General features: G+C 32.3%; 58 protein-coding genes and 1 pseudogene (1 of these 59 running past the window's edge). 17 read left to right on the top strand and 42 right to left on the bottom strand.

Annotated features, from left to right (window positions below; genetic code table 11):
* The 4 genes from E2558_RS00295 to E2558_RS00280 all read right to left on the bottom strand — a co-directional run.
* On the bottom strand, positions 1 to 798 hold the 5' portion of the coding sequence (locus E2558_RS00295) for a YitT family protein (RefSeq protein WP_126565015.1). It extends 36 nt beyond the left edge of the window; the window shows 798 of its 834 coding nt (coding positions 1–798); it begins with the start codon at positions 796 to 798; its stop codon lies beyond the left edge, outside the window.
* 546 nt (positions 799 to 1,344) lie between these two features.
* Positions 1,345 to 2,574 carry a NupC/NupG family nucleoside CNT transporter gene (locus tag E2558_RS00290; RefSeq protein ID WP_126565014.1) on the bottom strand — a complete coding sequence of 410 codons (1,230 nt, stop codon included), beginning with the start codon at positions 2,572 to 2,574 and terminating at the stop codon, positions 1,345 to 1,347.
* A gap of 267 nt (positions 2,575 to 2,841) precedes the next feature.
* Positions 2,842 to 5,013 carry a bifunctional glycosyltransferase/CDP-glycerol:glycerophosphate glycerophosphotransferase gene (locus tag E2558_RS00285; RefSeq protein WP_126565013.1) on the bottom strand — a complete coding sequence of 724 codons (2,172 nt, stop codon included), beginning with the start codon at positions 5,011 to 5,013 and terminating at the stop codon, positions 2,842 to 2,844.
* Between the two features lie 328 nt (positions 5,014 to 5,341).
* Positions 5,342 to 7,069 (bottom strand): ABC transporter ATP-binding protein, encoded by a 1,728-nt coding sequence (locus tag E2558_RS00280; RefSeq protein WP_126565012.1) that lies wholly within the window; start codon positions 7,067 to 7,069, stop codon positions 5,342 to 5,344.
* Positions 7,070 to 7,226: 157 nt separating this feature from the next.
* Here E2558_RS00280 and pbp4 point away from each other — a divergent pair, with 157 nt between their 5' ends.
* Positions 7,227 to 8,513, top strand: a complete 1,287-nt coding sequence (gene pbp4, locus E2558_RS00275; RefSeq protein WP_126565011.1) for a penicillin-binding protein PBP4 — start codon at positions 7,227 to 7,229, stop codon at positions 8,511 to 8,513.
* A gap of 72 nt (positions 8,514 to 8,585) precedes the next feature.
* On the opposite strand, the gene tagD is transcribed toward pbp4, so the two are convergent.
* The 4 genes from tagD to E2558_RS00255 form a co-directional block, all read right to left on the bottom strand.
* Positions 8,586 to 8,984, bottom strand: coding sequence for a glycerol-3-phosphate cytidylyltransferase (gene tagD, locus E2558_RS00270; protein ID WP_126565010.1), 399 nt, complete (start codon positions 8,982 to 8,984; stop codon positions 8,586 to 8,588).
* Positions 8,985 to 9,123: 139 nt separating this feature from the next.
* Complete coding sequence (locus E2558_RS00265; protein ID WP_126565009.1) at positions 9,124 to 10,188, bottom strand: glycosyltransferase family 2 protein; 1,065 nt, start codon at positions 10,186 to 10,188, stop codon at positions 9,124 to 9,126.
* On the bottom strand, positions 10,185 to 11,273 hold the full coding sequence (gene tarB / locus E2558_RS00260) for a teichoic acid glycerol-phosphate primase TarB (protein WP_126565008.1): 1,089 nt from the start codon (positions 11,271 to 11,273) through the stop codon (positions 10,185 to 10,187). Before tarB ends, E2558_RS00265 begins: the two co-directional genes overlap by 4 nt.
* A 98-nt stretch (positions 11,274 to 11,371) precedes the next feature.
* Positions 11,372 to 12,184 carry an ABC transporter permease gene (locus E2558_RS00255; protein ID WP_126565417.1) on the bottom strand — a complete coding sequence of 271 codons (813 nt, stop codon included), beginning with the start codon at positions 12,182 to 12,184 and terminating at the stop codon, positions 11,372 to 11,374.
* A gap of 330 nt (positions 12,185 to 12,514) precedes the next feature.
* Between E2558_RS00255 and tagH the strand changes: the two genes are divergently transcribed.
* From tagH to E2558_RS00240, 3 genes are all read left to right on the top strand, one after another.
* A complete protein-coding gene (tagH, locus tag E2558_RS00250) occupies positions 12,515 to 13,309 on the top strand; it encodes a teichoic acids export ABC transporter ATP-binding subunit TagH (RefSeq protein ID WP_126565007.1) in 795 nt (264 codons plus the stop codon).
* Between the two features lie 124 nt (positions 13,310 to 13,433).
* Entirely contained in the window at positions 13,434 to 13,796 is a 363-nt protein-coding gene (locus tag E2558_RS00245; RefSeq protein ID WP_126565006.1) for a Na-translocating system protein MpsC family protein, read from the top strand.
* Positions 13,797 to 14,052: 256 nt separating this feature from the next.
* Positions 14,053 to 15,078 carry an NAD-dependent formate dehydrogenase gene (locus tag E2558_RS00240; RefSeq protein WP_126565005.1) on the top strand — a complete coding sequence of 342 codons (1,026 nt, stop codon included), beginning with the start codon at positions 14,053 to 14,055 and terminating at the stop codon, positions 15,076 to 15,078.
* A gap of 447 nt (positions 15,079 to 15,525) precedes the next feature.
* Here E2558_RS00240 and tarA read toward each other — a convergent pair whose 3' ends face one another.
* On the bottom strand, positions 15,526 to 16,287 hold the full coding sequence (tarA, locus tag E2558_RS00235) for an N-acetylglucosaminyldiphosphoundecaprenol N-acetyl-beta-D-mannosaminyltransferase TarA (protein WP_126565004.1): 762 nt from the start codon (positions 16,285 to 16,287) through the stop codon (positions 15,526 to 15,528).
* A 274-nt stretch (positions 16,288 to 16,561) separates the two neighbouring features.
* On the opposite strand from tarA, the gene E2558_RS00230 reads away from it, so the two are divergent.
* Complete coding sequence (locus tag E2558_RS00230; RefSeq protein ID WP_126565003.1) at positions 16,562 to 17,305, top strand: M50 family metallopeptidase; 744 nt, start codon at positions 16,562 to 16,564, stop codon at positions 17,303 to 17,305.
* A gap of 97 nt (positions 17,306 to 17,402) precedes the next feature.
* On the opposite strand, the gene E2558_RS00225 is transcribed toward E2558_RS00230, so the two are convergent.
* The 10 genes from E2558_RS00225 to E2558_RS00180 form a co-directional block, all read right to left on the bottom strand.
* Entirely contained in the window at positions 17,403 to 18,050 is a 648-nt protein-coding gene (locus tag E2558_RS00225) for a metal-dependent transcriptional regulator (protein WP_126565002.1), read from the bottom strand.
* A gap of 187 nt (positions 18,051 to 18,237) precedes the next feature.
* Positions 18,238 to 20,280: a cation:proton antiporter gene (locus E2558_RS00220; protein ID WP_126565001.1), complete on the bottom strand. Its 2,043-nt coding sequence runs from the start codon at positions 20,278 to 20,280 to the stop codon at positions 18,238 to 18,240.
* Positions 20,281 to 20,610: 330 nt separating this feature from the next.
* Complete coding sequence (locus E2558_RS00215; protein ID WP_126565000.1) at positions 20,611 to 21,144, bottom strand: Na+/H+ antiporter subunit G; 534 nt, start codon at positions 21,142 to 21,144, stop codon at positions 20,611 to 20,613.
* Complete coding sequence (gene mnhF2, locus E2558_RS00210; protein WP_103299089.1) at positions 21,119 to 21,421, bottom strand: Na+/H+ antiporter Mnh2 subunit F; 303 nt, start codon at positions 21,419 to 21,421, stop codon at positions 21,119 to 21,121. The genes E2558_RS00215 and mnhF2 overlap by 26 nt, the downstream gene beginning before the upstream one ends.
* Positions 21,418 to 21,900, bottom strand: a complete 483-nt coding sequence (gene mnhE2, locus E2558_RS00205) for a Na+/H+ antiporter Mnh2 subunit E (RefSeq protein ID WP_126564999.1) — start codon at positions 21,898 to 21,900, stop codon at positions 21,418 to 21,420. The genes mnhF2 and mnhE2 overlap by 4 nt, the downstream gene beginning before the upstream one ends.
* Positions 21,897 to 23,396 carry a Na+/H+ antiporter Mnh2 subunit D gene (mnhD2, locus tag E2558_RS00200; protein WP_126564998.1) on the bottom strand — a complete coding sequence of 500 codons (1,500 nt, stop codon included), beginning with the start codon at positions 23,394 to 23,396 and terminating at the stop codon, positions 21,897 to 21,899. The genes mnhE2 and mnhD2 overlap by 4 nt, the downstream gene beginning before the upstream one ends.
* Entirely contained in the window at positions 23,386 to 23,736 is a 351-nt protein-coding gene (mnhC2, locus tag E2558_RS00195; protein ID WP_126564997.1) for a Na+/H+ antiporter Mnh2 subunit C, read from the bottom strand. Before mnhC2 ends, mnhD2 begins: the two co-directional genes overlap by 11 nt.
* Positions 23,733 to 24,158, bottom strand: a complete 426-nt coding sequence (mnhB2, locus tag E2558_RS00190) for a Na+/H+ antiporter Mnh2 subunit B (RefSeq protein WP_126564996.1) — start codon at positions 24,156 to 24,158, stop codon at positions 23,733 to 23,735. The genes mnhC2 and mnhB2 overlap by 4 nt, the downstream gene beginning before the upstream one ends.
* Positions 24,145 to 26,547: a DUF4040 family protein gene (locus E2558_RS00185; protein ID WP_126564995.1), complete on the bottom strand. Its 2,403-nt coding sequence runs from the start codon at positions 26,545 to 26,547 to the stop codon at positions 24,145 to 24,147. The genes mnhB2 and E2558_RS00185 overlap by 14 nt, the downstream gene beginning before the upstream one ends.
* Positions 26,548 to 26,571: 24 nt before the next feature.
* Positions 26,572 to 27,129 (bottom strand): tyrosine-type recombinase/integrase, encoded by a 558-nt coding sequence (locus tag E2558_RS00180; RefSeq protein WP_126564994.1) that lies wholly within the window; start codon positions 27,127 to 27,129, stop codon positions 26,572 to 26,574.
* A 146-nt stretch (positions 27,130 to 27,275) separates the two neighbouring features.
* Here E2558_RS00180 and sroA point away from each other — a divergent pair, with 146 nt between their 5' ends.
* The 5 genes from sroA (at position 27,276) to sarA (ending at position 30,689) form a co-directional block, all read left to right on the top strand.
* Entirely contained in the window at positions 27,276 to 27,482 is a 207-nt protein-coding gene (sroA, locus tag E2558_RS00175; protein ID WP_126564993.1) for a sigS mRNA-stabilizing protein SroA, read from the top strand.
* A gap of 67 nt (positions 27,483 to 27,549) precedes the next feature.
* The gene (locus E2558_RS00170) at positions 27,550 to 27,774 is read left to right on the top strand and encodes a DUF2922 domain-containing protein (protein ID WP_126564992.1); all 225 of its coding nucleotides are present in this window, start codon (positions 27,550 to 27,552) and stop codon (positions 27,772 to 27,774) included.
* A 204-nt stretch (positions 27,775 to 27,978) separates the two neighbouring features.
* Positions 27,979 to 28,905 carry a DMT family transporter gene (locus tag E2558_RS00165; RefSeq protein ID WP_126564991.1) on the top strand — a complete coding sequence of 309 codons (927 nt, stop codon included), beginning with the start codon at positions 27,979 to 27,981 and terminating at the stop codon, positions 28,903 to 28,905.
* A gap of 116 nt (positions 28,906 to 29,021) precedes the next feature.
* Positions 29,022 to 29,993: an efflux RND transporter periplasmic adaptor subunit gene (locus E2558_RS00160; RefSeq protein ID WP_242490298.1), complete on the top strand. Its 972-nt coding sequence runs from the start codon at positions 29,022 to 29,024 to the stop codon at positions 29,991 to 29,993.
* Positions 29,994 to 30,314: 321 nt separating this feature from the next.
* Positions 30,315 to 30,689, top strand: a complete 375-nt coding sequence (gene sarA / locus E2558_RS00155) for a global transcriptional regulator SarA (RefSeq protein ID WP_103297334.1) — start codon at positions 30,315 to 30,317, stop codon at positions 30,687 to 30,689.
* Between the two features lie 155 nt (positions 30,690 to 30,844).
* On the opposite strand, the gene E2558_RS00150 is transcribed toward sarA, so the two are convergent.
* The 15 genes and pseudogenes from E2558_RS00150 to adhP all read right to left on the bottom strand — a co-directional run bounded on the left by E2558_RS00150 (position 30,845) and on the right by adhP (position 44,832).
* Complete coding sequence (locus E2558_RS00150) at positions 30,845 to 31,654, bottom strand: alpha/beta fold hydrolase (RefSeq protein WP_126564989.1); 810 nt, start codon at positions 31,652 to 31,654, stop codon at positions 30,845 to 30,847.
* Between the two features lie 161 nt (positions 31,655 to 31,815).
* Complete coding sequence (locus tag E2558_RS00145) at positions 31,816 to 32,532, bottom strand: hypothetical protein (RefSeq protein ID WP_126564988.1); 717 nt, start codon at positions 32,530 to 32,532, stop codon at positions 31,816 to 31,818.
* Between the two features lie 300 nt (positions 32,533 to 32,832).
* Positions 32,833 to 33,339 carry an SA0570 family protein gene (locus tag E2558_RS00140; protein ID WP_126564987.1) on the bottom strand — a complete coding sequence of 169 codons (507 nt, stop codon included), beginning with the start codon at positions 33,337 to 33,339 and terminating at the stop codon, positions 32,833 to 32,835.
* Positions 33,340 to 33,493: 154 nt separating this feature from the next.
* A complete protein-coding gene (locus tag E2558_RS00135; RefSeq protein WP_126564986.1) occupies positions 33,494 to 34,288 on the bottom strand; it encodes an alpha/beta fold hydrolase in 795 nt (264 codons plus the stop codon).
* Position 34,289: 1 nt separating this feature from the next.
* Complete coding sequence (locus E2558_RS00130) at positions 34,290 to 34,994, bottom strand: HAD family hydrolase (protein WP_126564985.1); 705 nt, start codon at positions 34,992 to 34,994, stop codon at positions 34,290 to 34,292.
* A 54-nt stretch (positions 34,995 to 35,048) separates the two neighbouring features.
* The gene (locus E2558_RS00125) at positions 35,049 to 36,005 is read right to left on the bottom strand and encodes a FecCD family ABC transporter permease (protein WP_126564984.1); all 957 of its coding nucleotides are present in this window, start codon (positions 36,003 to 36,005) and stop codon (positions 35,049 to 35,051) included.
* A 114-nt stretch (positions 36,006 to 36,119) separates the two neighbouring features.
* Positions 36,120 to 37,054, bottom strand: a pseudogene (locus tag E2558_RS00120) (ABC transporter substrate-binding protein).
* A 200-nt stretch (positions 37,055 to 37,254) separates the two neighbouring features.
* Complete coding sequence (locus E2558_RS00115; protein ID WP_126564982.1) at positions 37,255 to 37,749, bottom strand: DUF805 domain-containing protein; 495 nt, start codon at positions 37,747 to 37,749, stop codon at positions 37,255 to 37,257.
* Positions 37,750 to 37,818: 69 nt separating this feature from the next.
* Complete coding sequence (locus E2558_RS00110; protein WP_126564981.1) at positions 37,819 to 38,583, bottom strand: MerR family transcriptional regulator; 765 nt, start codon at positions 38,581 to 38,583, stop codon at positions 37,819 to 37,821.
* 90 nt (positions 38,584 to 38,673) lie between these two features.
* Positions 38,674 to 39,315: an endonuclease III domain-containing protein gene (locus tag E2558_RS00105; protein ID WP_126564980.1), complete on the bottom strand. Its 642-nt coding sequence runs from the start codon at positions 39,313 to 39,315 to the stop codon at positions 38,674 to 38,676.
* Between the two features lie 97 nt (positions 39,316 to 39,412).
* Positions 39,413 to 41,074 (bottom strand): arginine--tRNA ligase, encoded by a 1,662-nt coding sequence (gene argS, locus E2558_RS00100; protein ID WP_126564979.1) that lies wholly within the window; start codon positions 41,072 to 41,074, stop codon positions 39,413 to 39,415.
* The gene (locus E2558_RS00095) at positions 41,074 to 41,487 is read right to left on the bottom strand and encodes a YwiB family protein (protein WP_168210205.1); all 414 of its coding nucleotides are present in this window, start codon (positions 41,485 to 41,487) and stop codon (positions 41,074 to 41,076) included. Before E2558_RS00095 ends, argS begins: the two co-directional genes overlap by 1 nt.
* Positions 41,488 to 41,859: 372 nt before the next feature.
* Positions 41,860 to 43,017, bottom strand: a complete 1,158-nt coding sequence (locus E2558_RS00090; protein WP_168210204.1) for an alpha/beta hydrolase — start codon at positions 43,015 to 43,017, stop codon at positions 41,860 to 41,862.
* A 70-nt stretch (positions 43,018 to 43,087) separates the two neighbouring features.
* A complete protein-coding gene (locus tag E2558_RS00085; protein ID WP_126564976.1) occupies positions 43,088 to 43,609 on the bottom strand; it encodes a VOC family protein in 522 nt (173 codons plus the stop codon).
* 212 nt (positions 43,610 to 43,821) lie between these two features.
* Positions 43,822 to 44,832 (bottom strand): alcohol dehydrogenase AdhP, encoded by a 1,011-nt coding sequence (gene adhP, locus E2558_RS00080; RefSeq protein ID WP_126564975.1) that lies wholly within the window; start codon positions 44,830 to 44,832, stop codon positions 43,822 to 43,824.
* A 303-nt stretch (positions 44,833 to 45,135) separates the two neighbouring features.
* On the opposite strand from adhP, the gene larA reads away from it, so the two are divergent.
* From larA to larC, 4 genes are read left to right on the top strand one after another with little or no spacing between them, the layout of a single operon-like run.
* Entirely contained in the window at positions 45,136 to 46,398 is a 1,263-nt protein-coding gene (gene larA / locus E2558_RS00075) for a nickel-dependent lactate racemase (protein WP_126564974.1), read from the top strand.
* An 18-nt stretch (positions 46,399 to 46,416) separates the two neighbouring features.
* On the top strand, positions 46,417 to 47,244 hold the full coding sequence (gene larE / locus E2558_RS00070) for an ATP-dependent sacrificial sulfur transferase LarE (RefSeq protein WP_168210203.1): 828 nt from the start codon (positions 46,417 to 46,419) through the stop codon (positions 47,242 to 47,244).
* Positions 47,245 to 47,256: 12 nt separating this feature from the next.
* A complete protein-coding gene (gene larB / locus E2558_RS00065) occupies positions 47,257 to 48,015 on the top strand; it encodes a nickel pincer cofactor biosynthesis protein LarB (RefSeq protein ID WP_126564973.1) in 759 nt (252 codons plus the stop codon).
* A 15-nt stretch (positions 48,016 to 48,030) separates the two neighbouring features.
* Positions 48,031 to 49,224 (top strand): nickel pincer cofactor biosynthesis protein LarC, encoded by a 1,194-nt coding sequence (gene larC, locus E2558_RS00060; RefSeq protein WP_126564972.1) that lies wholly within the window; start codon positions 48,031 to 48,033, stop codon positions 49,222 to 49,224.
* A gap of 92 nt (positions 49,225 to 49,316) precedes the next feature.
* Here larC and E2558_RS00055 read toward each other — a convergent pair whose 3' ends face one another.
* From E2558_RS00055 to E2558_RS00035, 5 genes are all read right to left on the bottom strand, one after another.
* Complete coding sequence (locus tag E2558_RS00055) at positions 49,317 to 49,823, bottom strand: YwhD family protein (RefSeq protein WP_126564971.1); 507 nt, start codon at positions 49,821 to 49,823, stop codon at positions 49,317 to 49,319.
* 69 nt (positions 49,824 to 49,892) lie between these two features.
* On the bottom strand, positions 49,893 to 51,197 hold the full coding sequence (locus tag E2558_RS00050; RefSeq protein WP_126564970.1) for an HD domain-containing protein: 1,305 nt from the start codon (positions 51,195 to 51,197) through the stop codon (positions 49,893 to 49,895).
* A 30-nt stretch (positions 51,198 to 51,227) separates the two neighbouring features.
* Positions 51,228 to 51,704, bottom strand: coding sequence for a GNAT family N-acetyltransferase (locus E2558_RS00045; protein WP_126564969.1), 477 nt, complete (start codon positions 51,702 to 51,704; stop codon positions 51,228 to 51,230).
* Positions 51,705 to 51,829: 125 nt separating this feature from the next.
* Positions 51,830 to 52,366 (bottom strand): flavodoxin family protein, encoded by a 537-nt coding sequence (locus E2558_RS00040; protein WP_126564968.1) that lies wholly within the window; start codon positions 52,364 to 52,366, stop codon positions 51,830 to 51,832.
* A 321-nt stretch (positions 52,367 to 52,687) separates the two neighbouring features.
* Positions 52,688 to 53,623: an aldo/keto reductase gene (locus E2558_RS00035; RefSeq protein WP_126564967.1), complete on the bottom strand. Its 936-nt coding sequence runs from the start codon at positions 53,621 to 53,623 to the stop codon at positions 52,688 to 52,690.
* Positions 53,624 to 53,752: 129 nt separating this feature from the next.
* Here E2558_RS00035 and hypR point away from each other — a divergent pair, with 129 nt between their 5' ends.
* The 3 genes from hypR (at position 53,753) to E2558_RS00020 (ending at position 55,940) form a co-directional block, all read left to right on the top strand.
* Positions 53,753 to 54,193 (top strand): redox-sensitive transcriptional regulator HypR, encoded by a 441-nt coding sequence (gene hypR / locus E2558_RS00030; protein WP_126564966.1) that lies wholly within the window; start codon positions 53,753 to 53,755, stop codon positions 54,191 to 54,193.
* Entirely contained in the window at positions 54,180 to 55,502 is a 1,323-nt protein-coding gene (gene merA / locus E2558_RS00025) for a hypothiocyanous acid reductase MerA (RefSeq protein ID WP_126564965.1), read from the top strand. The genes hypR and merA overlap by 14 nt, the downstream gene beginning before the upstream one ends.
* Positions 55,503 to 55,736: 234 nt before the next feature.
* Positions 55,737 to 55,940 (top strand): cold-shock protein, encoded by a 204-nt coding sequence (locus E2558_RS00020; protein ID WP_126564964.1) that lies wholly within the window; start codon positions 55,737 to 55,739, stop codon positions 55,938 to 55,940.
* A 282-nt stretch (positions 55,941 to 56,222) separates the two neighbouring features.
* Here E2558_RS00020 and E2558_RS00015 read toward each other — a convergent pair whose 3' ends face one another.
* The 3 genes from E2558_RS00015 to E2558_RS00005 all read right to left on the bottom strand — a co-directional run.
* Positions 56,223 to 56,672 carry a 2-thiouracil desulfurase family protein gene (locus E2558_RS00015; RefSeq protein ID WP_126564963.1) on the bottom strand — a complete coding sequence of 150 codons (450 nt, stop codon included), beginning with the start codon at positions 56,670 to 56,672 and terminating at the stop codon, positions 56,223 to 56,225.
* Positions 56,673 to 57,176: 504 nt separating this feature from the next.
* On the bottom strand, positions 57,177 to 57,275 hold the full coding sequence (locus tag E2558_RS00010) for a type I toxin-antitoxin system Fst family toxin (RefSeq protein ID WP_126564962.1): 99 nt from the start codon (positions 57,273 to 57,275) through the stop codon (positions 57,177 to 57,179).
* 255 nt (positions 57,276 to 57,530) lie between these two features.
* Positions 57,531 to 57,671, bottom strand: a 141-nt coding sequence (locus E2558_RS00005; protein ID WP_135789017.1) for a transposase, incomplete at its 5' end; no start/stop codon positions are given.

Here is a 57,671-nt window from a genome sequence, read left to right as displayed (position 1 = left end):
ACGCACATCATGTACTACAAGGAATGCATTTTCATCTAATTCTCTAATTATACGTTTCGCGCGTGAAACTTGTGTTTTGGCTACTACTACATACAAAATATCTTTCTCTTCTCTACTATAATAGCCATGACCGTCTAAAATTGTAAGACCGCGTCCTACTTGTTCATCAATCGCTTTAGCAACTTCTTCTGGTTTATTAGAAATAATTGTCATAGCTTTTTTCGTATTAAGACCTTCAATAACATATTCCATTACTTTTGTGCCAATGTATAATGAGATGACCGTTACGAGTGCCTTATGCAATGGAAGTACTGTTAAAGATATTAATACTACTAATAAATCAAAGAATAATAGCGCATAAGCTGTGCTTACTTCTAAGTATTTATTAGCAATACGAGCAAGGATAGTCGTACCGGCAGTCGTACCACCAGCTAGTACAATAACACCGATGCCTAATCCTACACAGATACCGCCAAACACAGCATTAATAATGACGTTTCCAGTTTCTACATGCCAAGCATCTGTTAAGTCTAAAAATACAGAAATAAGTACAGTAGCAACAATAGTTAAAATTGTGCTTTTTTTACTCAAAAATTTATAACCGATAACAATAAGTACTGCATTAGCTACAAAGTTCGTTATAGATGGAGAAATATGAAAAGCGTAATACAATACGATAGCAATTCCTGTTACGCCTCCCTCACCTAAATTACCTGAAATAATGAATGAATTAACTCCAGCTGAAAATATGAAAGAGCCTAGTATCACAAGGAGTAAATCTTTAATGTTTTTATTCACATATACCAACCCCTTTTAGTTTATTATCATTAAAAATGTTAGCATACTCTCTGATAAAGCTACAATATACTATTCTAAAAAATGTTAAATAAATAAAAATTAAATAATTTAAACTATAACAATTTATGTTTATTATCGAATTTTCCTATAGATTCACTCAGATTTGAATTAAATATAAATATGAGAACAATTTATGAACAAATTAAAATTTTCTGAATTTTTCGTTTACTTACAAGATTGTTTCTGCTATACTGTGTATAACTTCTTAATAAGAGAAGTTATCTCCTTTGTGTTGTTTATAGTAACAAAACAAATTTTGCTCGAAGTACTGTGACAGTACCTAGTCCTTACCGTTACAAGTACATTAATATTCATTTCCCATAAAAACCAAGTATATAGAGTGTCTCCTCACTCTACATACTTGTTTTTTATTGTATATTCGAGTATTATTCATCCTTTTCAAAGAAAAAAGAGCAAATCCAAAATCACGTAAGAAAAACATGATTTTAAACTTGCTCCTTTGAAGAAATATTTAGCTCTATTAGTTTACCATGCGAATAAACCTACAAAAGCTGCTGTTAATAATGATACAAGGATACCTGATAAAAGCATCATTGGCACATATTTAGATACAAAATCTGAAGTCTTCTTGTCTACGATTCCTTTAAGTGTACCAACAATCATACCGATTGTTGAGAAGTTAGCAAATGACACTAAGAAGGTTGAAATGACCGCTTGTCTATGAGGACTATAAGATTTAACTACTTTAGTAATCTCACCCATTACAACGAATTCGTTTGTAACAATCTTCTTAGACATTTGTTGAGCCACAATCCATGCTTCTCCCCAAGGTAAACCAAGCAATAATGCGAATGGATACATGAAGACACCTAAGATTTGGTTTAATCCGAAACTACCTTTCATACCAATCCAACCGCCGACTAAGCCAGTAATTAAATTGATAAAGCGATCTAATAAATCAGCTAAAGCTACGAAGCTGATAACGAACGCGATAATAATTAACACTAATTTACCTGCATTTAAAACGGAATCTCCTAAGAATGAGAAGAATGGTTGACGCTCAGTTTCACCATTATTAATGCTATAAATCACATCTTCACGTTCTTCAACCGTTACCGGATTCAAGATAGAAGACACTATAATGGCGTTAATAATATTTAGCGGAATCGCTGTCAATACAAGTTCACCAGGGATCATTTGTACATAGGCACCAACAATCGCACCTGAAATAGAACTCATTGACATCATTGCTAATGTTAAAACACGTGTTTCTTTCATACGTTTTAATTGTTCGTTTGAGACCGCTAATGCTTCTGTATTACCTAAGAACATCATTTCAATTCCGAAAAATGACTCAAACTTAGGTTGACGTGTAATCTTAGCTAATACCCAGCCAATACCACCGATAATCTTCGGTAAAATATTAAAATACATTAATACGTCAAATAGTGGAACAACAAGTAAGATTGGGAATAAGGCGCTAATAGCCATATCCATTTGCTTACCACTTGTAAAACTACTAAATGCAAAGCCCGTTCCAGTGTGCGCTGATTGAATCACCCAAGCGATTGCAGCAGCTAAGCCTTCAACAATCGATCTACCAATTTGAAAGTACACGAAGAACCAAGCAAGGAAAAGGTTTAAAATAACAAGAATCAAAATTGATTTCCATTGGATATTTTTGCGATCTCTTGAAAATAAAACTGCAATTCCCAAAAACACAAGTAACCCAATGATATTAATGATTAAAAACATGAGGCACCTACCTAGACTTTAATTTTTCAACTTACTATGTAAATATTACTTAGTATAACAAAACCGTACTTTTCCCCAATATAAAGCACTAAAGTTCTGTAAAACATATATTTAACATTATACCATGAGGAAATGTTCGATAAAATAATATTTTAAAGAATTTCGTTAGTATAATTATGAGTTGTAATTTTTTAATGAACTTTAATAAAAGCACTAAAAACGCGATTTGTTTTAAATCACATTTTTAGTGCTCTCTATCATAAATTTCTATTTTTTATTGTTTTCTATATCGTTATAAATATAATCTGCGATAAATTGAGATGATTTTCCTTGTTCTAATGAACAGAAGTCATTATAGAATTTATCAATTTTGTCTTTATATTTTACTTTATGTTGATCGAGCTGTTTTAATTCTTCGGCTAGTTTAAATTCATCTGTAATGATTTCACCTGGAAGATCATTCATATAATCCATATAGAAACCACGTAATCCTTTATCATACTTTTCAATATCATAAGCAAAGAAGAATTGTGGACGTTTTAAGATACCGAAATCAAACATTACTGAAGAGTAATCGGTAATTAGCGCATCAGAAATAAGATACAATTCAGAAATATCATTGTAGTTTGAAACATCGATAGCAAAATCTTCGAAACCATGTAAATCCAAAGCATTAGCAATGAGATAATGCATTCTTAATAAGATAACATATTCATCACCAATTTCTTTTTGAAGATTTGCAAGGTTAATCTTTAAGTCAAATAAGTATTGACCTTTTTTCACAAATTCATCATCACGCCATGTTGGTGCATACATAATTACTTTTTTATCTTTAGGTAAGTTTAGATTACGTTTAATCTCTTCTTGATATTCGATATCATTTTGGCGATTGACTAAGACATCATTACGAGGGTATCCGATTTCCCAAATTCTATCTTCGTCCATCCAAAAAGCAGTTTTAAATATATTTGATGAATAACGGTTCGGTGATACCAAGTAATCCCATCTAGACGCTTCAGCATAGAAATTTTTCTTATATGAGGCAGTCGTTGTACCTGGCATTCTAACGACTTTCATATCATTAGCAAGACGTTTAAGCGGTGTGCCATGCCAAGTCTGAATGTACGTTTGATTTTCTTTTTTATTTAAATATAGTGGCAATCTTGCATTCGATACCCAATATTTTGCTTTAGCATATGCTTCATAGTATTCTTTTGAGCCTTTTTTAACTTTAGTAGCATTTCCTGGGACATTATTGTTATCTGGTTTATTAAATACCCAAATATAATTTAAATGTGGATAATGATCTTGCATATATTCATAAATATATTTAGGACTGTCGCTATAATTTTTACCTCCAAATGCTTCAAAGACAATTGTATGTGGATCAACTGCTTCTTCACTATCTGTTAATTGGTATCTTGAACGTTCTTTCATTTTACTATTCGTCACAATGTTTTTAATTAATCGAGAACGTTTACGAAGATCGTTCACGTATTTTGCGTTTTCCACATCATCCATAGACAAGAATAAAACTTCTAGATTATATAACAATTTTCCATCTTTAATGATGTTCCATTTTAAAGCTTTTACTATTTTGACTAAAGAATTTTCTAGTGTAAGGTATCTTAATTTAATATCTCTTAGTGAAGGGTCAAATCCTTTCTTAATTTCATTTTTCATTCTTTGAATTAAGAAGTTTTTCACCTTTTTATCCTCTGTTCTTTGCATAGCATCAAAGAAACTATCTACATAATCATCAAATTTATTAACAAAATCTTGTCCACTTAATGTATTGCCGACAAATGGATCATATACTTCTCCACGGAAATAAAATGGGAAATTTAATATTCTCACAAAGTTTTCCGCATATTTTATATATTCTAAAGCGAAAGAAGTATCTGTAAAGATGTTTAGATTCTCATTAAATTGTATATTATGTGCTTTTATGATAGCGTTTCTAAATAAAATGTTACATACAGATTCTTTTCTCAAAATTGAGTTAGGATTCTTTTTATGTGACAAATATTGAATACGCACTTTATCTTGATCCACGTATTGTGGACGTTGCATTGCGAATTTATGAATGGGTGCTATTAAAGTATCTAAACCATTAAGATGACGGAAGTAATAATCAATGGCATATGAAGCTAACTGATCATCTGCATCAAGAAACATCACATATTGCCCTTCCGCTTCTTTAAGTGCGACATTTCGCGCATGTGCATGGCCTGTATTCTCAGGAAGCTGGATGAAATTAACCTCTTTATCATAAGATTGTAATGCTTGTTGTAAAATTTCTGTTGATTGATCTGTCGAACCATCATCTACAATCACAAGGTCGAAATCTTGATTTCTTTGACTTTTTAAACTATCAATACATTCAGCAATGTAATCTTCATCATTATAATAGGTAATAATAATCGTTAATTTATTCAAAACATTTCTCTCCAATTAATCTATTTATAATAGGTAGACTTTATATTTTTTAATAACTTTTCTAAGCGTATGTTACGCCAAATTTTCACTCCATTTTACATCTTTGAAGCGTATATTTCTAGCCATTTCTATTCCATAGCTTTATTGACGCTATGACCTCACCGTTATTTATAAGTATACCATTTTCTCTATCGTATATTCATTTACTAAGGATGGTCTCAACGTCTATCTCTATTTTTGTTACAAGCTTTATTCTCTACAATATCAACTTCATCACAAAACAAAGCAGGTTGATGGAGTATTACATCCTTCAACCTGCTTGATTACCTTATTCTGTTAAATTTTGAGTAGTTACAAATTGATGATATTTTTCATGATGCTTCATTAGTTCTGCATGTGTACCTTGTCCTGTTACTTGACCTTGATCGAGGAAGATAATTTGCCCTGCTTTTTTAATAGTAGAAAGTCGGTGCGCAATCACAATAGTTGTACGTCCTTCCATTAACACTTCTAACGCTTCTTGTATTTTTTGTTCACTTTCACTATCTAGGTTTGCTGTTGCCTCGTCTAGTAATAAAATATCTGGATTTTTAACAAAACTACGAGCAATATCGATGCGTTGTCTTTGACCTCCTGATAATTTTAAGCCACGTTCACCAACTAATGTGTCGTATCCATCATCAAATTGCATTATAAAGTCATGACAGTTTGCCAATTTAGCATATTTAATCAATTCTTCGTCAGAAACTTCACGATTAATACCATATAATATATTGTCACGGATTGTGCCATTCATCATTGAATTAGACTGCATCACATATCCAATTTGATTACGCCAATTTGCCATAGGAATATCATAGATACTTTGATTACCATATTTAATATCCCCTGATTCGATTTCATACATGCGTTCAATTAGGTTGAAAATCGTACTCTTACCTGAACCTGATGGACCAACAAAAGCACTTACTTCTCCTTGAGGGATACGGAAAGAAACATTTTTTAATATATCTTTAACATCATATTTGAAATTTACATCTGTAAATTCTATTTCTCCAGGAGTGATGTTTACATTTTTAATTGGCTCTAATTCAGTCATTGGTTCTACTGGCTCTTGCATGATTTCGTAAATACGGCTACTTGCACCTACAGCTTTTTTATAATCTGTAACAAGGGTTGTAAGGTTCATTAATGGCATAGATAATTGCATCACATAAAAAATCATAGCAATTAAAGCCCCCGCTGTTATTGCGCCTGTGGCAATACGGATAGCACCAAAACCAAGAATAACCGCAATCATTAATAACATTATGAGACTTGAAATAGGTTGAATAACCGCAGTGATTTTAGCTTGTCTTAATCCAAGATTATAAATTTCACGTAAGTTACTATGCGCATTATCTAATTCTTGACGTTCTGTATTAGACACTTTAACTAAACGCATTTCTGTTAACACACGCCCTAATAACCCACTAAAATTAGCTATTTCTGACTGTGTATGTATAGAAATTTTTTGCATTTTGCGACCTAATGGAATCATTACTGCCATGAATAATGGAATTGCAATGAATGTTAACAATGTCATTTGCCAGTCCATAATGAATAACATGATGATAGAGCCTACCAAGGTAATGATTGCAGGCAATAGTTGTGGTAATTTTTGTGAAATAAATTCATTAATCACTTTCGTGTCATCCGTTAAACGACTCATTAATTGCCCACTTTCATTTTTATCGAAAAATGGCATTTTCAATTTTATAATATGTTCCCATAATAATGAGCGAATATCGTAAATCATTTTTTCACCAATTTTACTCAATAAATAAATACCGATACCACTAAGTAAGGCATTGGCGATAAAAATGCCTGCGAACAAAATAACGATATTCCAATTAATACTGCTTGTTGAAAATTTATCAACTAAACGACCAGTAAATAATGGGATAAGTAGACCACTAATACTTCCTAGAGAAGAAATGATAATAGCAGCAATGATTAATCCATATGGCCATGACAAACGTTTAAATAAGAAAAATAATGGATTTTGTCCTTTCATAAATTACCCCTCTTTTATATTCATTTTTTAATTTTAATACTTAAAACTTATAATTATTTATAACAACTTTAAAGTGTAAAAATTATGTTTTTCACAAGTTTTCATTATGATAGAATACTTTCATTGACAATTTTTGTATAAAAGGAAAGATAAATAAATGAAAAGAATAACTTATCTCGTTTTACTCATCTTATCTACGGCTCTCATTATATCACCGATAGCTATAGCTAAAGAACCTACACCTACAGAAATTACACGTCAATATGGTTATCCCGATGTCTCAGATGCCTATCAACCAGAAAGTGCTATCAATGTGAGTCAATCAGGACAAATATTATATCAATATCAAGCTGATAAAAAATGGTATCCTGCTTCAATGTCTAAGTTGATGACGATGTATCTTACATTAGAAGCCATCAAACATGGTGACCTTTCGTTAAATGACAAAGTACATATTACGCAAGCACACTATCAAATGTCAACTTTGCCAGAATTGAGTAATACCAAATTGTATCCTGGAGAAACATATACCATCGCAGAACTTCTTCAAATCACTGTTTCAAACTCTAGTAATGCTGCTGCTCTAATACTTGGTGAAGAAGTCTCTGGTAACGTCAATGACTTTACTGACTTAATGAATAAGAAAGCCAAGGAAATTGGCATGAATGATACACGCTTTGTGAACCCTACTGGTGCCATGAATAAACGTTTACGTGACTTTGCACCTTCAAAATATAAAGATCATCAAAATAACGTTTCCTCTGCAAAAGATATGGCCATCTTAGATCAACACGTCATTAAGGATACGCCTGAAATTTTAGATTTTACAAAGCAACTTGAACCTACAGTACATAACGTCACTTTTCCAACTTATAACCATTCTTTAGAAGGAGCGAAGATGAGTTTACCTGGTACAGATGGACTAAAAACAGGTTCAAGCGATGTCGCTGACTATAATCATACCATCACTACAAAACGAAATAAATTGCGTATCAATCAAGTTATTATGGGTGCTGGCGATTTTATTCATTTAGGCGGTGAAATGCAACGTAACATGATTGGGAATGCATTAATGAACCGTTCATTCGATCAGTATAAATATAAGAAAGTACTTTCGAAAGGTACACATCAACTGAATGGCAAAAAATATTACGTAGCTAAAGACTTATACGATATTATTCCAAAAAACATGAAAAAAGATGATTACAAGTATGTAGTTGAAGATGGTCGTGTGCACTTAGAGTATCCTCGTCAATTTTTAACTAACAATGATGGACCTCCTAGCGTAAAAGTCACACGTTCATTCATACATCAAGCAGATTCAGTCGCTCAAAGTACATGGAAAACTCATCCTATCTTAACTTTCATAGGATTAGGATTGATTGCCATTGCATTTATATTAATCATTTATATGATTTTACATCGTATTTTTAAACATAAATAATTAATTAGAAAACGAAATCCACATTTCCTTTTAAAATTTTAGGAAATGTGGATTTTATCTTTATAAGTTATATTATTTTGCGTCTTTACCGTAAAGTTCTTGTTTAATTTTAGTTGTTGAAATACCTTCAGTACGTTTTAAGTATACAAGTTCACATTTGTCTTTTAAGAAGTCAAATTCGCCTTCCCAATCGTGGCCCATAACGAAAACATCAACATCGTAACGGTCAACATCGATTTCTTTTTGACCCCAGTCACTTTCTGGAATAACTAAATCTACATAGCGAATAGATTCTAACATCATTTTACGTTGTTCAAAGTCATAATAAGATTTCTTGTTCTTAATTTGATTGAATTCGTCTGTTGATAACGCAACGATTAAGTAATCGCCCATTTCACGAGCTCTTCTTAAAAGTTCTATATGGCCATAATGTAATAAATCATAAGTACCATAAGTAATGACTCTTCTCATTTTTTGCTGTCTCCTTTACTAAATCTTTAATCATTCTTCATAATCTTAATTTAGCATAAATATTTTTTACATACCATCTTTTATAAAAGCAGACATGTTAAGCCATTAGACGTCACTATGCCTCTATATCTTAAAAGAATTAACGTTTAAGTATGTGTTTTAACGATTGTTTACCATTGAATACTGCTTTTTTAGGTAAGACTTGTGCTTTAAATCGTAAGTACCCTGGGCGTCCTATACCTACATTTACAAGAGTTTGACGCCAAATTTCATACGTTTCATGTGTCCATTTTGTAGCACCTTGTTCTACTGCTTGAACGATTCTAAATAAAGCGTCCCCTGAATATTCTGTATGTTGCATTTCTTTAATATAACGCGTTACTTGTTCAATAAATGACGTTGTCACATCACTATTTTTTAAAAGATAAGCTTGAATCAAGTAACTTACAATCAAATCATCCATACGATAACTGTAATAAACTTTTTCATTAGTTAATAACAACATTTCCATTACACGATGGCGTACTTTACGAGCATCCTCTATATAAGATAAAAAGGTGTCCGCACGCTTATCGGTTACAGAGCCTTCTCGCTCATTATATCCGTATACGAGAAGCGGTATTAACTGGATATCTCGTGCAGTTAAATAAGCACGCGTAATAAATGTATGTTCCTCACAAAATACCACATCTTCATCAAATCTTAATGCGTTAAATTTAGAGTTAAATAATTTCCCGCCCGGACCAATAGATTGTAATAACTCAGGTACTTCTGCAAGTGTAACCATGCTCTCGCGATTAATCTCCTCATGCGTAGGCACGACTTTCCAGTCGCCGTTTACGCCACGCCCAATTTGCCCAACGACAATATCGACTTCTTTATTTTTCTCATAGTAATCAATCATTTTATCAATTCTTCCAGGTAAGAATTGATCATCTGCATCTAAGAACATAAACGCTTCAACATCATCCGACATTGAGGCTAAACCGAAATTTCTGCTCTTAGCTGCACCGGCATTTTCTTGATTGTAAACCATCATATTTTTTACTTCTTTTTGTAACTGCATCAACACTTGTTTCGTTTTATCCGTAGAACCATCATTAACACAAATAATTTCAACTTCATGCTTTGTATCAATTGATTTTACAGCTTTTCGAATTGTATGTTCTGCATTAAATACTGGAATAATCACAGCTATTTTCATTCTTTCACCAACTTTTCAATAAATTCTATAATTTGTTGCAAGCTTTTAGAAGTATTGTAGCGATGCCAATCTTTAAATAATGGCTGTAATATATCTTCACTATTTTTTATTTTAAAAATTAGTTCCTTTTCACTGAATACTTTATAGTGTTGAGGGATTTGTTTATAAAATTGATTTAAACCACGTACTTTCTCATATTTCTCTTCATCATACACATAGAAAATAACAGGTTTATTTAACAAACTTGCTTCAATAGGCAAAGAACTATAATCACTAATAATCACATCTGCCATTATCATTAATTCAGAAGTAGATATTTCTGAATGATGTCCAGAAATTGACGGATGCAACTGATTAATTAATGTATAATTTGGCAACTGAGTTTCAAAATTAGCTTTATCTAATTGACGATTATCCTTTGCATCTTCACGATAGGTAGGAACATATATCGCCAATTTATTAGTAATATTATAATGTTCTTTTAAACGCGCTTGTTCAGTCTTAAGATTGAAATTTAAATAATTCATTAATCGTGGTAATCCAAAACGTAACATTTGTTTATCTGTAGCCCCGAAAGCCTCGTTAAAGCATGTTACCATTTCTTCTCCACCGACAAGATAATAATCAGTTGCTTGATATACACGTTGATATTGTTTAACCATTTTTTTATTATTTAAATCTACTTGATGGTCAGTTAATCCGAAATTCTTTAGAGCTCCAGAAGCATGCCAAGTTTGAATAATAGATTGACCATTTTTCTTAGCATAGCCACCTAACATTAAATAATACGTATCAATAATGATGACCTTGGCACTGCTCAACGCTTTAATATGCTTGAAAATATGTTTATTTCCAGCTGGTAAAAATGAAACACTCTTGAATTCTTTTATTCTCTCTTGTTCTTTCTCATTCGCTATCACTGTAAGATGATACCCTTTGTGATGCAGCTGCTGAATAATTGGTAACACATCTTGTGGAAATGTCATCATCACTACAATATGGTTATTTTTTACTTTTTTACTTTTGAAAATGAAGTTCAATATCGCAATCATTATCATATAAATGTTTTTTATAATTAGTCGCATACGTCTACCTCCCACCTTTTCGAAAATTAAAAATAAAACTTTCTGAATATATAAAACAGGCTGGGACAAATATAAAATGTCTCAGCCTTAGTTTACATTTATAAGAAATCTGCAAAGTGATCTCGATATCTACGATGCAGGATTGAACCTAAAACGAAGAAAATCAAGATAACTGCTACGTTGTAAAGGAATAATTTCCAATGTTCAACGAAGTACCATTCATGGAATAAAATCGCTGCACGATAAGATTGTGCTAAGAAATAAACCGGATTAAATTTCATAATATCATTAATCACGCTACTAATTCCTGTTTCTTTAGGAATCCATAAGATTGGTGACATGTAAAATAAAATTCTCAATAATGCTTGCATAATCATTTGAGTATCACGCACGATGATGCCCAATGTTGAAGTGAATAATGCAACTGACGCAGTAAAGAAAAATGTGAGTGGTACATAGATTAGTAATTGTACAATGTGTATAGATGGGAAAATGCCATTCCCCATACAAATAGCGATAATGATGGCCAATAATCCAATATGACCATAAAACTTACTTGTCACAATATAAGTAGGAATAATAGATAATGGGAAATTCATCTTCGCAACTTGATTGAATTTCATAGATACAGATTTCGTACCTTCGAGAATACCTTGGTTGACGAAGAACCACATACTGATACCTACTAATAACCATAAAATAAATGGCACGCCATGAATCGGCGCATTACTTCTAATTCCCATACCAAATACAAACCAATAAACCATAATTTGTAAGGCCGGGTTAAGTAATTCCCATGCTACGCCTAAATAATTATTAGTGTTTGTAATTTTGATTTGGAATTGTGCGAGTCGTTGTACTAAATAGAAATTTTTTATATGTTCTTTAAAAACAGATCCTACTGCCGACATTGAAATAAACCACACTTTCATTTAAATATCCACGATGGCATTTAAATTCTTTAACTTATCACTTGAATACTTACATTCATTATATATAACATTTCTCGAAAAGTTTAATATAATTGAAGTATAAAGGTATATCATTTTATATACTGTTATTTTCTTATTTAAAAAACGATTTTTATGTTGCATATTCATTTTCAAAAATAAAAAAATAATCTTTTATATTTACAAAAACTATACAAAATCACTTATACACTTTACACTAGGTTAATAAATTTAACAACTGTTGTGTGATGTATTATAATCGATATAACTATCTGTAAGGAAGGAATACTTATGAGCGTATCTGTTAACATTAAAAATGTGACAAAAGAATATCGCATTTATCGTAATAATAAAGAGCGTATTAAAGATGCCTTAATCCCTAAAAATAAGAATAAAACATTCTTTGCTTTGGACGATGTGTCAATTACTGCCAATGAAGGCGATGTAATCGGATTAGTAGGCATCAATGGGTCTGGGAAATCAACATTAAGTAATATGATTGGTGGCTCATTATCACCTAGTTCTGGAACAATCGAACGCCACGGGGAAGTAAGCGTCATCGCCATTAACGCGGGACTAAACGGTCGTTTAACTGGTGTAGAAAATATTGAATTTAAGATGTTGTGCATGGGCTTTAAAAAGAAAGAAATTAAAAGACTTATGCCTCAAGTTATTGAATTTAGCGAGTTGGGTGAATTTATTTATCAACCTGTTAAAAACTATTCAAGTGGGATGCGTGCGAAATTAGGATTCTCTATTAATGTAACGATTAATCCTGATATCTTAGTTATTGATGAAGCGCTCTCAGTGGGAGACCAAACCTTTACTCAAAAGTGTTTAGATAAAATTTATGAGTTTAAAGAAGCAAAGAAAACCATTTTCTTCGTTAGTCATAACATCCGACAAGTGCGCGAATTCTGTACTAAAATTGCTTGGATAGAGGGCGGTAAATTAAAAGAATTTGGCGAACTAGATGACGTATTACCTAAATATGAACAGTTCTTAAAAGATTTCAAGAAGAAATCTAAAGCAGAACAAAAGAAATTTAGAAAGCAGTTGGATGAGAAACGTTTCGTCGTAAAATAAAAACAATTTATAACTAAAAATAAATAAACTTTATTATTTATTTTGAGTTTATTACTTTAAAAATTGAGTTAAAAGTACTACTATAAATAGTGGAATTTATGAATATTATTCACATATAAAGAAGGTGAACATCATAGCCTCAGTTAATAAAACACAACAATTCGCAAATTTAGTGCGAGCTTATAGAAAATCTTATATTGGTAAAGGTCCTGAAAATATCAAAGTTTTCTTTAAGGATAATTGGGCTATATGTCACATGACTGGAAGTTTAAGTAAAGTCGAAAATTTCTATTTGCAAAATAAAGATTTTACAAGTATGCTTAAACAAGGACGTACAGAAGAAATCAAAGATTTATATAAACGTCAACCTCCAAAAGAAATGGAAGAACTTGTTGGCGCTAAATTTGTAAAACTTTTTACTGACGTCGATTTAGAAAACGATGAAGTCATTTCAATATTTGTTTTTGATCAATCAATTGAAGATTAGTACTTCAATTTTATATACGATATATAATTTAATAACATTCAACTTTAAAGTAAGATAGGTTTACTGTCTTAACTTTTTTGGGATTGGTGTAAGGTACTCGGTGCTGTTTGCTAACCCACTTTATTGAATCTATTGTTTAATTCAAGGAGGTGGTCCAGGCAAAGAAGCATCGAGTATTTTTTTAACGTTATAAGTGCTCTCAACTTAGAATTACTAGAAAAATAGAACTAGAAAATTCTTATAGGAGTGTATATTTATGAAAATAGTAGCATTATTCCCAGAAACAGATAAAGGTTTAGACAATCAATTATTAAATACTGAGAAAGCAATAGGTCTTAGAGATTTTTTAAAAGATACTGAACATGAATTAGTTATTTTAAAAAATGGTGAAGAAGATTTAGACCAACATTTAAGTGATATGGATATCGTCATCAGTGCGCCATTCTACCCTGCTTATATGAGTAAAGAACGTATTGAAAAAGCACCAAATTTAAAATTAGCAATTACTGCAGGTGTTGGTTCTGACCACGTTGATTTAGAAGCGGCTAGTCAACATGATGTTGGTGTTGTAGAAGTAACAGGCAGTAATACTGTTAGCGTTGCTGAACATGCAGTGATGGACTTATTAATTGTATTACGTAATTTCATGGAAGGTCATCGTCAATCAGTTGAAGGTGAATGGGATTTATCTAAAGTAGGTAACCAAGCTCGTGAATTACAAAATAAAACAATTGGTATTTTTGGTTTCGGACGTATCGGTCAATTAGTAGCTGAACGCTTAAAACCTTTCAATGTAACAATCCAACACTACGATCCAATTAATCAAAAAGACAATGAAAACTCTAAATTCGTTGAATTTGATGAATTAATTAAAACAAGTGATGCTATCACAATTCATGCACCTCTTACTCCTTCAACAGATAACTTATTTGATGAAGAAGTATTAAGTAAAATGAAAGAAGGTAGCTACTTAGTTAATACAGCTCGTGGTAAAATCGTTAACACTGAAGCATTAGCCGAAGCAGTTAACAAAGGTCATATTCAAGGTTATGCAGGTGATGTTTGGTACCCACAACCAGCTCCAGCTGATCACTCTTGGAGAAATATGCCTCGTAATGCTATGACGATTCACTATTCTGGTATGACTTTAGAATCTCAAGCACGAATTGAAGACGGTGTAAAAGATATCTTAAACCGCTTCTTTAATAATGAACCCTTCCAAGATAAAGACATCATCGTTTCTAGCGGTAAAATTTCAAGTGCTAGTTACACTGCTAAATAATAGATAGCATTTATAAACGTTATATTGATTAATTATTTGCGTAATAAGATGATTCCCTGTAGTCTTTTATGCTTAATTGCTTAAACTTAATCCTAGAAATGTAAAACCCTAAAAATTAAAACGTATTTTATTAATATATATAATTAAAATAAAAATACGAGTTATAACTTATAGATGAGCCATAAATGTCATCATAAGCTTAAAAACTCAAAGTTAAAAGTTAAGCGTAGACGTAGCTCTTTAAGTAATATTGATTCTTCCCCAATTCAAATCAATTAGTTTAAAGGTTTACGTTCTATAGCTGACTCGCAATCACTAAATTCTAATATATAAATGATTATATTGAATCATCAAACTTTCCCTGTTAACTTGATGATTTAATATAAAAATTTCTCCCCTTAAACAAAGAGAGAAAGATGATACTCCCTGGTCATCTTCCTCTCTTTTTTATTTTTTCTTATTTTTACGTTGAACTTTTAATACTTTGTACATAAATTTAGGTATACTTTTCATTCGACCTATACGTCTCCAATCAATCAAGAGACGATATACCCATTCGACATTTAATCTTCGGAATAGTTTAGGTGCACGTTTTTTGGTGCCACTAAACACTTCTAGAGAGCCACCTACGCCCATGAATAGTGTATGGTCAAATGATTGTTTATGCTTTTCAATCCATTGTTCTTGTAAAGGAAAGCCCATACCTACAAAAATATAATCAGGATTAAAACGTTTGATGCGTTTAATCACTGTCTCATCATTTAAATCAATATAACCATGATGATGTTCAAACTGAGCTTGAGGATATCTTTGTTGTAATTTCTCATGTGCTTGACCAACAATTTCTTTAGTTGAACCTAATAAATATACTTTTTGATGATTAGCATGAGCTATTTTCATACAATGATTCATTAATTCAATTCCAGGAATTCGACGTTTCAATGGTGTTTTTAATCTATTTGAAGCTTTAACTATACCTGTACCATCTGGAACAATATAATCTGCTTGATTAATAAGTTGTCGATATGAGACATGTTCAGTAGCATAATCAACAATTTCAGGATTAGCCGTCACAATAAATAGATTGTCGGATGTATCTTCATGAAAAAAGTTTTTAACATTTTCAATCATATCAAGCATAGTTACATTATCGAAATACACACCTAAAATATCTACTTTTTGAGTTTTTGTTTTTATTTGATCACACATTTAAGTAATCTCCTTACTCTCCATACAATTTCGTATCCATATATTATATGAGAATTTAAAATATATGAATACTTTTTTCTTAACAATTTTTTTACAATCAACCTCTTAAATTCATATATATGATTAAGACTAAAAGTATATATAATATAGGAAACTTTAAACACTTTTGTTCCGAACGCCTTAACGCCTTAAAAATAGGCCTAAAGTCTAAACGCTAAAATAAAGCTTTTCAATTATAATAGAAACTATATATATGAAGTAAACGAGGTTGATTATGCTTTATTTAGAGAATTTTTTCACGACGACGTTTAATTTAAATATTTATTTAATCGTTATTATAGCTATTCTATATATTTTTATCCATCATAATAGGCAACATACTATCAATCAATATTTAGATATATATTTTAACTATATCCCAGTGTTAACGCATGAATTTGGTCATGTCTTATTTAATAAAATCAGTGGCGGTAAAGCAAAAGATTTAGTCATAGTGATGCGTCCAAGTGAGCGACTACAAACGATGCAACAAGGTTATGCAATTACGCAATCAAAGCATTTAGTAGGTCAATGTATCACTACTTTAGGAGGTTACGTTATGCCTCCAATTATGCTTTTAATCGGCTTAAGTGTAGCGCATTATAACCACCCTAGTCTATTCTTAACCGCTTATATCTTTATTTTTATCTATTATTTATTTTTAACTTCTAGAAAAGTTTCACCGATTATAGTGCTCGTCATATTAGGTACACTTTTATATTTTTTAATACAACATGATAATCAAGCATTGATTTATTATGTCGTACTATTGAGTTATCATATAATATTAGGTCTTTTATTAGGCGAAGTTTTACAATCCAGTTGGACAATTTTTAATCTTACATTCCAAAAGCCAGCGCCAAGCTGGGATGGTCACACTTTAGCAACAATAACCCACATTCCAACTGTCCTATTTAGCGTACTATGGATAGCCATTAATTTTTTCGCTCTATATTTAATGTTCAAATTCACATTTTAAAAGCCTCAATTTAATAAAAAAACCTCCGATAAGTAGTGGTTAACCGCTTATCGGAGATGAATTTATAATTTAAACCTTTAATTATTTACCCTTACTCTTACACATGCTCTGCAAAGATGTTCATCGCATTATCGTAACTTAAAATCGTCACAGTCTCATTATGTTTAACAATAATGACTTTATTAGTCTCATCCTTAGTAACAATTTCAACTTCATTACCAATTGAAATATCTTTACTTGAAAGATAAATTAGTAATTCTGTTTTATCGCGCACACGTTTAATATGAACACGATCGCCAGGTTCAAATTCAAGTAATGAGGTAGTAAATTTTTCATTAAAATGATAATCACGCGGAATAATTCCACCGTGCGGACATGTTTCAGGATAATCTAGTAATTTATCTAATCTTTTAACAAATAAATCAGAAACACGATGTTCTAGAATTTCCGCTTCTTGATGGACTTCTTCCCAATTATATTGTAAAACTTCTATTAAAAATAACTCCAACAGACGATGACGCTTAATGATATCCAACGTATGCTTCAAGCCTTCGTCCGATAACTTCACACCTTTATAATGTTTCGTTTCGACGTAACCAGCTTTTTCCAAACGCCCTACCATTTCACTAACTGAAGGAGGCTTAATATTTAAATACTGAGACAATTTCTTATTTGAAACAAATGAGTGATCACCATCATTCGCTAATATCGCTTTCAAATAATCCTCTTTCTCTTCAGTTAACATTATTTCACCTCACCTAAGCATTCACTTTATTGTATCACGAATTGCACGCAAATGTTATTGCCTCACATTTTGAAAAGGCAGTCCCTAGTAGCTAAAGATAATTAATTATAAACGTATCGTGTTCTACCTTTTCAAAGAAAAAATCCCTAATGCAAGATACATCAGGGATTCTTAATATAATATCATTCTAATCCGTCAAGCTATCCACGATAACCATCTCATCATAGTTAATCGCTTCCCTCAACTTCAATGCTGTACTTTCAGTAATTTCATCGTCATTCACTAAATCAGTTAAAATACGACGTTGTTCTCTTAAAGCATTGAGTTTAATCTTCGTAATCGAATCTTCGGCACGTGTGTTAAAGAAGTTAGCTGGAGAGAGGTTATCAATTCTCATTAGATAACCGTCACAAATCATTCCAACTTCTAATTTATTATCTTCATTGGCTTCATCTACTAAACGACTCACCACATTGTAATGGACAAGTTTATTAATCTTTGAAAGTTCCATTAAGTTATCCGTTACGCTTAATGATGAAGCAGCATTCGTACGTGTACGAATATGACGTTTTAAAAGCCAAGCTCTCAAGCCGACGATAATACGACGGATTAATGATGCTTGTCTATATACTTGCGTTCTTTCGGCATATCTCATGTAGTTTTCTAACATACTTTTAGTGATATCGCCTTTGTCTGCAAGATCTTTAAGCGTTTTATTCTCAACTTTAAACGCTATACTTTGTAAACGTTCAAGTTCTTTAGAGTTCTCATCATCTTTTTCCACAGATTTCAAGAATGTCAATTTATCATGATATTCTTTGATTACGTTACCATAGCGATAACTTGTTTCAAATGTAGAATGATGATTTAAATAATCAATTACATGTTCAAGAATATATATTCTGGCCTCTTTAAAGTTCATACTTCCAATTTTGGCTTTAGGCGCAGAAGCTGTGACAAATAGCAAGACAACTTGCGCGATAACTAAACTTATAATTACCATTCCTGAAGAAATAAATAATAAGTCATTTCTGTAGGTAAACGCATGATGATTCGCCAAATAATACGGCAACGTTAATGCGATAGCTAAAGAAATGGTTCCGTGAACCCCGCATAGCGTCATAATTAACGCATACATACTACGTTTAGGTGGTTTCTCTTTTCTCTTATCGTCGCCTTCATCGTTCATCATTTTTTGAAAAGGGCTGACCGACAAATAAAACGATGGATAGAGTACATACACCCAAATAAATCTAAATAAATACACAGCTAAAGCAACTAAAGCAGTAATAATCATTAAGAATAATAAGTTATGTGGCTCAGTTTTTACAATATTGCCAATTACTTCTGGCACTAAAAATCCTAATATTGAAAAAACAAAACCATTTAAAGCATAACCTAGAATATTCCATGTATGGTTATAACTCATTTGAAGACGCGTACGTGTCTGCGCAATACGATCACGCTCAAAACCATGTACCAAACCAGCAACTACAGCCGCAATGATACCTGACGCGTGAAACATTTCAGCTACGAGATACGTTACAAATGGTGTAAGTAATTGAAGGAACGTAAACATATTGATATTTTCAATACCGCGTCTTGTAAGCGTTAAACGGAATCGCACTAATGCGATACCAATGAGTAAACCAACAATTGCGCCTCCTATAGAAGCAATTAAGAATTGTTGCACCGCTTCAACTAAAGAAAACGCTCCAGTAATTAACACTCCTACAGCGATTTTAAAAGATATGATACCGGCAGCATCATTTAATAATGATTCACCTTCTAAAATCGTCATAGCACCTTTAGGTAAAACCTTACCTTTTGTAATAGCTTGAACTGCTACAGCATCTGTTGGACATAAAATTGCAGCTATAGCGAATGCTGCACCTATTGGTAAATCTGACCAAATCCAGTGAACAAATAATCCAACGCCAATAACTGTAGTAATAACTAGACCTAACGCCATCAACATAACAGGCTTAAGATATCGACGTAAATGGACTCTAGAAACGTTAACGCCCTCAACGAATAATAAAGGCGCTATTGTGGCTACCATAAAGAGTTCAGAATCGAAGTTGAATTCCACAGGTACTGGTAATAAAAAGAGGAGCATGCCCAAAGCAATTTGGATAAATGCCAGAGGTACTTTAGGTAAAAAAGTATGAACAAAGGAGCTTATAATCACTACAGCCAGAAATATCAGAATCGTTTCAAATATTTCCAAACTTTCACCCCATTATTTTCTTATTGAATTAGAGAAATAAGATCTGCTTAATAATATTTTTATGTCTAATTATATCCACAAATGATTCATCTTAAACTCTTAATCAGTTAATTATAATTTTACCATTATTCTGACTATGAATTAACTAACTTGCACTCATGCTTATATGAAAAGAATTAAATTGCTAACATGTTATAAAATATTTATTTTATTATTAATTTATTAGAACAAATGACTAATCCCCTCACTATGCGATATTGAATAGCGAAGGGATTTTATACATCATTTATATTAGAAGTAGAAGGCATTCACGTGTAAATAAAAATAGTATCAATCTTCTAAATCTTTTTCTGCTTTTTCTATGAATTTTTTATTTTCTTCAATTTGTTTTTTTCGTGCCTTTTCATCTTCTAATTCTTTTTGTTTTTGAATGTCGTGATAAACTTGTTCACGTTTCTCTTCGCGCTGTTTCGCTCTACTTTCTAATTCTTCTTTAGTATTGAACTCATTTGAGCTTAATAAAATAGTTGATTCTCTAGGAACATCGTCTTTGCGATACATATAAGCACCTGTACGATAAGCGGCTCTTGCTACCAGATGCATGCCTACCGGAGAAGTTAAATTGATAAAGATAATAGATAACAATAATCGTACGCTAAAGAAACTCTGTGAATGGATGAAATAAATTAATACGCCTATTAGTGTTAACAACACAGATAACGTCGAACTCTTAGTAGACGCATGACTTCGTAAAAAGACATCTTGAAATTTGACTATGCCAATCGCACTAATCACTGCAATGATACTTCCTAGAAAGATAAGGATGGCGGCGATTAATTCAACGATTTCGTTTATTTGTTCCATTGAATACTCGACCTCCCCCTATAAATCTAGAAATTGAGACTGAACTTACAAAGGATATAATCGCAATTAACATAATTGAATCTAGATAAGACACCGTATCGTATATCACGCTAATAATGCCTACTATACACATAATTACAGCACTCGAAGCATCAAAGGCTACAACTCTATCTGCCGTCGTAGGTCCTTTAATCAAACGGAAAAGACCAATTAAAAACGCTATACCAAATAACACGAGTGCGCTTGTCGTAAAGAAATTGATGAGTGACTCAATCATTGTGTCACCTCCAGAATCAAATTTTCATATTGCTTGATATTTTTCAATAAACTTTCTTTTTCCTTTTCTGAAACATCAATACTGTGAATAAAAAATTTATTGGTCGCTTTTGAAATTCTAATAACTGTAGATCCAGGCGTAATAATAATTAAAATTGTTAAAAATGTAATAGACCAATCATTTTTAAGACTCGTTTCATAAGTTAAGAGTCCGGGATTCATATCTTTTGTTTTAAAAAGAATGTAATTAATAATGCTAAGACTAGATGTTATTAATTGATATAAATAAACTGCTAAAAACTTAATTACAACCCATATCTTTTTAGGATAAAATTCCTGGTTAAAGAAACGGTGAAGAATATATATCACTATTAAGCCAATCACATAGCCAGCTACAAAGGTAGAGAATACAAATGAATGTTCATCTTGGAAGAGCACCCATAGAAACGCAATTAAAATGTTTAAAACAATTTGTCTCATTTATTCTCCTCCTTTAAATGTGTATTGACTAAATTATGGAAATAATGATCGTCTATATTTAATTTAGTGGCATTTTCTGTTGTTTTCATCACCACTGGTGCAGCGATACCCATTGCTAATACTACGGCAATTAGAATACCTAGAATACTTTTACGATGCATTGGTAATGGGTTGAAATCAACTTGTTCACCGTCGTTATCTCCAAAGTACATAATGAATAAAATTCTAAAGAGGCTATACATGGCAATTAAGCTTGTAATAATCATTAAACTTAAGCCAATATAATTTCCATTTTGAACTGCCCCTTGGAAGATAAGGACTTTTCCTGGGAAACCACTAAACGGTGGAACGCCTCCAATCGCGAAGATCATTACTATAAAGGCAACCCCGTAGAACGGTTCTTTTTTAGCTAAACCACTTAAATATCGATATTCTCGATAGCCTGACATATAAACTAAACTACCAATGACAAAGAACAGCATTGTTTTAACAATAATGTCATTTGCTAAATAAAAGATAGCGCCATGAACGCCAGCAAATGTGTTAGAACCTAATCCTAAGATGACAAAGCCAATTGATAAAATAACTTGGTAAGATGCTACTTTCTTAATATCGCGATAAGCAATCACGCCAAATGCGCCGATAATCATCGTAATACATGATAGAAATACGAGTAGCGGATGCGTAACGCCAGTATGTTGATCAAATAGTAAAGTAAAGAAGCGGATTAACGCATAAGCCCCTACTTTCGTCATTAAAGCTGCAAATAAGGCAGCAAGTTCTGTATTTAATACTGCATATGCTTTAGGTAACCACATAAAGAGTACCAAAGCCGCTTTAGATCCAAAAGCTACCATAAATACGATAGAAACAATAATAATTGCCCTATTATCATGGATTTGATCTAAACGTAAGGCAATGTGAGAAAAATTCAATGTACCTACTATTTTATATAACAAACCGATACCTAGTAAGAATAACCATGAGCCAATGATATTTAATACTACATAAATAATCGCAGCACGTAGTTGTTCTACCGATTGTCCAAGCGTTACTAACACGAAGGACGCAAGTAACATAATTTCAAACATGACATATAAATTAAATAAATCTGAAGTTAAGAAAGAACCGATGACGCCTACTGTTAAGAATAAAATAAAAGAAGGCATATAAAATCGATTGACACGTTGTTCGCCTCGTCCAAATCCATATGACATGATTAAAGTTACTACAAAGGAAGCTACTGTAGTCATTAATAGACCAAGTGAATCTCCTAAAAATTGTATACCAAATGGCGCTGGCCAATCACCAAAATTTAGTGTAATCGGCTTATGCTTTAATACATAAATGAGTAAAGCAAAAGAAATAATTGTATTGAGTGACATCGTACCGATATACAAAATCTTTGATAAAGTATTTTTATCTTTCGTAAATACGAGCACTAATGCACATACTAAAGGTAATAAAAGTGGGAGGATTAAAATATTACTGTTCATGTTTATCCTCCTCTCCTCTCAACACATTGATATCCGATTCTTTTGTTACACGATATGTTCGATATATCAATACTAATAGAAAAGCTGTCATCGCAAATCCAATAACGATAGCTGTTAGTACAATCGCTTGTAATAATGGATCTACGAAATTGTTATTTGAACCATGAATTAATGGTTCAACCATTTTATTACTATAGTGACCCATACTCATGATAATTAAATTACCTGCATGAGTATAAATTGAAATACCAATAACGATACGTATTAAATTTAAAGATAGAATCATGTACGTTCCTATAAATACTAAGAATCCTATCACAAAAAGTAAAATTAAATTCATGAATTACCACCACTTAAACACAACATTACTGTAACAATGACGCCCACTACAGTAAGTAATACGCCACCTTCAAAAAGAGTTACTGTAGTCACATGAAGTTCGCCAAAGATAGGTAAAGGAATATGTGCTTCACTTTGATGTAAGAAAGATTTACCAAAGAATATAGGAACGACTGCTGTTAATACTGAAATGAAGGAGCCAATAATCATCAGCTTCTTGAAATCTATCGGCAAACTTTCTAATACTTCATTCACATCGAAAGCTAAAAACATTAAGATGAATGCTGAACTAAATATAAGTCCTCCAATGAAACCGCCACCTGGATTATTGTGACCTGCAAAGAACACATAAAATCCAAATGTGAGTAAGATGAAAACCACAATTTTAGTGACTGTTTTTAAAACAATATCATTCTCTTTCATCTTGGCCCCTCCAATCTTTATAAGTTAATAATGTATAGATACCTAAACCAACAATAATTAATACAAGACTTTCAAACATTGTATCTAATGCTCTAAAGTCACCTAAAATGGCATTAACTATATTCTTACCACCTGTTAATTTATAAGCATTCATATAATATTTAGAAATCGTTTCTAGTCCATCACCTTGTTGAGCTATAAAGACTAGTGTCACAACTGCACCTGCCATAATAAATGACACAATTATTTTAATACTTTCTACTTTTAAATTATTTGCTCTACGAGAAATATTTGGTAAACGTGAGAAGCTAACAATAAAGAGAATGGTTGTAATTGTTTCGACTACTAATTGTGTTAATGCTAAGTCTGGCGCACGCATTACTAAAAAGAATAGTGCTACAGAATAACCAATAATACCGTTTAATATAACCATTGTTAAACGTTGGCGAATAAATACTAATGCGATACCTACAATACTTACCATTATTGCTAAAATAACTTCTAATGGACCGAAGTCGGTAACATGAATTTGATGTAGTTTAGGGAAACCGACTTGCATAATGCCATAAGCTACTAAAATCGCAAAAATCATGAGCGTGATAATATTGTAATGATTCAAGCGGTTATTCATTAAATGTCGAATACTTTGACCAGAATAGCTTTCAAATTCTCTATAAACTTTGCGATACGCATTGGTAATTGAGGCATATTTTACAACGCGATGTGTGAGATACTTCCAATCAATCTTCAAGGCTAAAATAAGTCCTACTACGATAACAATTACACTAAATATTAATGGTAAATTAACGCCATGCCATTGTGAAACATGCGGTGCTAGTGTATCTACATTGGCACCTAAATACGTAACATTGCGTAAAGCTGGTAACACAATGTGATGTGTAAAGAAATTAGGTACGAAGAAAATAATTGGTAACATAACCATTAAAATCATTGCTGGTAAACTAAAGAGCCAAGGCTCATGGATATGTTTCTTCGGCACTTCTTCTCCATCAAATTCGCCCCAATATGTTTCTTTTAACATGTAAACTGCATAAACAAATGTAAAAATACTAGCAATTACTCCTAAAGCCACTACTAAAATAGTTAACGGTAAACCAAATTGCTGTAACTTTATAGCTTTAACTAATGAGTCAAAGAACATTTCTTTACTCAAGAAACCATTTAAAAATGGTACGCCTGCCATTGATAAGGCAGCTAAAGTCATTGCTAAATTCATTTTAGGGAAATATTTACGCATACCACTTAGACGACGAATATCTCTTGTACCTGCCTCATGGTCTATAATTCCTACACCCATAAATAAAGCACATTTAAATAACGCATGGTTCATTAAATGGAATAAGCCGGCAAATAAAATGAGCGTATATATCTCTGCCATAGGACCAGATGGATGCTGAGCAATACCGCCTCCTAAACCGACCATAGACATAATCATACCGAGTTGACTTATTGTAGAATATGCTAATATTCCTTTTAAATCATATTGTCTTAAAGCTGTAATCGAACCAAACATCATTGTAATAAGTCCTACGAACGTTACTGTATAAATGTAACTATCACTTAAACCTAATATTGGAGTAAATCTGAATAGTAAAAAGATACCTGCTTTAACCATTGTGGCTGAATGTAGATACGCACTTACTGGCGTAGGAGCAGCCATTGCTTTCGGTAACCAAATATGAAATGGAAATTGCGCTGATTTTGTAAAAGCACCTATAAGCAACATTATCATCATCGGTATAAATAAAGCATGATCACTTATTTGATGTCTTTGTGCTATCAATTCAGAAACAGTATTAGTACCGGTAATGATATAAAGCATAATAAAGCCAGTTAATAAAGCCAGGCCACCTAGTACAGTAATCATGAATGATTGAATCGCACCTAATTGACTATTGGGATTGCTATACCAATATGAAATTAATAGGAATGAGGATACACTTGTTAATTCCCAAAAGACATACATTAAAATGGTATTATTAGAAATCACAATACCTAACATACTAAACATGAATAAGAGTAAATATAGGAAGAAACGCGGTAAATTATTACTGCTATCCGCCATATATTGTGTCGCATAGAAAAAGACAGCAACACCAATAATTGAAATAATCAACCCGAACATGAGTCCAAGGCCATCTAACCTCAAATCGAAATTAACATCAATAACAGGCATCCAAGGGATTTTAAATGTAATCAATTTTTGATGCATCACATTAGGAATCTGAGAAAGAAAATAAACAGAAGCTATAATTGGTGCAAGTAATGATATGTAACTTGAGTAGCGTCTTAGAGGCTTAATAAATAATGTTACTAAGACTAACCCCATCACTAAGATGAGACTGCCTAGTAAATAGACTAAGCTCATCAAATACCTCCTTTATTAATAGTATTATAAGTTCAAAGCAATGATAGTATGATGCTCTTCTTTAGATGACAGTCCTATAAATTTCACTGTTTCTTGTGTCGTTTGATGACCTAAATACTTTTGTATAATTGCAATAGAAATACCCGATTTATAAGCATGATAAGCAAATGTTTTACGTAATGTTGTTAAACCAATATGTAACAAACCTAATTCTTCTGCCGCGTGATGAATAATTCGGTAAGCTTGTTGCCTCGATAACTCTTTATGTGTACGCAACGATTGGAATAAAAGTTGATCACAAGTGAGTTGATTAGCTTCAATATAAGCTTTCACTTCAGAGCGTAAATCATCTGGTAACATAATTTTAATGGATGGCGCACATTGTTGAATCCATGATGAAATAATATCCTCATCTTCTCGCTTTAAAACCTCTTCCACTTTGAGATTTAATAAATCCATTAATCGAATACCTGTATGTATAGCTAATTTAAATAGCAGATAATCTCTATCGGATTTTGCTTTTAACACTTGATACATTCTTTTAATATCTTCTTTATTTCTAATAGGTTCAACTTGATTCATTTGTTCACCTCTTATCGTTTAGGTTTCTTATTTAATGATAAATGATATTTTAGTAACATTAAACCTTTTTGCCTAATTTTTTTATTTTAGGGTGTCTCTTTTTTCAAAAAGATTCGATATATAAAGTGAAAGGAGGTGAAACAATCATGAATGAAGTATCTCAATTAACTGTTGTTTGTACGCATATTTATCACGACGAAAATGGTAAAGCGAAAGAAACAAAACGTCGCTTTACCAATTTAAACACTAGCGCTACTGAATCAGACATTAAAGCATTCACCGATATCATTTCTAATTTAATCGGAGAAGTCTTTGATAAAGTCGAAGTAGTTAAAACACAAGTTGTAGCCTAATCAAAAATATTTGAATATCGCTAAAACTCACGTGGAACATTAATCATTTAATAAGGAGGTATGTAGCATGTCTAAAACATTAGAGCTCATATTTAAAACGAATTTAAACAAATCTGCTAAATTACAATTCCCCAATATTGGCGTCACTTCTGTCACTGAGGCTAGTGCTCAAAATGCCATGGAAAATATCCTAAAATTAAATATTTTAAAACCTACCACTGGCACACCTATCAAACCCGCTTCTGCTCAAATCGTAGACAAAACAACGACTGTTATTTTCGAAACAAAATAATTAAGTTACATTTTATAAATTCATAACACTTAACTACATAGCTCAAGGTCGCTTTTAAATTTTAAAATAACGACTTTGGGCTATTTATATTGTTATTATGAGTAGTGTCAAGGCATCCCAAGTGTTCCTACTGCTTTTGAAAATTCAATAGTAAATAAGTATAATAATAATGTTTCATAAAAATAGAAAGTTGAGGGAGCAAACATGATATTTTTATTTATTCTCGGTATCGTGGCAGGAATGATGGTCCCTATTCAAACTTCCATTAATTCTCGTTTAGGTAGATATACTGAATCATCTTTTTATGCTTCTACCATTTCATTTTTCGTCGGTACTATATTTTTATTCATATTAAACGTAATATTTAATACCCAAATGTTTACGACTTCATTCTACGCTGGACACTCTTTTAACTATCATTGGTGGGTCGGCGGTCTATTAGGTGTCTGTTTCTTAACAGGTAACTTATTATTGTTACCTCGTTTAGGGGCTGCTTTGACTGTGGTTATGACGGTAGCTGGTCAAATTATTATGGGAGTCATCATCGATACATTCGGTTTATTAGGTGCAAGTCACCACGCATTCACGTTTTTTAAAGGTGTCGGCATTGTTATTTTATTTTTCGGTATTTTGTTAATGAATTATATACCTAAAAGTAAACTTGAAGATAAAGTAAACCCTACCTTTTATTTATGGCTTGTAGCTGGTTTTATCTTTGGTTTTGCACCTCCCTTGCAAACGACAATTAATAGTGGTCTTTCTCAACAAATGGGTTCTTCTTTATTTGCGTCACTGGTTTCATTTTCAGTGGGAACGTTAGCACTATTCATTCTGACGTTAATCTTTAACCGCAGCTTGAAAATTAAGACGGTTCAACCCAACATTGGTAAAATCAAACCTGTTTACTTTATTGGCGGTATTTTAGGTGTGGTATTTGTGACCTCAAATATTATATTAATGCCATTTTTAGGCGCTGCTTTAACCACAATTATTGCGATGCTTGGGCAAATGTTAATGGGCGTAATTATCGATCATTTTGGCTTAGGTGTACCTAAGAATCGTATTACTTTGCGTAAATTAATCGGCTTAACTGCTATTGCTATCGGCATTATTTTGTTACGTCTTTTCTAATTTTTAAACAAAAAATCAATATTTACTATATACGAAATCTTCTTAATGAATAATTGAGAAGATTTTTTTATTTACCATTATTTAGTAGCTATATCTAGGGGTTTCATGGGGTATAATTGAAACATAACAACTTAATAGAGGTGACCTATTTGAAAAAACTTTTTACTCCCCTATCTATTTTATCCACTATCCTTCTCCTTCTTATCATTAGCTTTGGGTACTATATTTATACGAAAGTGCCTAAAGAGCCAAATCTTTCTAAATTAGAAACGATAGAGGCAAAACCTCAAACCACACTTACTTTTAGTGGCATTCAACAAGCTGAACAATCTTTCACCTTATACTTCACTCCTAAATTAGGTACTATTTCTGATATTTTAGTGAAAAATGAAGGAACCATTACCCCACATACACCCTTACTCGAATACTACAATCCCAACATTGAAAAATTAATTGCAACTAAAAAGAAAACATTATCCTCTTTACAACAACCTCAAACAAACACTAAAACACTCCCTTTACAACAATATGAATTAACTAATCAAATTCAAGAGTTACAAAGTCGTCTTCGTACTCAAGTATTTTCTCCTATTAAAGGCAAAGTCACGCTACTCAATGAGTTTCCTTCCAAACCTCTTACTAAAATGATGGTTATTAATAGTGATAGACGTATGATTCGTGCTATAGTAAGTGAATCTCAACTCAAACAATTAAAAGTTAAACAAAATGTCAATGTAACCTCGAACCATTCGAAATTATTTACTGGAAATATTCGTTATATCTCCCCTGTCCCTTCTAAAATAACTAAGAAAGATTCTTTCTATCGTGTTGATATTTCTTCAGATGATCAATACCCGATTGGACGACATTTTGATATAGACATTGGTAGCGCATATTTTGAATTACCAAAATCCGTGATTTATAAAGACCATTTTATTTTGATTACACACAATAAAAAAATTATTAAAAGAAGTATTAAATATATTAAAAGTCAAAAAAGTGGGTATATTATGGTATCCGATGGAATAAATATTGGAGAAAAAATTATTGTGCACCCTACGTCATCACTTTTAAAAAACGATAAGTGATATTTTTTATAACTTAATATTCAGACAATTTTTTATTTAATAGAGAGTAACAATAATTGTCCATAATTAATTGGTTATAAAAATTTGCTTGTTTTTCTAAACAAAGTATTAAATAATCAAAATATTGTTTTATTAAGTAGTTTTTCGTTTACTTCTTAATTTTATTTAGTTATAATTAACTAAATAATATAGCATTAAATTAATTTATCAAAATTTATTTAATCTAAATTATTAAAAGTATTTTAACGATTAAATGACGTCATATATAGATTTAACGGGCGCACTCATTATAGAGAGGATATTAGTTGGGGAGGTTTCCATATGGCTATTTCAAAAATAAACGATTGTTTTGAATTATTAGCGATGATTACTTACGCTGATAAATTAAAAAGTATTATCAAAAAAGAATTCTCAATTAGCTTTGAAGAATTCGCGGTTTTAACTTATATTAGTCAAAGCAAAGAAGACGAATATTATTTGAAAGATATTATTAATCACTTAAACTATAAACAACCACAAGTAGTTAAAGCTGTTAAAAACTTATCTCAAGAAGATTATTTCGATAAAAAACGTAACGAGCATGATGAAAGAACTGTTTTAATTCTTGTAAATGCAACACAACGTAAAAAAATTGATGACTTATTAAATAAAGTAAACAATCGTATAGAAGAAGCTAACAAAGAAACAGATTTATAAATTCTTTATGACTTCATAAAAAATTGTCCGCATAATGATGTGGGCTTTTTTTATGTCCAATTTTCTAAGATACTGACTTATTTAAATTTTCCATAAAAAATAAACTATACCCAATGGTGTCAGATTGGTATAGTTTATTGAAATATAAATAAGTATTAATCATTCTGTTGTGTCATATGCTCTACATTTTTTAAAAAGTTTAAATAGATAGAGAGAAATTTATCTGCCTCTTCTACATAAGGTGCATGTCCTGAATCTTCAAATAAAACTTTCTCCACATGTTGGAATCGCTCTTCTAATTTGTAATGTTCTTTATCAGCAATAATGGGGTCATAACGACCATTAATAATAAGTGTTGGGACTTTGACAGAACGCTTAAACTCTCTGTTTACGCTGACTGTATCTAAAAGCGCTCGACTAGCTACCGCACTATCTTCAGAACATTGTTTACTATATAAGCGTTGGCGTTGAAACCACTTCATTGCTTCTTCACGTTCTTTATAAATATAAGGAAATAATAACAATAGCGCTTCAGATTTATTAAATCCAGCGATTTCATCTTGGTGCTCAATCATTAATTTCGTAAAACCATGAACGATATCTTCTGCTTTTGAAGAAATAATTGTTAGTGATAAAACTTTATCTTCGTGTTTCTCAGTAAACTCTCTGGCGATAATACCTCCCATATCATGTCCTAAAATATGTGCGTGTTGAATATCAAGTTTAGTCATTAAAATATATAAATCTTTAACGTGATCCACTAAATTATATGAATTAGGATGAGAAGATTTACCATGTCCTCTAACATCATAAGTAATCACTTTATATTGATTTTGCAGTTGTTGTTTTAATATATGAAACGCAGCTAAATTACCATCTAAACCATGAATTAAAATAATGGGAAGACCTTGCCCTTCTTCTTGATAAGCTATCTTCGTTCGGTTTAACGTTTCGATCTTCTTCATATTGGCACCTCCCTTATTTGTTACTATACCCAATTCAATAAAATTTACGCTATGAATGTAAATACCATTAATTTATTTTTTATAAAATAAAATTAAAAATAAATTTTAAAAAAACTCAAGTACTATCATATGTTGATAGCACTTGAGTAATAATCATCCTATTAAACTTTTGTTCTTGAAGAGAGTCGCACAGTATAAAATACTACTAATACTACAATAAGTATCCAAATAATTAATGAGGCGATTTGAGCAATTTCTGGTTTTGTTAAAACCGCATCTACTGTTTTTTGACAAAATAATAAACCAATGCCAGTGTATTCTAATTTTTTGATGAATAATCCAGTTAAGCTAAAAATAATACCTACAAAAAAGACAAATTGATGACTATAAATAGTAATGGGAACGATGCCCCAAGTGATATTAAATGCACGCATAATGATTAATATCAGTGCAGTAACCGCAATCACATATCCAATCATAATTTCAAATCGATTGCTATAAAGATATTTTTTCCTATCTATTCGGATATTTATAAAAATAGTGATAGGCAGTATAACAATACAATAAAAAATTGAAATTGCTGTTGCTGCTTGAAACGGTACATATTGTTTATCATATAAATAAGAAATTAAGATGAAATTCATAATAAAAAAGATGACTGGATTCAATTGTAAACCAAAAAGATTACGTTGAATGATTAAAATAATTTGTGCAGGTGATTTACCTCTATATTCCAAATAATCTTGATCTTTTGTTTCAGACTTTTTTAAATCTGTACGTAAATTTTCTTTAATATCATCAATTAAATTAGGGGCCATGCCTTTATGGCTAAAATAATCGTTAATATTTTCAAGTAACACTTTATCGTTAGTTCTCATGAGTTACTCCTTTGTTAGACTGCTAGTAATTTTGTTACTGAATAAAAAATAAGATCCAATTTTCTCTATCTCAATAATCATTGAATGATTCAATTAAGAATTTTATCATACATTTGTGCAATTTTCTTGTATATATCAAGTTCATTTAGATGTAATTGTATGAAATATCGTTATAAGGCAAATGTGATTTATATACGTCAAAAGCGACAAATCCTACATTATTTAGTAGAAATTGTCGCTTTAATCTATTACAAATATTTAATTCTGAAGTATTCTTATAAATACTATGCGTGATGTTTATTATTGAGCAACATCAATACGGTATAATTTTAAAACTTTATCTTTTGGACCATTTGAACCAAATTGATAGCTTGTATTGCCTTTTTGAATGTAACCAAAGTTACCACTTACTTTATTGTATTGAGCACGTGTAATCGCATTTTGACCAACGCTTTGTTTAACTTGATTATAAGTTGGGCCATTTGCTGCATTATAAGTCATAGAAATTCTAGTTACATAGCCTTGGTTTTGTTTACCTTTAGCTGTTACTACAATTAAACCTTTAGCAGTACGATATTCGTAATAACCTTCGTTAGTGTTTGGATTTTTAGAATAGATCGGAGTACCATATTTATTATTTACATTTTTAATTGATTCACCAAGTGTGATATTCTCTAATGTTCTTTGTCCTTGAGTTAATTGTTGAACTGTTTGAATTGAATTTCCGCTAGCTGCTTCAGCATGATTAACGCCTACTCCTGTCATTACTAGTCCTGAAACTAAAAATGCCGCTACTAATTTTTTCATAAGCACTCTCTCTCCTTTATCTCATTCTTATCTTGTGCTTACTTATAGTATACCCCAATTATTACTAAAATAACACTACTATTACAAAAATATTACAGATTTTTTCATTTTTTGTAACAACCTCGTTATTACATTATATAAATTAGGCAATTTTTTAGCGTTTAGGCATATTTTCCTTAATAAAAGGTGTCGCCTCTTCAACAAACTTTTCTAGTTCTTCTTCAAAAGGATACAGGCTTGAATCGGTAAATACATCAAAACGTGCATTACCTATTAAATCTGCTACTTCTTTTGATTCAATTGTAGTAATACGTTCACCATATTCACTTGCAATAATAAATGTTGGTTTTGTTACATGTTCAAATACTTCGCTAATACCTTCTTGTTTAAACACATCTTCAACCGCTTGCGTTTCTTCTTTTGTAGAAATTGCATTCGTGTCTTCAACATGTTTTAAAAATTTATTCATTTTACGTGGTTTATAATATCGACGTTTTTCTAAGAATTTATCTTGTTTTACTTCATCCCAGTTACGTATTTTGTGCGCATATTTTCTAAATAAGCGTTCTTCTGGTAACTCTCCCTCAATTGAAGTTGGTGTCACTAATATTAAAGAAGAAACATAATCTTTGTAACGATTTGCTAAATCAGCCACAATATTAGCGCCCATTTCATGTCCAATAAATGCTGCCTCATCTATATATAAATAATCTAATAATAGAATAATGTCATCTGCAAATTCATTAAATTTAATTTGTCTAGGTTTATCTGAATACCCATGCCCTCTTAAATCCACTAATACTACTTGAAATGATTTTGCGAGTTCTTTTGCTACATTTTGAAAAATTGAAGCATTCTCGTATGCAGTATGTACTAATACTACCGGGTAACCTTCTCCCATCGTATTATAGTTTAGAGAAAGTCCTCCTCTTCTAGTAAATAAATCCATCTTAGTTATCTCCTTTCTGTGTTATATCAATCGGTAAGATAGATAATAATTCTTCAACTGTTGTAATAATATAATCTACCTCTTCTTCAAGAGGTTCTAGATCATCATCGTCATGTTTAAACCATACACTTACCATACCCATTGCACGGGCTGGCGCAACATCATTTAACGCATCATCGCCTACATACATAATTTCTTCTGGCAAAACGTCTAATTGATCAATCATATCTTCGAATATACGCGGATGTGGCTTGCGATATCCTACTGTTTCTGAAGTAGATAAATAATTGATAACATGACCTACACCTAAAGAGTGTAAGCGAAATTGCTTGATTTTCGATTTCCCGTTTGCGATGACACCTAACAAATAGTTACTTTCAGATAGCTTTTCCAATGTATAAAGTGTGTCATAGTATGGAAAGACATAACGGTAAAAGTGCATTTCAAAATCATGAAATAAATCTTTCCAAGTTAATCTATCTATATGAAACTGTTTAATAATCGCTTTGTATAAATCAGGTTTATCATTATCTTCATCATCGTCTAATTCGATAAATTTCTTTTTAAAGTCAGCAAGTTGAACATGTACGAAATAATCATGAAAACGTTCAAACTGTTCTTCGATAAATTTGTCTCTAGACTTTGTTCTATCTAATAAAGTACCTTCTAAGTCAAAGACAACTGCTTTTATATGACTTAAATCCATTCTTATTTTTCCTCTTCAATATAATAGTATTCTTATTTTAGCAAATCACGTCAGCTAACGTAATACTTTGGACTGGGAAATTAAAATATAAAATAAAGTTGGGATGCCGATTAATGCTAAAATAATGCTTGCTGGAATTTGTACTGGATTGATAATGATACTTCCTATCCAATCGGCAAATAACATCATCGTCGCTCCAATTAAAATATTAAGAATCATTTGCATTCCTATGGTGTAGCCCGAGTAGTATCGGCGTATAAGTTGAGGTATAACCATACCTATAAATCCGATGACACCCACATACGCGACAGCAATAGCAGTCATAATTGAAGCCAGTGTAAGCACGATAAACGTGACACGCTGAACATTTAAACCAAGAGATTGACCCTTTAATTCGCCTAGTTGCAACAACTTAATAGAGGATATCATCCCGAATAATATGATTACGCTAGGTATTGCCACAACACTAATATATATCATTTCTTTCGTTTCAGCCGCTGCAAAACCACCAAAGAAATAATTGGCAATTTGATTCATCTGACTCGGTTTAATTAATACTAATATATATAATAAAGCATTAAACAACGCCCCAATCATTAAGCCTGTCACAATTAATATTTTAACGGGATAACCTTTAGAAACGATAGTCGCAACCATTAAAACGATGATTAAGGTAAAGAGACTAAACCCTATTGAAAATATAGGGAGCCAAATAAATGAAAGCCCTAAAAATAATGCTAATCCTGAGCCAAATGTAGCACCGCTCGCTAATCCAAGCGTGAAACTATCAGCAAGAGGATTATTCAATACAATTTGAAACATTTGCCCTGCCAACGTTAAAATCGCCCCAGTAATAAGCGCCTCAAACGTCCTAGGAATTCTAACTTTATATAAAATAGTTTGATTAAATGAATCATTTAGCGATCCTAATTCCCAACATAAGCTTAAACTCGTTATGACACATAAACACATAATCCAAATCATAAATGTAACGTAAATTTTCTTTGTCATAATCTCCACTCTGTTATATGTTTTATATAATGTTCATTATAACTAATATTTAAAAAGTGATGTAGCTCATTGGTACATTGAACTACACCACTTTAATACACTAGTATTCAGTATTTAACGTTTATAAATAGCGTTTCTTAATTCTTTTAATCCCTCATCAATGCGAGGACCTGGTCGAGAAATTTCATCGCCATTTACAGTTTCAACACGTTCATTTTTAATCGCATTAATTTGGCTGAAACCATCGCGTTGCTTAATAATTTTATAATAATCTGCTTTAGAAATACCTTCTGTTGAAATTAAAATATCAGGATTTTTCTTGATAATACTTTCTTTATCTACAGCTTTCCAACCTTTTATATTTGAAAAGCTATTTTCAGCGCCTAACTTTTCAAGCATATCATTAAAAATTGTATCTTTACCGGCTGTATAAATTTCAGGTTTAGAAGATACTTCCATAAAGACGCTTTGTGTTTTATTATGTCTCGGAACCGACTTAATCACCTTATCAACGTTTCGTTTTGTTTCATCAACTAAGTCATTAGCTTCTTTTTCACGTCCAGTGACTTTACCGATTTGCTTAAATGTGTCATATGTTTGATCAAGTGATTGTGCATCCTTAACATAAACCACTTTTATTCCACTATTTGCTACACTATCTAGAATTTTTTTAGAAGTTCCTTTTTGGGATTCATGGGCAAGAATTAAATCGGGTTTTGCTTTAAGTAATGCTTCTTTATTTAAGTTCATTGCATCAAACTGTTTTTTCCCTTTTTTAACATCTTTAGGATAATCATCTACAGTTGATACACCTACAATATTTTTCCCTAATCCTAACTCATACAAAATTTCTGTGTTACTTGGCATTAGGGAATGATGCGCTTATATGATTTGTCATTCTTTTTACCATCTTTAGAAGATGTTTGTTCCGTTGATTTATCTGCTTGTTGACTTTGTTCATTACCTTCTTTATGTTGATTGCTTTGACCACATGCTGCTAAAACAACCATCAATGCTAGAAGTATAAACCATACCTTACTATTCTTCATCGAGATATTAAACCTTCCCTTCCTATTTCTATGTATATATTCATCATACCAAATTATTTTTCTAATTAAATTAAAGTTTTAATATTTTATTGTGTAACTTTATATTATTGTTTGTTTTACTTATTTTTTTCCGAAAAGAAAGCATAATAAAGACACCGATGACTTCTTATTGTAGAAATCATCGGTGTCACTTCAATCAATTATTCTCCTTTAGGATTCGGGCCATACTTATTCATACTCGGCTCACTATCTGTCGCACAATATACTACTGCAATAATTAAAAGAATTAATAAAGCTATTGAAATAGCTACAGATATAATACTTACGATGACAAGGCCTATCCCTACAGAATAGCTATCCATGGAATAACCCACATAATCGTCAGTCAACATTCGTATGTTTTGTAACAACATAACGATAAATAAAATGAGTGGGATTGTCATCGTACGACCAACGTCGTGAAAGCGACGCACAGACATTGTGAATACTCCTATAAAGATAACTAAATCCACAATGTTGTAAATTGTTTCAAACAATCTTTTTGCACCAAAACTCCAAGATAATAAATCACAAATTAGGCTTAAAGCAATTAAAATAAGAGTAGTATCTAAAATTGCATACCAATAATGACGTCGTCTTGTACGTCCATGAATGTTAAAATAATTCTTCCAAAATAATTGAAATGCTTCAACCATTGCTTAAACTCCTTTAAAATGTGTTTTAATATTTTTATCATCACACATTTTAGGAGTTATGCAAATAATTTATTGAAGATACGCTTGAATTGCATCTGCAATAAATTGATTTAGGCTATCATTACGCCCTCTATTAATATTTTTCGCAAAGCGTTCATCACTTTGATAAAGGTGTGCCATACATTCTAAAAATTCATTATCTGCATTAGGTACTTGCATGCGTAAAATATCTTGTAATTCTTTGATATGTTGATAGACATGCTCTTCATTAGCATGATGCCCATTGTCTAAGAAATTATTCATTTCGTCGAAGAATTGATTAAATTGATGGCTTACTTCTTTATCATTACGCTGATTATCCGTTTTATTTAATGTATTACGCTGTGCTTTAAATGCTTGATAATATTTCGTATCACCATATTTCATTTCTGCTTCTTTATCATATTGTTGTTGAATATCATAATCATTAAATTTATCCATATTAATCTCCTCATTTTCATCATTTTTAAGATGATGGTCTAAATAGTTAATCATTTTATTAAGTTGATTGCGTTTTTGCACAAGCCGACTGACATTTTCTTCTAAAATTTTATTTTTTTCGGAAATACTTTTATCAAAATAGCTTTGAATATCTTCAAGCGATAAATTCAGTTGTCTTAAAAATAAAATGGTTTGAAGTTTGGCAATATCTTGCGTTGAATAGTACCGATAGCCATTGTCTGTAACAAGACTCGGGATGAGTAATTTAATTTCATGATAATAATGTAAAGTGCGCGTGCTAATATCTGTGATTTGGCTTATTTCTTTAGGGGTAAAATAATCTTTTTTCTTCATTGTTGTTATACCACCTTAACGTTTAATCTTTTCTGACTAACTTATATTCATCATCTATAAAGGAGTATGCGCTATAACGTAACGTTAAGGTCAACCTTTTTCTACAAAATATTTATCTAAAAATGTATATCGTTCTTCACCTTTTCCATTAAAATAATTTTTCCCAAAATTATCCAATAACGCATGAAATTCATTCGCCTCTTGATTTGTAAAATGAGAAGGTAAAGTAATTTGTTTTTTAAATTTATCGTAACTTTCTGTATGGGTGTAACCTAACTTACTATACAAACGTCTCGTATAACTATCAGGAATAAACTCGACACCTTCAAATATGTAGACGAGTAAAACGTCAGCTGTTTCGCTACCGATGCCTCGAATTTTTAGTAATTCTTTTCTCAAGTTATCACCGTAAATTTGAGCAATTTTTTCATAATTAAATTTAAATTGATTTAACCATTGAAATAAAGCGTGAATGGCTTTTGCTTTATTTTTATAAAAGCCACTAGAACGGATAATTTCTTGTAGCTCTTCTAAGGGGAGAGCAAGAATTTTTTGAGGTTCAAATTGTGTTTCTTCACTTAACCGTAGTAATGCCATATCTGCATTTTTCCAGTTTGTATTCTGTACAAGAATTGCCCCAAGCATCATTTCCTCTGGCGTTTCTGCCGGCCACCAGCCTTGTGGGCCCATGTGATTTAATAGTTCTTTATAAAGTGTCTCTGTACTAAGCATCTCTATTTCCACTCCATTCATCACATAATGATACCCTCATAAATCAAAATTTATGAGGGTATAACAAAAATATTTAAAGTAATTTACTTCTATATAATTACATAGATTCTGGTGCTGAAACACCTACTAATGCTAAGGCATTGTGTAATGTAATTTTAACTGCTTCAATTAACGCCACATGAGCTTTTGTTTTTTCTGCATCGTCTGTTAATACTTTTTCAGCATTATAGAATTTGTGGAATGCAGAAGCTAAATCTTGAATATAATTTGTTAAACGATGTGGTGCACGACTTTCTGCTGCACTTTCAATTGTTGGTTCAAATTCAGCAACTTTCTTCAATAAGTCAATTGCTTTTTCATTAGTGATTGTTGAAAAGTCTGCATCAGTTGTAACTTCGACCCCTTGTTCTTTCGCTTGTTTCAAGATTGAACAAATACGTGCATGCGCATATTGTGCATAGTAAATAGGGTTATCTTGTGATTGTTCTTTCGCAAGTTCTAAATCAAAATCGAAGTGTGAATCTGGACTACGCATTGTTAAGAAGTAACGTGCAGCATCAATACCTACTTCATCCATGATTTCACGCAATGTAATCGCATTACCCGTACGTTTACTCATTTTAACTTCTTCGCCGTTCTGCATTAAACGTACCATTTGCATAATTTGAACTTCAAGACGATCACTATCTACCCCAAATGTTTCAAGGCTTGCTTTAATACGATTAATATAACCGTGATGATCCGCACCCATTAAGTCAATTAAGATATCATTGCCACGATTAATTTTGTTATAGTGATATGCCGTATCTGGTGTGAAGTAAGTATAGTTACCATCTTTCTTAATTAATACACGGTCTTTATCATCTTTAAAGTCTGACGTACGTAACCAAGTCGCACCATCTGCTTCATATGTGTAACCTAATTCCTTCATTTTAGCTAACGTTTTATCAATGGCACCATTTTCATATAATGATGTTTCACTGAACCAATTATCAAAATGAACATTAAAGTCAGCTAAATCTTTCTTTAATTTATCCATTTCATAATCAACGCCTAATTGTCTAAATGTTTTAAGACGTTCTTCATCAGAGTAATCTTTCATTTCAGGATGTTTATCTGCTAAATCTTTACCGATTTCAATAATATCTTTACCATTGTAACCATCTGCTGGCATTTCGTGACTAGTGTCACCAAGTGCTTCAAAGAAACGTGTTTCAATTGAACGTGCTAAGTTAGTAATTTGATTACCAGCATCATTAATATAATATTCACGTGTTACATCATAGCCAGCAGCATTTAAAATGTTTGCTAAAGAATCACCTACAGCCGCATTTCTAGCATGACCGATGTGTAAATCACCAGTTGGGTTAGCTGACACATACTCTAGTAAGATTTTTTTGTTTTTAGGTTCTTCTGCATAGCCAAATTGATTCCCTTTATTGATAGCCTCTGGAATAACTGCAGTTAAATAATGATTATCTAAGTAGAAGTTAATGAACCCAGGGCCTGCGATGTCTACTTTTTTAACATTCGCTTTACTTGTATCTAAATTATCAACAATCGCTTGAGCAATCTCACGTGGGTTACGTTTAGCGATTTTAGTTAATACCATCGCAATGTTAGTTGAATAGTCTCCATTTTTAGTGTCTTTTGGAATTTCAACTTTAATTTCAGGAATATCTTCAGCAAGTTCAGCTTTTTTAATACTTGTTTCGATCTCTTGTACTAACGTATTTTTTACTTGTTCAATAATATTCATTAGCCTATCTCCTTGTAATTAATTTCATATTGATAAGAACCCATTTTTTCATCATTTTGATGTAACTCATATTGAATTTTCAACTTCCCGCCATTGTCATTAACGAAGTGAAGAATACTACGTGTTTTTACTGTTAATGGAATACGCCCAGCTGGGATATCATAAAGCGTTGTAGTTTCTTGACCTTCGACAAAGTGGAGATTCATGTTAATATCACCTTTACGTATTAACTTTACACCACTTTCTTCAATTTTAATCGTCACATTAACAACCGCTTCTTCAATTTGTTCTTGGTAGCGAATGTAATCTGCATTCTTTTTTTGCCAAGATCCTTGTGCTACAAACTCAAATTTTTGTTTCTCACCATTCTGTTTTAAGACTTGTTTCGTTTGAATGTTTATATTCTTATCCAACGTTTGACTCACCTTAATTTCTAAATAATACAAATCATTATAGCATAGATTGAGTAGTGCTTGTAGTTGATAGATATAGGTTATTAGCGCATTTTAAAGAAATTTAAATTAGCACTTTATTAAACTGTAAATCTTGAACGATAAATGTCTTAATAGTGACTAGAATCATATTGTGTAAATATCAATTACCTCGTAGAGATTCATTTTAGCGTAAAGAAGCATTGCATAAATTGGTAATTAATTTCCGTTCATATCATGCGCAATTGGAACTTTACTCATTTCCTATGTAATCGTAATAAAAAATAAGTAACATTTAGCCACACCAAAAACCCCCTCATTAAGGCAATAATGAGGGGATTAGTATATAAATAGCTACTTATTTTCTTTAATAAATTGTTCAATCTCATTCCAAGCTTGATGCGATTCTGGTAACCATGGCGTTAAAATATAAAATGTATGGAACATACCTGCATAAGTAATTAATTTAGCATGGCCTCCATCTTGATTAACTTTGTGTGCGACTATCTTACTATCACTCAATAACATTTCATCTTTACCTGTTTGAATAAGCATAGGCGGCATATTATTATAGTGACCGTAAGCTGGTGAAACATATGGATTTTTTAGTTCATTTTTAGATGCATAAGGTACTTTAATATCTGTTGTTGCTTTTGTGGGTGCTTGATTCGATCCGAATATCACATCTTTATGGAAATTTTCTCTATAAGATTTGCCCTGAGCAGCTAAGTCAGTCCAAGGAGAAGAAAGAATCAACATGCGCGGTAAGTTTTTTCCTTCATTTTCCAATTTAAGTGTTAAAGCTAATGCTAAGCCACCGCCGGCAGAATCTCCTGCCACAATAATATCTTTAGAGTGGTAACCGTGATGTAGTAGCCAATTATATCCAGATATAGCATCTTCAAGTGCAGCTGGATATTGATGCTTAGGCGCTACTCTATAATCAATTGAAAAAACAGGTGCACCATGCGCTGCTTTCGAATAATTAACCGCTGCTTTATTATACATATCATCGAAACCATTGACGTAACCACCGCCGTGAATTTGATAAACAATTTTATTATTATGAGTACTCTTGTTTTTCTGTAAGAGATACCCGTCCACTTTGCCTACCGATACTTTTTCATTGTTATATCCTTTAGGTGGTCGCCAATTCTTCCAATTATACGAGTTATTCTGCGCTTCATTATTACTTTGACTATGATTACCTAAATCTCTTGTTAATACTCTTAACGTACCAGCTACTAAATTCCCTTGAAAAGAAACATCATGTCTTACGCGTCCAACAAATGTCAATATTACCAATAAAGCTATTACACCAGTAACACCAAGTACACTTTTCCATCCTGTTAACCATTTAAAATAGAAATTAGCACATGTAACAACGAGTAATATTCCCCACAGCATATAAGCCCAACTATGCATATCTAAAATATAAAACAGCAATAATGCTGTACTGAAAGCAATGAGAATAAGTAAGTTTAACCCAATTATTTTGAATATATGTTTCATGAACATAACTTCCTTTATACCAGTTATATCAGTATTTCAGAATTATTTAGTTATCAATACACTATAGTAATCATTCTCCTGGAATGAACACTTTAGCTTCACTATCATCTGGATAGTAATAACCGTTTGGTATAGATTGAAGCTCAATTAAAGCGTTAAAAGGGGCTTTAAGGTAAACGCTCTTACTGCCTTTTGAGTCTTCATATGTTGAGTTACCGTGCGTTTCTGATAAAGGTTCAGCACCTGCACGTCTAGCATCTTCTAGAACACCTTCAATGCCATCCACCATTAATGAGATATGATTAAACCCTAAATCCTCTAATTTAAGTGGACCTTTCTGATTGTTACTTTCTACTTCAAACATTTCTATATTTGGACCATTTCCAATTACAATCATTCTTTGACGAACGATTCTAGCCCCTTTCGATAAACCTAACATACGTTCAACTTCCGCGCCCTCTCGCGGTTCATCTTTGTATGTTAAGGCATCGTATGCAATTTTCGCACCAAATGCTTCTTTTAAAAATCTTGTAGCTTCTTCAATATCTAAAACTGTTAAACCAATATGATTAATTCCTTTAATATTATTCATGAACCTCTCCCTTTCTTCTTTCATAATTCATTTACCCTAAATGATTACAAATAAAAAAAGGGAGTGAGACAGAAATTAAAATAAATTTCGTCGTCATTCCCAGCTTTCTTTAAGCGCATTTTCAAATCAGTCAGCTATTGCCAATATATCAGCAAAGGCTGAGACACTTTAATTTTGTCTCAGCCTCTTCCAAATTTTACTTCACTTTGAAATTAAAACTTAATCACCATACGTCCAGTAATTGTTCCTTGTTCCATTTCTTCAAAGATTTCATTGATTTCTTCTAATTCACGAGTTTGAACTTTTGGTACAACTTTTCCTTCTGCTGCAAATTGGAAAGCTTCTTTCAAGTCTTGTCGTGTACCTACTAATGAACCAATGACTTCAATGCCATCTAAAACTAAACGCGGAATTTCTAAATCCATTTTTTCCACTGGTAAACCAACCGCTACAACACGTGCACCTGCTTTAACCACATCTACTGCTTGATTAAACGGTGTTTTAGCGACTGAAGTTACAACGGTAGCATCTAATCCCTTATTATCTGTAGCTTTGTTGACTTCTTCAACGGCATCTTGATTTTGTGTATTAATTACTACATCTGCACCTAGTTCTTTAGCGAAATTTAATTTATCATCATTGATATCAAACGCTACCACTTTAGCATTAAATACATTTTTGGCATATTGAAGCGCTAAGTTACCTAAACCTCCTACGCCAAAGATACCAATCCATTGACCTGGTCTAATATTACTTACTTTTACCGCTTTATATATTGTGACACCAGCACATGTAATTGATGAAGCTGCTGCTGGATCTAAATCTTCAGGAACTTTAACTGCATAATCCACTGTGACAATGACTTGCTCTGCCATTGCACCATCAACTGTATAACCAGCATTTTTAACGTCACGACATAGTGTTTCACGTCCTGTAGTACAATATTCGCAATGCCCGCAACTTTCAAACATCCAAGCGATGGACACGCGGTCCCCTACTTTAAGTGATTTTACATCTTCGGCTACTTCAACTACTCGGCCAATCCCTTCATGACCTAATACGCGTCCTGTAACATCACCGAAATCTGCATTTTTAACATGTAAGTCTGTGTGACATACACCACAATATTCTGTCTGAACTAAAGCTTCACCAGGTTCTAATTGACGTAATTCTTTGTTCTCAACACTTACTTTATGATCTTGAGTTACTACTGCTGCTTTCATGGTAAACCACTCCCTGTTCAAATATAATTTTTGTGTATCTTTACAACTAAGTATATTATATGTAATCGCTTACAAATATGGAAATATTTCAACTTTATAATATTTGGATTTACAATTTTTGTTTTGATAGAGTTAAAACAAAATTCAGGTAGTCAATTGTACTGCCTAGCCTAATAAATGGATTTACCTAATCACTTTGTCCATTAATACAGAGTTATTAAATATGATATAATTTGAATTGTAAGAAATATATCATTTCGTAGTTATTATGCGTTATCAGCATGATTTATGGAGGGAAGAACTATGAAAACGCACGTCCTATATGGTAAATCTGAAGTTGAAGTTAATGTGCCTGCTGACAGCACGGTTATTGAACCTCAAAGTATTGATGCACTTGAAGATTATACTTCAGCTATAAAAGAAGTTTTAAGAAATCCTACAGGTTCTAAACCTTTAAAAGATATGGTTAAAAGTGACGATATTGTTTCAATTGTGATTAGTGATATTACACGCCCTACACCTAACCACATTTTAGTTCCTTTACTAATTGAAGAATTAAATCACGTCCCACGTGAAAATTTCGTTATTATCAATGGAACAGGTACGCATCGTGATCAAACACGTGACGAACTTATTCAAATGTTAGGTGAATATATCGTTGATAGTGTAAAAATTGTTCACAATCATTGTCATGAAAAAGAAAGCTTAGTTAAAGTGGGCCATAGTAAATATGGTTGCGATGCTTATTTAAATAAAGACTATGTGGAATCTGACTTTAAAATTGTGACTGGATTCATTGAACCTCACTTTTTCGCAGGTTTCTCAGGTGGTCCTAAAGGCATCATGCCTGGAATCGCTGGTATAGAAACAATTAAAACATTCCACAATGCTAAGATGATTGGCGACCCACGTTCGACTTGGGGTAATTTAGAAGATAATCCTGTTCAAGACATGGCACGTGAGGTTAATCGCATGTGTAAACCTGACTTCTTATTAAACGTAGCTTTAAACAAAGATAAAAAAATCACTGCTGCCTTTGGTGGTGAAGTGTTTGAAGCCCACAAAGAAGGTTGTGCTTACGTTAAAGAACACGCTATGTTTAAATGTGATGATCGTTTTGATATCGTGATCGCTTCAAATTCAGGTTACCCTCTAGACCAAAACTTATATCAAACAGTTAAAGGTATGAGCGCAGCTAGTAAAGTTGTTAAGGAAAATGGAACAATTATCATGGTATCTGAATGTGCAGATGGATTCCCAGACCATGGTAAATTCGCTGAAATATTCAAAATGGCGGATACACCGCAAGGTATTTTAGACCTTATTCATGATCCTAACTTTTCAGAAGTAGACCAATGGCAAGTTCAAAAACAAGCAAGCATTCAAACATTCGCAAATGTCTATGTCTATTCACAACTAACAGATCAACAATTAAAAGATTCAATGTTGAATCCTACTTCAAATATCGAAGAAACGATTGCTGAATTAGAAGAACAAGCAGGACGTAAATTGAGCATCGGAGTTATGCCACAAGGGCCTTTAACAATTCCATATGTAGAAGAATAATTGAAAGGAATGATAAACATGACTGAATTAAACAATAAAGAGTTAAAATTAGACACATTATTAAAGGATATGAAAAGCGTTGTAATCGCCTTTTCAGGAGGTGTAGACAGCAGTCTAGTTCTTAAAAAAGCAATTGATGTATTAGGCACTGAAAATGTTAAACCCGTTGTTGTGAAATCTGAACTTTTCAGAAATGAAGAATTTAACCAAGCAATTGAATTAGGTCGTAATCTAGGTGTTGAAGTAATGGAAGCTGAGATGGCTGAACTAGAAGATGAAAACATCGTGAAGAATACGCCGGAAAGCTGGTACTATAGTAAACGTTTAATGTATGGCAAATTAGACGAAATCAAAGATGAATTAGGTTTCAATTATGTATTAGATGGTATGATTATGGATGATTTAGAAGATTTCCGTCCAGGTTTAAAAGCACGCGAAGAATTTGGCGTTCGCAGCGTTTTACAAGAAGCAAATTTATATAAAACTGAAGTGCGCGAATTAAGCCAACAACTTGGTTTACCAGTATGGAACAAACCTGCATTATGTAGCTTAGCGTCACGTATTCCTTATGGCGAAGAATTAAGCTTCACTAAAGTTAACAAAGTAAATGAAGCTGAAAAATATATCCTAAGCTTAGGAGTAAATAATGTACGTGTACGTTACCACCATAATATTGCACGTATTGAAGTAGCGGAAGATGATTTAATGACAGTGATTAACAATAATTCAAATATCACATTACGTTTAAAAGAACTTGGTTTCGATTATGTCACTGTAGATTTAGAAGGTTACAGAACAGGTAGCATGAACGAAGTGATAGATACAGATACAACTAAACTAGTATAAGGAAGTATACACATGAGTAAAGATTCTAACTTTATTGAAGACTTGCTCGAAAGCGTTAAATCGAATCAAATATCCATTGATGAAGCTAAAGCCCAACTCAGTCATTATGACGAATTGGGCTTTGCTAAAATTGATTTACATAGAGCAAAGCGCCAAGGCTTTCCTGAAGTCATCTTCGGTCAAGGAAAGACGAAAGAACAAATAGACCAGATTATTACAAGTTTACTTCACCATGAAACTACTATACTCGCTACACGTGTAAATGAAGCTAAAGCATCACACATTTTAGAACACCATCCTGAATTAGAATATCATCCTAAAGCGCAAATAATATGTACACCCATTGAGACGATTAAAAAATCAAATCACTATATCTCAATATTATGTGCTGGTACATCTGACTTTCCTATTGCTGAAGAAGCTGCTATTACCGCTGAAGTTATGGGTATACAGGTGAAACGTTTTTATGATGTCGGGGTCTCTGGTATTCATCGTTTATTTGAACAAATTCAAGAGATTCGTTGTGGTAAAGTTTCGATAGTGATAGCGGGAATGGAAGGCGCACTTGCAAGTGTAGTTGGTGGACTAGTAGATCATCCAGTCTATGCCGTTCCTACAAGCGTAGGTTATGGCGCAAACTTAAATGGTGTCACTACCCTATTATCAATGGTTAATTCATGTGCTCCAGGCACTAGTGTTCTCAATATAGATAATGGTTTTGGAGCTGGCTATAACGCCGCAATGATTATTAATATGCTAGAAAATAAATAGAATGGAGTTACAAATATGAGTAATGCATTATATTTAGACTGCCATGCAGGTATTGCTGGGGATATGTTACTGTCTGCATTGGTAGATTTAGGAGCCAATCCTCAAGCTATTGAAGATGAGCTAAAAACATTACCTATCGATGATTTTAAGCTTCATTTTGAAAAGAAAATTAAACAAGGCATTCATGCGATGACTTTAAAAATTGACTTCCATGAACATCATCACCATCGAAAAGCTGCTGATATCTTTAAAATGATTGATGAAAGTACCTTAGCAGATCGTGTTAAAGAACGTAGTAAAGCGATATTTGAAACAATTGGCTATGCTGAAGCAAAAATACATGGCATGACAATTGAAGATGTTCATTTCCACGAAGTAGGTGCAATGGATTCTATTATAGATATTATCGGTGGTTGTATCGCATTAGAACAATTAGGTATCGATACATTATACTGCTCACCTATTCCAACGGGTAATGGCAAAATTAACATCGCACATGGCATTTACCCAATTCCGGCACCAGCTACAGCTGAAATCTTAAAAGGTATCCCGTTAGCTGAATTCGATGTTGCAAGTGAATTAACGACACCAACAGGCGCTTCATTTGCTAAAAGTTTAGTTACCCAATTCGGACCATTTCCAGCTGCAACTATGAAAGAAATTGGGTATGGTGCAGGTAATAAAGATTTCGACTTCCCAAATGTATTAAGAGTTATTCAATTTGAAGATGCATCGCGACACGCCAATGATCAAGTACAGGTCATTGAATGCCAGATTGATGATATGACGCCTGAAATGTTAGGTCACTTTATGGAAACTGCTTTACATAAAGGAGTGTTAGATGTTTACTACACACCTATTACTATGAAGAAGAACCGTCCTGCTGTTCAACTTACTATTATTTGTAAAACTAGTGACAAACAATATATTGAAGACTTAGTGTTAACACATACTTCTTCTTTAGGTGTACGTAGTTATTCAGTTGATCGCCAAATTTTAAGTAGAACATTTCGTAAAGTAAATACGTCATATGGGGAAATTACGATTAAATTTTCTTTAAAAGAAGGAAAAATATTAAAAATGAAACCTGAATTTGAAGACATAAAACTGGCAAGTAAACACGCTAACTTACCATTACAAAGCGTATATAATGAGGTTATGAAGACAGTCTATAATCAATTTAGCATTGGAGATACATTAGAAAAATAGAATGTATGTAATTCAGCTAACAAGCGACTATAAATACTATAATTCTCCCCACCATTGGTCTATCAATGATGGGGATTTTTAATATGTTTTATTTACTCAAATGCTTTAAATAATTCCTCACTCGAATTATTCCACATTTCTTCGTTATGGGATTGTAAAAAGTCTTTGAGCACTTTTTTATTATCTTCACCAATTTGATCGATGATAAATTTATGTTTCATAGATTTATCCATCATATTTACATGTTCAGGCATACTTTTATATCCTCTACGGATACTTTTATTAACAAGTAAGTAACAAGCAGTGACACCAGCATAATACGGACCATTTTCACCACGTTCAGTAGTTACCCAACAAAGCCAATATTCTTTAGCTTCGTCACCTTCAACTTCTTCTTTCTCGTTAATCCATTTTACGCCTTTTTCAACTTGAGCACGTGCATGCATTCCGCCAATATCTATAAACGCTTCTTTATTTGCTACATCTATAAATACCGGTGCAATATTATCTAAACTAATCGCTCCGATATTTGTACCTTTATGGCCATCTAGAGGATCATTCTTAATAATATTAAATTTAAAACCTTTATTCTCAGACACGTGTTACACCTCCAACAAACTTAAATTCCATAGCATATCATACGTGTTATATAAAAAAGTTTCAATTTACTAATTTAGTTCATTCAATAAATTGATAATTGAACCTTTAACTTGTGGGTCTTTAATATTAAGAATCATTTCTTTAGGATAATACAATTTATAATCTTCACGATTTATACCCGTAATACTTGAAATGACTAAAGATTGACTACTGATTTCCTTAATACTTCCGTTTCGTCTTAATAAATGAATAGGCTTACGATTTGAACCTGGACGGTCATAATCATATGGTAAATCAGAAAAGGCTTCACTAACGAAATAATAATTTGGATCTATGCCACCTTCAATAAATAATTCTTGTAGTTCAGTAATTGTAATAATCGAACCATCAAATGGAATATATTTAAATAAATCACGATTAATAAATCGTCGCGCTAAATCGCTAAGTATGACATCGTCTTCTTCAATCCACTTTTTCAAGTAATATAAAACGACCACTTCGTCTAATTCAACATATTGTTCAATCGTAATATTCCCTTCAAAGAAAGGTACAAAATCTTGGGGATACGTCTTGAAATGATAACCCTCTTGATACAAGTGTTTCACTCGTTTTAAGCAATTATTTAAAAGCACTTCTCCCCCTCGACTAACAGGATGGAAATAAATTTGCCAATACATTTGATAGCGACTCATAATGAAATTCTCTACAGCATGCATGCCGCTTTCTTTGATAAGTACTTCTTTTTTAGAAGGTCTCATTAAACGCAAAATACGTTCCATATCAAATGTGCCATAAGAAACGCCTGTAAAATAGGCATCTCGTTGCAAATAGTCCATGCGGTCAGCATCAATTTGTGAAGAAATCATAGAAATGACTAATTTATTCTCATGTGTTTTATTAATAACATCGGCCACATCTTGTGGAAACGTCTCAGACACACGACTTAAAACTTCATTCACTTCAGTGCCACCAGTAATAATAGCCTGTGTAAATGCTTCATGATCTGTGTTAAATATCTTTTCAAAACTATGTGAAAAAGGACCATGCCCTAAATCATGTAATAAAGCTGCACATAAAGCTAGCGGTCTATCTTCATTATTCCAAGCTTCACGCCCTACAAAAGACTCGTCAATCATACGACGTACAATTTCATAAACACCTAAAGAATGACCAAAACGACTATGTTCTGCAGTATGAAAAGAAAGATAAAGTGTGCCTAATTGCTTAATGCGACGTAAACGTTGAAATTCTTTAGTCTTAATTAAATCCCAAATAAGCTGATCTTTAACATGAATGTATTTGTGAATCGGATCTTTAAATACTTTCTCCTCAGCTAATTTTTGTTCAACATAAGGTGTTTGCGTCAATGTCATCCTCCCTTTCATAAGAACATACGCTTTTCTTTATAATTTTTTCTTCATTAAGGCTAAATCTAATTGTTCACCATACATTTCTGGTTGGTAAGAACGTACAATTTCAAAACCATGATTTTGGTAATATTTGATTGCACCCTCGTTTTTATTATCAACTTCAAGGTAAACCACATCATATTTATCTTGGAAATATTCTAAACCTTTCTCAAGTAAACTTGTACCATAGCCTTTGTGCTGAGATTCTGGGTGAACGTAGTGTGCTGATAAATATAATTCTTTACCATAAATAAAATTAGCAAACCCTACGATTTCCTCTTCTTCTTCAGCTACTAAGAAAAGTTGTTCTTCTAAACGTTTTTTCAAATGTGTTTCATTATACGAAGCAGCAAGTAACTCATTAATCGTTGATGCAGCGTAAATATTTAAATAAGTGTTATACCATGCTTTAGTAGCAACATCTCTGATAGCTACAACGTCATTTGCTGTCGCTTCTCTGACTTTAAACATACTTGATTCTCCTGACTTTACAATGGAATTAATAATCGAATTATATCATAGTCTGTTGTTAAACGCTTACTATGTAAGTAAACCTCAGACCCATAACTCAGAGCGTGAAACTACTTTCTTATCACTTAGCCTAACGTTTCATTCCACTCTTTAGCTCTTTCTAATGCAAATGCATCTTTCATAATATCCCCTGGTCTTTCAGCCGTACCAATGATATATCCTTTTAACTCAGCACCAATATAGTCCAATGTGTATTTCATTTGGGTAATACAAGGTTTAGCTTTAACCTTAGGACAATCTCCCCCTACTAAAATAAGACGGAAATCTATTTTAGCCATCTTTTCCTTAAAGTCTTTGTAGTTAGGATCAATGAGTGTTTCAGACCAATTATCGATAAATGCCTTTAATGAGGCTGAAATACTGTACCAATAAACTGGTGAAGCGAAAATAACTGTATCACTTTCTAAAACTTTATCGATAATTTCTTTATAGTCATCTGAATACGTTTTAATATCTTCATTTTCATGACGTAAATCTCTAACTGGAGTGAATTGATATTGCGTTAAATCTATCCAATTATAATCTAAACCTTCTAAAGCATACTTTGTAATTTGTGCCGTATTACCTTCTGGACGGCTTCCCCCAAATAAGACAGTTATCATCTAACATTCCTCACTTTCAATAAACCCGTAAACTTATTAGTCAAATTCCTATAATATATATAAATTAATATAATTATTTTTAATCAAAACACTAAACTTCATTTATTTTACTATAAAAATGTTAATTATTCGCTTCAAAAAAACTTAAAATACCCTAAATATTTCTACACTATTGTTGTACCCTGTCATTGCATTTTTATGTAATAAGTTTATAAAATATTTAACCAGTCTCTACAATCATCTATATTGAAAAGCCCCTACACCTTTATAAACGGAGTAGGAGCTTAAATTACTTTAAATCATTTAAAATTTTATCTTTTATTATTCAATAGGGAAAAGTTCATCAATTTTTTTAATTTCTTCATCAGTTAATTGTATATTCGCCGCTTCAATATTCTCTACAACTTGTTCAGCACGTTTGGCACCAGGAATTACAACATCTAATGCTGGACGTGTTAAATAGAATGCTAATACGACATTAGCAATTGAAGTGTTATGTGCTTCAGCAATACTACTTAATTCTTTTACACGACGAACGTTGTCTTTGAATACTTCAGGTTGGAAATCACGACGTCTAGCGCGATGATCATCGAATGTTTGATTCTCATCGTATTTACCTGCCAAGATACCAGACGCTAATGGGAAATATGGTACGAATGTAATGTTATTTTCAGCTGCATATTTCATCACTTCTTCATTTTCACGATGCAATAAGTTATATTCTAATTGCACAACATCAACGTATCCATCTTTATTCGCTTCTTTAAGTTGATCTAATGTGAAGTTAGATACACCAATCGCTTTAATTTTACCTTCTTCTTTTAATTCTTGTAACGCAGCGACAGCCTTATCTTTTGGCGTATCTTCATCTGGAAAATGAATATAATATAAATCGATATAATCTACTTGAAGACGTTTTAAACTATTCTCAACTTGTTGTTTTAAGTATTCAGGATCATTGTTGTGTATAACATCTCCATTTTCTTGAATAACGTGAGAACCTTTAGTCGCAATTTGAACTTTCTCACGAGGATATTCTTGAACCACTTGGCCAACTAATTCTTCAGAACGTTCAGGTCCATAAATGTAGGCTGTATCTAATAAAGTAATGCCATTATCAATCGCCTTACGTACAACTTCCTTGCCTTGTTCTTCATCTAAATTCGGATATAAGTTGTGACCACCTACCGCATTCGTACCTAATGCGATTGGGAATACATTTACATCTGATTTACCTAATTGTACTAAATTTGCCATTCATTATCGCTCCTTTATTTTCAATTAACTATTTATAGTTTACCCCAATACCCATAATACATTCATCTTGACTAACTTGTAAAAATATACTTTAATGTAACTAATCAAGTTACATTAAAGGAGTACACTATGAATTTAGAATTTAATATCGCAGTTCACGTTCTAACTTTTCTAACTAAACATAAAGATCAACATTTCAGTAGCCAAGACCTAGCCCAGCTTACCTGTCTTAATCCAGTTCAACTACGTCGCGTCACCACTATATTGAATCATCATGATTATATAGATACCCTTCGCGGAAAAGGCGGAGGCTACCGAGCAAACGATAGAACCCCCTCTATCAAGTTGTCTACACTTTATCAGCTTTTCGTGTTAGATAAAGCTAACGCACAACGCATTTTTACAGGTAACGAGCAGAGTCATTGTAAAATATCAAGAAACATTGCACACACAATGAATCGCTACAAAGCGCAAGAAATAGCTTTAACCCTCGACTTTTATAGTAACTTGACGATTAATGACGTACTCAAAGAAACGCTTCAGGAGGAAACAATAAATGACACATTATAATTTATTAATCATCGGTTTCGGTAAAGCCGGTAAAACACTTGCAAAATACGCAGCATCACAAGGACACCAAGTCGCTTTAGTAGAACAATCATCAAATAACTACGGAGGTACTTGTATAAATCATGGCTGTATACCTAGTAAAGTACTTGTGCATGACGGAATTGACGGTGCAGATTTTGGTCCTGCATTTTCAAGAAAAAAAGAAGTGGTCAGTGCCCTAAATAAAAAGAACTACGCTCATTTAGCAAACGATGCAAATATTGATGTTCTAGATTATAAAGCTCAATTTAAATCAAATACCGAAGTTGAGTTATTGAACGAAGATGGTACTGTTGCACATACGCTTACAGCGGATAAAATCATAATTAACACTGGTGCAAAATCCAATATTCCTAAGATTAAAGGGCTTGATATCGCACAAAATATTTACGATTCGCGCGGTTTATTAAATATTGAGACACAGCCTAAAGATTTAGTGATTATTGGTGGTGGCTATATTGCCTTAGAGTTTGCATCGATGTTCGCAAACTTTGGATCAAGCGTGACTGTCGTGGAGTATGGCAAACAAATCATGCCACGTGAAGATAACGAAGTAGTGGAATATGCATTAAAAGATTTGGAAGCGAAAGGAATTACGTTTGTCACAGAAGCAGAAACACAAGCCTTCAGAAATGACGGCTCGCATACAATTGTTGAAACTTCAAAAGGAACGTTTAAAGCTGATGCAATTTTATTAGCAACAGGACGTGTTCCAAATACAGACTTAGCGCTTGAAAATACGGATATTCAACTTGGAGAACGTGGTGAAATTAAAGTTAATGCGCATCTTCAAACTTCAGTTGAAAATATCTACGCAGCTGGTGACGTTAAAGGGGGTCTACAATTTACTTATATCTCATTAGATGACTTTAGAATTTTAAAATCTGAATTATTTGGTAATCGCGACCGTACTACAGAAAATCGTGGCGTCATTCCGTATACTGTCTTTATTGATCCTCCACTCTCTCGCGTTGGATTAACAGCGAAAGAAGCCGAAGCACAAGGCTATGATTTTATTGAAAATAAATTAGCTATTAATACAGTACCTCGTCATAAAATTAACAACGACCCACGTGGTTTGTTTAAAGTCGTTATAGATAAAGAGAATAGTGAAATTTTAGGCGCTACATTATATGGTAAAGAATCAGAGGAAATTATTAATTTAATCAAATTAGCAATTGATCAGCATATCTCTTACCAAGTTTTAAGAGATGATATTTATACACATCCAACAATGGTAGAATCTTTTAACGATTTATTTAATATTTAAAAAAATTTTTTAAGAGACTATATACTGTTATGACAGTATTATGATAGCAATAATATTAATTTATCAAAATCTAAAAAATAAAAAGCTTTACTTATTAAATGTAAACCTTTATAGTTAACCTTACGTAATAAAAGCTCGTGAATTTAATTGTAGTGTGTTTGTTTAGAATACTCTCTTTTTTATAAATGAATTTGTTACAAATATTTCGTGCAAAAGCACATGGAGGTATTCTATATGAATAACGGTACAGTAAAATGGTTTAACGCAGAAAAAGGTTTTGGCTTTATCGAAAGAGAAGACGGAAGTGACGTATTCGTACACTTCAGCGGTATTGCTGGTGAAGGTTACAAAACTTTAGAAGAAGGCCAAAAAGTTGATTTCGACATTACTGAAGGTCAACGTGGCGAACAAGCTACTAACGTAGTTGCAATGTCATAAGATTAAATTTTAAGTTGAACGCTAGGAAGATACTTGAATCTTTCTAGCGTTTTTTACATTTATATAAGCAAATTAGTTTCTGTTACAAAGTCAGAAAAATATAACTAATCATCATTTTAACATGGTAGTATTCTCTCAACTGACCAACTATATTTATTATGAGTGGTTACGTAGAAATTTAGACAAAATTAAAAAGAGCTCTTAATAAGTCTACTTAGCTTATTAAGAGCAATTATCAACTTGAATACTGATTCGATATGAAAAATACGTTTTCTCTTTTCTCTAAATATTATAGTTTTTTTCGTTATAAACTTGTATTCCGTTTTTTATTAGTAGTGCCGAAAATATTCCTACCCCTTGTTTTTTGTTTCCGTTAAATTCACCAGTGTAAATATTTTCTGAACTGCAAGTTGGGCTATCGGATTTTAGGATTAATGTTTTACAGTTCATTTTTTGACAAGTATCTAATGCTTTCATTGCTCCATTTACATATTCTTGTGTAACATCGTTTCCTTGATTATCAATGATTTTAGCTTTATTTTCTAAAACATCAAAACCATCTCCCCCTACGATCTCTGCAGGATTTCTTGGAGTGGATAGTCCTCCTAAAATTTCAGGACATATTGGTTTTGCAATACCTTGATCTACAAGTTTTTTTAAATTGTTGTTGAGTTTGTTTCCTCCGTCATATCTAACATTTTGGCCGACTAAACATGCACTTATAAAAATCATTTATTAACCTCCAGATTTTAGGTTTTGGAAACGAGTTTCTTCTTTTCTTGATAAAAATGATAAAAGAATAACTGAAAAATGATACCAATATAACCAACGAAAAACTTAAAACTTAAAAGTTCAATCTTATTGTTTAATTTTATCCCATTTTTCTTTTATTTTCGCTAAATATTTCGAAGTCTCATCCGTAAAAGTAGATACAATAGCAACGATTATATCTATCATTTTAATCAAAATTTCCATCGCTTAATACCCCTTTTTAATTTTTATACACTATCTCCTTTTTTATAGGTGATCTTCCATTAGAAAATTTCATTTTTAAATAGATTATTATCATCTGTTTTCAGGCGCTGTAAGAAGTTCTAATTTGCATTGAAAAATTGCTTTTTGCATTTCTTCACTCAACAGTGTTATAATTTAAGTAACGAAAATAAGTATTCACTTATACGCCAATCCCCCCACTACTCGCAATAGTGAGAGGATTTTTGTTGGTGTGGCTATATGTCACCTTTTTTTATTGCGTTTACTTAGCCAATGAGTAAAAAACGCAATGGCACAGCCACTGATGGCTGGCGCTATGATGTAAACGAAAATAAGCATCACTTTATACACCTCCTCTCTGCGTCTAAATTGACGCCTGAGAGATAGGCGACCTGTATATTATATCATCTGTACTAGATGAGTTATAGATAACTTCCGATAAATGGCATTATGTCTATATGTATAAATCATAACGCTTTAGAAAGGGACAAACCTTGATATAATAAGGTTTGTCCCTGTTATTTTGATGTATGTCTCATCAACACATCATTTATAAGGCTCTACGTCAAATCGGACTGATGAGTCCTAATATTGAGATTAAGCAACCTTAGGTTGTTTAATCTCTTTTTTTGTTGTTGAGGCAAATAGTCGCGAAGTTATAATAATTCGATTACGTAAATTATCATAATTTCTATAACCAAAAGATACCCTTTTAATGAGTTTGATTTTATTATTAAT

This window comes from Staphylococcus pragensis, assembly GCF_004785665.1.
GTDB classification, from domain to species: Bacteria; Bacillota; Bacilli; order Staphylococcales; family Staphylococcaceae; genus Staphylococcus; species Staphylococcus pragensis.
The sequence above is the reverse complement of the archived record's forward strand: the minus strand, read 5'-3'. Positions and strand labels throughout refer to the sequence as shown.

What these genes read in the sequence shown, in the direction of transcription:
- mnhD2 (WP_126564998.1), bottom strand. Translation starts at nt 23,396, where the DNA reads ATGAACAGTAATATTTTAATCCTCCCACTTTTATTACCTTTAGTATGT.
- mnhB2 (WP_126564996.1), bottom strand. Translation starts at nt 24,158, where the DNA reads ATGAAAGAGAATGATATTGTTTTAAAAACAGTCACTAAAATTGTGGTT.
- E2558_RS00165 (WP_126564991.1), top strand. Translation starts at nt 27,979, where the DNA reads ATGATATTTTTATTTATTCTCGGTATCGTGGCAGGAATGATGGTCCCT.
- E2558_RS00090 (WP_168210204.1), bottom strand. Translation starts at nt 43,017, where the DNA reads ATGAAACATATATTCAAAATAATTGGGTTAAACTTACTTATTCTCATT.
- hypR (WP_126564966.1), top strand. Translation starts at nt 53,753, where the DNA reads ATGAATTTAGAATTTAATATCGCAGTTCACGTTCTAACTTTTCTAACT.
- mnhC2 (WP_126564997.1), bottom strand. Translation starts at nt 23,736, where the DNA reads ATGAATTTAATTTTACTTTTTGTGATAGGATTCTTAGTATTTATAGGA.
- E2558_RS00240 (WP_126565005.1), top strand. Translation starts at nt 14,053, where the DNA reads ATGAAAATAGTAGCATTATTCCCAGAAACAGATAAAGGTTTAGACAAT.
- E2558_RS00050 (WP_126564970.1), bottom strand. Translation starts at nt 51,197, where the DNA reads ATGACATTGACGCAAACACCTTATGTTGAACAAAAATTAGCTGAGGAG.
- E2558_RS00140 (WP_126564987.1), bottom strand. Translation starts at nt 33,339, where the DNA reads ATGAAAAAATTAGTAGCGGCATTTTTAGTTTCAGGACTAGTAATGACA.
- mnhF2 (WP_103299089.1), bottom strand. Translation starts at nt 21,421, where the DNA reads ATGATTGAGTCACTCATCAATTTCTTTACGACAAGCGCACTCGTGTTA.
- argS (WP_126564979.1), bottom strand. Translation starts at nt 41,074, where the DNA reads ATGAATATTATTGAACAAGTAAAAAATACGTTAGTACAAGAGATCGAA.
- larB (WP_126564973.1), top strand. Translation starts at nt 47,257, where the DNA reads ATGAGTAAAGATTCTAACTTTATTGAAGACTTGCTCGAAAGCGTTAAA.
- E2558_RS00125 (WP_126564984.1), bottom strand. Translation starts at nt 36,005, where the DNA reads ATGACAAAGAAAATTTACGTTACATTTATGATTTGGATTATGTGTTTA.
- sarA (WP_103297334.1), top strand. Translation starts at nt 30,315, where the DNA reads ATGGCTATTTCAAAAATAAACGATTGTTTTGAATTATTAGCGATGATT.
- E2558_RS00105 (WP_126564980.1), bottom strand. Translation starts at nt 39,315, where the DNA reads ATGCTTAGTACAGAGACACTTTATAAAGAACTATTAAATCACATGGGC.
- tagD (WP_126565010.1), bottom strand. Translation starts at nt 8,984, where the DNA reads ATGAGAAGAGTCATTACTTATGGTACTTATGATTTATTACATTATGGC.
- larE (WP_168210203.1), top strand. Translation starts at nt 46,417, where the DNA reads ATGACTGAATTAAACAATAAAGAGTTAAAATTAGACACATTATTAAAG.
- E2558_RS00265 (WP_126565009.1), bottom strand. Translation starts at nt 10,188, where the DNA reads ATGAAAATAGCTGTGATTATTCCAGTATTTAATGCAGAACATACAATT.
- E2558_RS00225 (WP_126565002.1), bottom strand. Translation starts at nt 18,050, where the DNA reads ATGTTAACTGAAGAGAAAGAGGATTATTTGAAAGCGATATTAGCGAAT.
- E2558_RS00020 (WP_126564964.1), top strand. Translation starts at nt 55,737, where the DNA reads ATGAATAACGGTACAGTAAAATGGTTTAACGCAGAAAAAGGTTTTGGC.
- E2558_RS00040 (WP_126564968.1), bottom strand. Translation starts at nt 52,366, where the DNA reads ATGATAACTGTCTTATTTGGGGGAAGCCGTCCAGAAGGTAATACGGCA.
- E2558_RS00150 (WP_126564989.1), bottom strand. Translation starts at nt 31,654, where the DNA reads ATGAAGAAGATCGAAACGTTAAACCGAACGAAGATAGCTTATCAAGAA.
- E2558_RS00015 (WP_126564963.1), bottom strand. Translation starts at nt 56,672, where the DNA reads ATGATTTTTATAAGTGCATGTTTAGTCGGCCAAAATGTTAGATATGAC.
- E2558_RS00290 (WP_126565014.1), bottom strand. Translation starts at nt 2,574, where the DNA reads ATGTTTTTAATCATTAATATCATTGGGTTACTTGTGTTTTTGGGAATT.
- E2558_RS00185 (WP_126564995.1), bottom strand. Translation starts at nt 26,547, where the DNA reads ATGAGCTTAGTCTATTTACTAGGCAGTCTCATCTTAGTGATGGGGTTA.
- tarB (WP_126565008.1), bottom strand. Translation starts at nt 11,273, where the DNA reads ATGCGACTAATTATAAAAAACATTTATATGATAATGATTGCGATATTG.
- E2558_RS00135 (WP_126564986.1), bottom strand. Translation starts at nt 34,288, where the DNA reads ATGGATTTATTTACTAGAAGAGGAGGACTTTCTCTAAACTATAATACG.
- sroA (WP_126564993.1), top strand. Translation starts at nt 27,276, where the DNA reads ATGAATGAAGTATCTCAATTAACTGTTGTTTGTACGCATATTTATCAC.
- larA (WP_126564974.1), top strand. Translation starts at nt 45,136, where the DNA reads ATGAAAACGCACGTCCTATATGGTAAATCTGAAGTTGAAGTTAATGTG.
- mnhE2 (WP_126564999.1), bottom strand. Translation starts at nt 21,900, where the DNA reads ATGAGACAAATTGTTTTAAACATTTTAATTGCGTTTCTATGGGTGCTC.
- merA (WP_126564965.1), top strand. Translation starts at nt 54,180, where the DNA reads ATGACACATTATAATTTATTAATCATCGGTTTCGGTAAAGCCGGTAAA.
- E2558_RS00130 (WP_126564985.1), bottom strand. Translation starts at nt 34,994, where the DNA reads ATGGATTTAAGTCATATAAAAGCAGTTGTCTTTGACTTAGAAGGTACT.
- E2558_RS00145 (WP_126564988.1), bottom strand. Translation starts at nt 32,532, where the DNA reads ATGAGAACTAACGATAAAGTGTTACTTGAAAATATTAACGATTATTTT.
- E2558_RS00280 (WP_126565012.1), bottom strand. Translation starts at nt 7,069, where the DNA reads ATGAAAGGACAAAATCCATTATTTTTCTTATTTAAACGTTTGTCATGG.
- tarA (WP_126565004.1), bottom strand. Translation starts at nt 16,287, where the DNA reads ATGTGTGATCAAATAAAAACAAAAACTCAAAAAGTAGATATTTTAGGT.
- E2558_RS00045 (WP_126564969.1), bottom strand. Translation starts at nt 51,704, where the DNA reads ATGTTTAAAGTCAGAGAAGCGACAGCAAATGACGTTGTAGCTATCAGA.
- E2558_RS00110 (WP_126564981.1), bottom strand. Translation starts at nt 38,583, where the DNA reads ATGAAGAAAAAAGATTATTTTACCCCTAAAGAAATAAGCCAAATCACA.
- E2558_RS00115 (WP_126564982.1), bottom strand. Translation starts at nt 37,749, where the DNA reads ATGGTTGAAGCATTTCAATTATTTTGGAAGAATTATTTTAACATTCAT.
- larC (WP_126564972.1), top strand. Translation starts at nt 48,031, where the DNA reads ATGAGTAATGCATTATATTTAGACTGCCATGCAGGTATTGCTGGGGAT.
- tagH (WP_126565007.1), top strand. Translation starts at nt 12,515, where the DNA reads ATGAGCGTATCTGTTAACATTAAAAATGTGACAAAAGAATATCGCATT.
- adhP (WP_126564975.1), bottom strand. Translation starts at nt 44,832, where the DNA reads ATGAAAGCAGCAGTAGTAACTCAAGATCATAAAGTAAGTGTTGAGAAC.
- E2558_RS00085 (WP_126564976.1), bottom strand. Translation starts at nt 43,609, where the DNA reads ATGAATAATATTAAAGGAATTAATCATATTGGTTTAACAGTTTTAGAT.
- pbp4 (WP_126565011.1), top strand. Translation starts at nt 7,227, where the DNA reads ATGAAAAGAATAACTTATCTCGTTTTACTCATCTTATCTACGGCTCTC.
- E2558_RS00180 (WP_126564994.1), bottom strand. Translation starts at nt 27,129, where the DNA reads ATGAATCAAGTTGAACCTATTAGAAATAAAGAAGATATTAAAAGAATG.
- E2558_RS00230 (WP_126565003.1), top strand. Translation starts at nt 16,562, where the DNA reads ATGCTTTATTTAGAGAATTTTTTCACGACGACGTTTAATTTAAATATT.
- E2558_RS00215 (WP_126565000.1), bottom strand. Translation starts at nt 21,144, where the DNA reads ATGGAACAAATAAACGAAATCGTTGAATTAATCGCCGCCATCCTTATC.
- E2558_RS00170 (WP_126564992.1), top strand. Translation starts at nt 27,550, where the DNA reads ATGTCTAAAACATTAGAGCTCATATTTAAAACGAATTTAAACAAATCT.
- E2558_RS00035 (WP_126564967.1), bottom strand. Translation starts at nt 53,623, where the DNA reads ATGGCAAATTTAGTACAATTAGGTAAATCAGATGTAAATGTATTCCCA.
- E2558_RS00255 (WP_126565417.1), bottom strand. Translation starts at nt 12,184, where the DNA reads ATGTCGGCAGTAGGATCTGTTTTTAAAGAACATATAAAAAATTTCTAT.